This is a genomic window from Xanthomonas sp. D-36-1, from assembly GCF_017746155.1.
Lineage (GTDB): Bacteria > Pseudomonadota > Gammaproteobacteria > Xanthomonadales > Xanthomonadaceae > Xanthomonas > Xanthomonas cissicola.
The window spans coordinates 1-57,671 of sequence record NZ_JAGHWR010000006.1 but is presented as its reverse complement, the minus strand read 5'-3'; the positions used below and the strand labels follow the sequence as shown (position 1 = coordinate 57,671).

Below are 57,671 nucleotides of genomic sequence, written 5' to 3'. Positions count from 1 at the left end.
GCGGCAGGGCGGCGAGTTTGCGCAGGCGGCGCGGCAGGAACACCGGGTCCACGCTGACGCGCAGTGCGGCCAGCACCTGCGCTTCGTCGAGGGTGGGGGCGACCACCAGCGCGGCGATCCGCCCGACCGCCTGGCCGGGATCGGGCGCGAGCTGCACGATGGTCCCGTCGATGACACCGGGAATGGCGAGCAGGCGCCGGGTGAGATCGGCCAGCGATGCGCGTTTTCCGGCGATTTCCAGCAGGTCGGCCTGGCGGCCGCGCACCTGGAAGCGGCCGTCGTCGGCCACGTCCATCATGTCGGCCAGCAGCACCGGCGTGGCCAGATGCGGCGCATGCACCAGCGTGCCCGCAGCCTGGGTTTCCAGGCGCACGCCGGGCAAGGGCGTCCACGCCGCTTCCAGCGCCGTACGGCGCACGGCGAACACGCAGGTTTCGGTGGAGCCGAACATCTCGCGCACCTCGCCGCCGAAACGCGCTTCGGCGGCAGCGGCGATCTCCGGCGCCAGCGGCGCGGTGGCCGACACGATACCGGCCAGCGGCGGCAGCGCCACGCCGGATTCGACCAACGCACGCAGATGCACCGGCGTGGTCACCAAGACACGCGGCGCGGGAATATCGGCCAGCGCACGTGCCACATCGTCCGGGAAGAACGGGCGCCCTGCGTGCACTGCCAGCGTGGTCACCATCGGCAGCAGCACCGACAACTCCATGCCGTACATGTGCTGCGGCGGCACCGTGGCGACCACGTGCGGGACGGCATCGGTGTGCGTCCACAGGCTTTGCAGCGCGACCAGATCCTGGCGCGTGCTGGTCAAAAAACTGCCCCATGTCTTGGGGTTGGGTTGCGGGCTGCCCGTGCTGCCGGAGGTGAAACCGATCGCCACCAGCGCATCGTCGGCCAGCTGCGGAATCGGACCCTGGGCCTGCGGCAACTCGGCCGGCAGCTGCCAATACCGCGGCGGCGCCAGCTCCAGCGTCAGATCGCCCAGACAATAGGTATCGGCGTAACGCGCCTGCACTTCGCCCACGACCGCCGGCGCGCGCGAAGACGGCAGCAGCGAGACCTGCCCGCGCAGCGCACACGCATAGAACGCCACCATGAAACGGTAGCGGTCTTCGCACAGATTCACCGCATGGCTGCCCTCGGGCAGCTGCTGCGCCAGGCCGTGCACGTGTGCGATGAAGGTCGCCAGATCGACCGACTGCCCCGCGCGCCAGGCCAGCGGACGGGCGGGCGCACCAACAGCCATCGGATGGGAAACAGCGGGAGCAGGCAGGCTGGACATGGAAACCGACGGTCGCAAAAGCGCGCTAGCTTGGCCGCCACCTGCGCTGCTGGCAAGTCGGGGGTTTTCCTCTGCGGCACGCGGAGTTGATCGCCACCAGGGCGTGGCATGTGGGGACGGGCAAGTTGCGTGTACCGCGCGCCTTGTGCGGCACGGCAACCATCCTCTCTGCGCTCGGCGGGTCTTCACCCGTGTTTGCTTGCGCTGGGCGTTGCGATATGCCGGTGGCTGCAGGTGTGGATGGCAGTCGTGCGGCGCGGCGGCGCAGGTGGGTTTTCCACGCGAGATTTTCGCTACGCTCGTCTGCGCTTGTCAGTCGCGCGCGGCTTTACCGGTGCCGTGGAGTTGAAGTATTCATTTTGCTGTCGCGTCCTACCTTGCTGCGCTTGCTCTGCAACTGCATGCCTTGCGCAGCGCTCGATCATGGTCGCGCCCGCTCATCGCGCGCTAGCAGATGCGATCGGAGGCTGCATGCAGCCACGCACGCATGACCTGTGGCCCAAGCCTGCTGCGCAGGCGAACTGCTAGGCTTGCGCGCTCTCCTTTGCGTCCCGCCGTGTCCGATGCCTAGATTGTTGCCGTTGACCCTTCTGCTGGTGGCCACCGCTGCACATGCACAGTCCGCCGCCCCGCTCACCATCGAACAGGCGATGGCCGACCCGGACTGGATCGGGCCGGCGGTGGACCAGGCCTGGTGGCAATGGGACGGCAAACAGGTGCAATACCTGCTCAAGCGCGATGGCAGCCCGGTGCGCGACACCTATCGCCAGGGCACCGGCGGTGGCACTGCCGAACGTGTGGCAGACACCGCACGCGCCGGCCTGGATGCGGCAAACCCCAGTTACGATGCCACCCGCCAGCGCATGCTGTTCGCACGTAACGGCGACATCTTCCTGCGCGATCTGCGCACAGGTGCACTGACCCAGCTGACCCGCAGCAACGAGATCGAATCGCGTCCGCAGTTCGCCAGCGACGGCGGTGCGATCTGGCGCGCGGGCAACAACTGGTACCACTGGCGTGCCGATGGCGGCACCGCGCAGGTGGCGGTGGTCAAGGCCGAGCGCGACCCCAACGCCGCCCCCAAGGCCGATGTGCTGCGCGAGCAGCAACTGGCGACGCTGGCCACCTTGCGCCGCGACAAGGAGCAACGCGACGCGCTACGCACGCAGGAAGATGCCTGGCGCCGCGCCGATGCCACGCGTGCGGCAGCGCCGGTGTATCTGGGCGATGAGGTGGAGATCGTCGACAGCGCGTTGTCGCCGGACGGCCGCCATCTGCTGGTGGTCACACAGGCCAAGAGCGCCGACGAAGGTCAGGCCGGCAAGATGCCCAAATACGTGACCGAATCCGGTTACGAAGAATTCCAGGAAGTGCGTACACGTGTCGGCCGCAATGCACCGGCAGCGCATGCGCTGTGGCTGGTGGATGTCGGCGCGGGCACGGCCAAAACGCTGTCTTTCGACCCACTGCCAGGCATTTCCACCGACCCGCTGGCCGCATTGCGCAAGACGGCCAAGCGCGACGCCCTCAAGGGTAACCGCGCGGTGCGTGTGGAAAGCGATGGCGACGGCAGCGGCCCGGCCGTGCATTGGAGCGATGACGGCCGTAACGTGGCGGTGGAAATTCGCGCGGTGGACAACAAGGACCGCTGGATCGCCAGCGTGGACCTGGACAACGCCAGGCTGCAGCCACGTCACCGCCTCAGCGATAGCGCCTGGATCAATTGGGACTTCAACGATTTCGGATGGCTGCCCGACAATCGCACGCTGTGGCTGCTGTCGGAAGAATCCGGCTATTCGCAGCTGTACACCGTGGAAGGCGACGGCAAGCCGCGTCAGCGCACGCGCGGCAAGTGGGAAGTGTCGATGCCGGTGCCCAGCGCCGATGGCAGCGGCATGTTCTTCCTGTGCAATCAGAAATGGCCGGGCGATTACGAAGTCTGCAAGCTCGATCTGCGCAACGATCAACTCACCGAGATCACTGCGTTGAACGGCGTGGAAGGCTACAGCCTGTCGCCCAACGGGCAGCAGTTGCTGGTGCGCTACTCCGGCAGTTATCTGCCGACGCAACTGGCGGTGGTGCCGGCCGCAGGTGGCCAGGCCACCGTGCTCACCGACACGCGCACGCCGGCCTTCAAGGCGCAGCCGTGGATTGCGCCGCAGTACGTGCAGGTGCCTTCCAAACATGGTGCCGGCACGGTGTGGGGCAAGTATTACGGCCCCAAGACGCCGGAGCCGGGCAAGCAGTATCCGATCGTGATGTTCGTGCACGGCGCCGGGTATCTGCAGAATGTCTCCGAACGCTACACCCCGTATTTCCGCGAGCAGATGTTCCACAACCTGCTGGTGCAGCAGGGCTACATCGTGCTGGACCTGGACTATCGCGCCTCCGAAGGCTACGGCCGCGATTGGCGCACGGCGATCTATCGCAACATGGGCCACCCCGAGCTGGAAGATTATCTGGATGGCCTGGACTGGCTGGTCGCCACCAAGCAGGGCGATCGCGCACGCGTCGGCATCTATGGCGGCTCGTACGGCGGCTTCATGACCTACATGGCGCTGTTCCGCAGCCCTGGCACGTTCAAGGCCGGGGCGGCGCTGCGTCCGGTCGGCGACTGGATGCAGTACAACCACGAGTACACCTCCAACATCCTCAACACGCCCGAGCTCGATCCGGAGGCCTACAAGACGTCCTCGCCGATCAACTACGCCCAGGGCTTGCGCGACCATCTGCTCATCGCGCACGGCATGATCGACGACAACGTGTTCTTCAAGGATTCGGTGGACATGACGCAGAAGTTGATGGAGCTGCACAAGGACAACTGGCAGGTGGCGCCTTATCCACTGGAACGCCACGGCTTTACGCGTGCCGATTCATGGCTGGACGAGTACAAGCGCATCCTCAAACTGTTCAACGAGCAGGTGAAACCCTAAAGCCGGCGAAACTGCGCGTGTCTGTCCCTGGATGAAAGCGGACGACACGCGCAGGGCTCGTGCTTTGCGCGTGTTGCACACAGACGTCGGGGTCAGGCCAGCTCGCAGTCACGATCCGCCCCGACCAACGGCGCACAACGTTCCTGATGCAGCCATCCGCAGCGACGACGCTGCGAGCGGGATCGACAACGCAGCACGTGCGCAGGCACACCACACCGGCGCGTCGGTTGGTTCGCACTCACCTGTTGCTACGCAAGTGGCTCTAAGCTTGGCGCAGGACCGGTAACGCGCCATCGCTGCGCGCGCGTTGCTGCACCGGTCCGCCGCATGACCGGTGCGCCGCCGGCATGATGGCGCTTCCACTCACCACGGGCGCGGGGAAGGAAGAAGCGATGGGCCTGTGGGACCGTTTGTTTGGACGCAAGAGCACTGCGGCAAACACGCCGCGCACAGCACCGACGGCAGCGCCTGCCGCTGCCGCAGACGCCTCGGAAGCGGGGGCCGAGATCGACCCCGCACTGCAGCCGTCGCTAAGCGCGTTTCAGCGCGGCGACCATGTCGGCGCCTACAACGCTGCGCAGACCCAGCTCCACCTTGGCGCCGATGCGCAGCGCCTGTGCGCGCTGTCGTTGAGCGCGCTGGACCGCTATCGCGAAGCCTATCCGTACTGGCTGGCGCTGTACGAGCTGGAGCCCAGCGCACACAACGCACTGCAGTTGGCAACCACCTCGGTGATGTGCAACGAGATCGCGCAGGGCGAGCAGTGGTTGCTGACCTTCGACGATCTCAACGCGCAGGAGCGGTCCACCTCGCCCGCGACCGCGCGTACCAGCCTCCTCACCGCGCTCACCCGCGCCGGCCATGGGGCGCACGCGCTGCCGCATCTGGAATGGTTGCGCGAGGCATACGCCGGCATGTCCATCACCGACAGCCACTTCCTGTACGTGCGCGGGCTGCCGTTTCTCGAAGCCTTTCTTGAGCGCAGCACGCCGCTGTTGCGCCAATGCCTGCCAGCCGATGCAGTGCCCGAGTGGTACGCGCAACTGCAACCGGCGCTGGATCCCCCCGGGCAGGCGATGGTGGCTGCCCACATCGCATCGCTGCAATGAGCACCGTCCAGCCAGCATCGGCGCGGCAGCGCGGTGGCTTCGTCACTCCGTTGGCGTGGGTTTCCCTGTTGCTGGGGGTGGTCAGCGTGCTGGCCAATCTGGTGCAGATCGCAATGATCGCACTGACGCCAGGTGCGGCATCGCTAGGGCTGCCCGCAGGCATCACCCTGCCCCACTCCTGGCAATGGCTGATCGATCACGCGCTGTCCTTATCCCTCGCCGGCGCGGTGCTCTCGGCTGCGTTCTGCTGGTTGAGTTGGGCGCTGCTGCAGCGGCGCGAGTGGGCGCGGCTTGGCTTCGTGGCGGTGTTGCTGGGGACCGGAGTGCTCAATTTCGGCGGACTGGCGTTGATCGGGCCATTGTTCGACGGCGTGCAGACGCTGCTGCCCGCCGATGTGCTGCAAAGCCCGGAATGGCCGCAGATGCAGGCACGTTTGCAGGCCACCCAGCAGATGGCATTGGTCCTCACCGGCCTGGGTGCGCTGGCGATCGGCTGCGTGCATGCGGTCCTGGCATGGCGGTTGTGCACGCCCGCTGTCCGCGCGGAGTTTTTGCAACCGTAGTGACTTGGGAGCAGGCAGGGATGCTGCAGCCTGCAGCAGATCAGCTGCCTTGCGACGAGATACGCCTCGCTCGCCAGTTGCCCATCAAAAACTGAGCGCTTGCGTGGGCGGTGGCCTGGCTATCTTCAAGCCCGGGTCGACTGTACGGAGCCCGCATCGCTCGCGGCACACGCAGTGCACCCATCCTTGCGGCGAGGACACTTGAGGGAGCCGCGCTCTCGCCAGACAGTTTGCTGGTGGTCTTGTTGAGAAACGAAAACACCACCTCGCACGGTGGGCGGATTGTTGGTTGCCGCGCTGGAATGTTGCGCACCGACCAACTCGACTGTCACTGCCCAGCAGTGATCACTGCGCCCTCATCCCCGCATCGCACTGCGACAAACGGGCGCGCTTGCGCGGGATGCACCGCGCGGAGTGCACGGCTTAGAATTGGGACATGAACGAATTCGACCGTGTACGCGATTATCTGACCGACCTGCAGGACCGGATCTGCGCCGCTGTGGAAGCTGCCGACGGCAAGGCACGATTCGCCGAGGATCTTTGGAAGCGCGAAGAAGGCGGCGGTGGCCGGACCCGCATCCTGCGCGATGGCGCGGTGTTCGAGCAGGCCGGCATCGGTTTTTCGGACGTGTCCGGTACGCGCCTGCCGCCGTCGGCCAGTGCGCACCGGCCCGAGCTTGCCGGTGCGACCTGGCGTGCATGCGGCGTCTCGTTGGTGTTTCATCCGCACAATCCGTCTATCCCGACCACGCACATGAACGTGCGCTACTTCCGCGCCGAGCGCGATGGCGAGGTGGTAGCCGCCTGGTTTGGTGGTGGCTTCGACCTGACCCCGTTCTATCCCTTCGATGAAGACGTGCAGCACTGGCATCGCGTTGCGCAGGCGCTGTGCGTGCCGTTTGGCCAAGAGCGCTATGCCGCGCACAAGCGTTGGTGCGACGAATATTTTTTCCTGCGCCACCGCAACGAAACGCGTGGCGTGGGCGGGCTGTTCTTCGACGATCTGGGTCAGGACTTCGAGCGCGACTTTGCCTACCAGCGTGCCGTGGGCGATGGCTTTCTGGACGCCTACCTGCCGATCGTCGAGCGCCGCAAGGACACACCCTACGGCGAGCGCGAACGCGAGTTTCAGCTGTACCGTCGTGGGCGCTACGTGGAATTCAATCTGGTCTACGACCGCGGCACCCTGTTCGGTCTGCAAAGCGGTGGGCGTGCCGAGAGCATCCTGATGAGTCTGCCGCCGCGGGTGCGCTGGGAGTACGGCTTTACGCCGGAGCCAGGCAGCGCCGAAGCGCGCCTGGCCGATTACCTGATCCCGCGGGACTGGCTGGGTTGAACGAAACGCCGCTGTAAGGCGCGGCGTCCAGGCGGACGTCCAGGCAGACGGCGGCACTGTCGGACACGTTACAGCGCATCGCGAGCAGGTGCGTTGCCTGCTGACGGTTCGATCGACTGCGTGTCATCGGTGCGCCATGCCGCCCGGCGACAGCGGCCGCACAGGCGCGGATTGCGCGACGCGACGGCGGCCGGTCCCTCAGCAGAATGAAACTCGCCAACCATTGGCGGTATCGGCAGCGTGCATGGCAAGCGCGCACATGCAGCAATCGCAAACCGATAAATGAATACCCGCGCGGCCCGTCTATAAACTGAATGGGCAGCATGGCCTCGTCCCGAGGTCGCAGCATGCCCTCTGCATCGCCGCACCTGACGATTGAGCGGGCATTTACGCTGCAATGCGGCATGCATTGGAGCTCGACGCCAAGCGAATGCGTTGCCTGCACGGGGCTCTGACTGGTGTAGCTACAAGCCACGCACCTGCACGAACCGAGGCACCTGCCGCATCGCAGTTAACGCTGCAGCGCTTGCGCATAGTGGGAAAACACAAATAAAAAAGCCCCGCAGACCAGGGGGAGGTCGGCGGGGCCAGGGAACGGAAACTTGGGGAGGAGTTTCCGCTCCGAGATCTGCTCCAGGGGATGGGAGAGATCTGCCGACAGGCGTTGCGCCCGTCGAGGGATATAACAACATTTTCCACATTGATGGATCGTGAAGATGACTGTTAAAAAAATGTAGAATTTAGGGGGTATTCATTCCATTAACTCAGCTGAATTCACATTATGTTTGGAACGGATTATTGCTGATCTGCGTATTCAGCATATCCGCCATTCACCGCATCAATGCGCCTGGTCCCAATTATCGCCAACGCCCGAATCGACCACGAGCGGCACGCGTAATTCAGCAGCGCCCGTCATGCGCGTGGTGACCTCGCTCAGCAGCGTGTCGACGAAATCGACGTCGGCTTCGAACACCAGTTCGTCGTGCACCTGCAAAATCATCTTCGCGCGTTGCGCGTGGTCGGCGATCCAGCCATCCACGTTGACCATCGCGCGCTTGATGATGTCCGCAGCGGTGCCCTGCATCGGCGCGTTGATGGCGGCGCGCTCGGCACCGGCACGCTGGCCCTGACTGCCGGCATTGATGAAATCCAGGTACAACCTGCGGCCGAACACGGTTTCCACATAGCCCTTGTCGCGCGCCTGCTGGCGGGTGGTTTCCATGAAGTCGCGCACGCCCGGGTAACGGCTGAAGTACAGCGCAATGTAATCCTGCGCCTCGCCGCGGCCGATACCGAGCTGGCGGGCCAGGCCAAAGGCGCTCATGCCATACATCAGGCCGAAGTTGATCGCCTTGGCAGCGCGGCGTTCGTCAGCGCTGACGGTGTCGATGGTGCGGCCGAATACTTCGGCGGCCGTGGCGCGATGCACGTCGGCGCCGGACTCGAACGCACCCACCAGCCCGGGGTCGCCGGACAGGTGCGCCATGATGCGCAGCTCGATCTGCGAATAGTCGCAGGCGATCAGCTTGCGTCCGGGCGGTGCGACGAAGGCGCGGCGAATGCGGCGGCCGTCTTCGGTGCGGATCGGGATGTTCTGCAGGTTCGGATCCGAGGAGGACAGCCGCCCGGTGGCGGCACCGGCCTGGTGGTAGCTGGTGTGCACGCGCCCGGACTGCGGGTGGATCATCTCCGGCAGCTTGTCGGTGTAGGTGCTGCGCAGCTTGGTCAGGCCACGGTATTCCAGGATGACCCGCGGCAGCTCGTGCTGGTCGGCGATGGCTTCCAGCGCCTCTTCGTTGGTCGAGGGCTGGCCCTTGGGCGTCTTGACCACGGCAGGGAGCTTGAGCTCGTCGAACAGCAGGGCCTGCAGCTGCTTGGGCGAATCCAGGTTGAAGGTGCGCCCGGCCAGCTCGGTGGCTTTCTGCTGGGCGGCGAGCATGCGCTTGGACAGGTCCGCGCTCTGGCGGCGCAGTTCGGCCGCATCCACGCACACTCCGTTGGCTTCGATGCGGGCCAGCACGTCCACCAGCGGCATTTCGATGTCGCGGTAGACGCGCTCCAGGCCCGGTTCGCTGGTCAGGCGGGGGCCGAGCACGCGATGCAGGCGCAAGGTGATGTCGGCGTCTTCGGCGGCGTAGCGGGTGGCGTCTTCCAGGCTGATCTGGGCGAACGGGATCTGCTTGGCGCCCTTGCCGCAGACGTCTTCGTACTTGACGGTGTCGTAGCCGAGATAGCGCTTGGCCAGGCTGTCCATGTCGTGGCGGGCGCTGCCGGAATTGAGCACGAAGCTCTCCAGCAAGGTGTCGTCGGCGTAGCCGGCCAGCTCCACGCCATGCCGGCGCATCACGTGCAGGTCGTACTTGCCGTGCTGGCCGAGCTTGCGCACCGCAGGGTCGGTCAGCAGCGGGGCCAGTTGCGCCAGCGCCTGGGTGCGGTCGAGCTGGACCGGGGCACCGGGGAAGTTGTGGCCGAACGGCAGGTACGCCGCCTGGCCGGGCTCGGCGGCCACGCTCAGGCCGATCAAATCGGCTTGCAGCGGGTCCAGGCTGTCGGTTTCGGTATCGAAGGCGAACTGGCCGGCGGCACGCAGCCGCGCGATCCAGCTGTCGAGCTGCTCCTGGGTCAGGATGGTGTCGTACTGGCCGGGCGCCGACAGCGACGGATCCAGATCCACCGCGGCGTTGACGGGGCCGGAGACGAAGCCGGTGCCGCGCGCGCGGCCCGGCTCGGTGCGCGCAGTGGCAGCAGCAGCGCCCAGCGCCACCGGCTCGGCCAGCAGGCCCGCCTGGGCGGCGGCCGCACCACCGAGTTCGCGCAGCGCCTGGGTGAAACCGTAGCGGGCGTACAGCACCGCCAGCGCCTCGGCGTTGGGCTCGCGCAGGTCCAGCGCGCGCGGGCCGCTGGCCAGGGTGACATCGGTCTTGATGGTGACCAGCGCGCGGTTGAGCGGCAGCCGTGGCAACGCGGCGCGCAGGTTGTCGCCGATCTTGCCCTTGATCTTGTCGGCATTGGCGATGACGCCATCGAGCGAGTCGTATTCGGCCAGCCATTTGGCGGCGGTCTTGGGGCCGCACTTTTCCACGCCGGGCACGTTGTCGACGGTGTCGCCCATCAGCGCCAGCAGGTCGACGATCTGCTCGGGCCGCACGCCGAACTTGGCGACCACCGCCGCGTCCGAATCCATGCGGCTGCCGCTCATGGTGTTGACCAGTTCGATGCCCGGGCGCACCAGCTGGGCGAAGTCCTTGTCGCCGGTGGAGATGGTGACGGCCAGGCCATCGGCGGCGCCCTGCAGGGCCAGCGTGCCGATCACATCGTCGGCTTCCACGCCGTCGATACGCAGGATGTCGATGCCCAGCGCATGCACGATGTCGCACATCGGCTGCACCTGCGCGCGCAGGTCGTCGGGCATCGACGGTCGGTTGGCCTTGTAGTCGGCATACAAGTCATCACGGAAGGTTTTACCGGGCGCATCCACCACGAAGGCGATGTAGGCCGGGCGCTCCTTCAAGGTGGCGCGCAGCATGTTGACCACGCCGAACAAGGCGCCGGTGGGCTCGCCCTGCGCATTGGTCAGCGGCGGAAGCGCGTGGAACGCGCGATACAGGTAACTGGACCCGTCGATCAGGACTAATCTGCTCATGACCCAATTCTACGCTGCACGCCCAGGGCACACCGCGCCAGCGCATACTTGCCGACGCTCAATACGGATCACGACAATGAACAAAGCACGTCTTTTGCTGCTGCCGTTCTTGCTGCTCGGCGGCTGTGCCACCAGCGGCGGCGACCGCGCCGGTGGCGATATCCCGGCTGGTGCCGATGTCACCAGCAAGACCATGGGCAACGGCGACAAGGTCGACGAATACCGCGTCAACGGTCAGCTGGAAATGGTGCGGGTGACGCCGGCGCGCGGGGCGCCCTACTTCCTGTACGACCGCGACCACGACGGGCATACCGACGCGGAAAGGGACAAGGTCAACAAGGTGTATTGGCAGCTGTATAGCTGGTGATTCGGGATTGAGGATTGGGGATTCGTAAAGCAGGGGCCGCGGGTCGGAGACGTTGCGTGGCTCTGTTTTTGATCTCTGCCTTGGTGGGTTAGGTGCGTTGCGGCGTTGCTTGTCGAGATGGCTGACAGAGGCCTGGGTACCGTTCTTCGCATGCCGGCGTCGTGCGCCGCCAGTTCTGCTGTTTTGCGGTGACGGCACGGCTGGGCGTGTGGCTCAGCGTTCTTCCTGTTGGCGCACCGCTCGGCTTTCTCCGCCCGGTCCGGTGCACCAGCTGGTCAGCTTGCTCGGCCTGCCGGGCGCTTGCGCAGCGTCAGCTGTCTTCCAGCGGGCCGGTGACGCGTTGCAGTTCGTCGATGCCGGCCGGGGCCAGCTCCTTCATCAGGGCCAGGAAATCGGCGCCGACCAGGCGTTGCGCGCGGCGCAGCAGCATCGGTACCGGGCTGGATGGTTCGTGCCGGGCGTAATAGGCGCAGATCTCTTCCAGCCGCCGCTTCACATCATCGGGGCCGGCGATCTCGTCGTTGCGGCGCGTGGCGTTGGTTGCCGTGGCGACGGCATGGCCTTCGCCGGCAGCCTGCTCGCCGTCTTCGGTGACCGCCAAGATGCCCTGCCACGCTTGCCAGTGCGGCAGCACGAAGCGCTCCAGATCGCGCAGGTCGGTCAGTAGCGGGCGCAAGTCGGGGGCGGCCGTGCCGACGCGCTCGCTCAGCAGCGCATCGATCGCCCGCGCCTGCCGCAGCGCTTCGGTAATGGCCTGGGCAGAGGTGGCCAGCGTTTCCGGCGTGCAGTCCTGGCAGCAGGCTTCGATCTCGGCCAGGCTGGGGCCGCTCTGGCCGTCGGGCAGCCTGATGCTGCCATTGGCCACGCGCAGATCGCGCAGACTGAAGCGGCCCAGCCGCGGCGACTGCACGAACGCGGTGGTGCGCAGCGCGCCGAGCAGGCCCATCGGGTCGCTGAGGCCAACCAGCGCATTGATGCGCGAGGTCGGGTCGTTGTCGTCGTCGGCATCCAGCTGCGGATGCACGCTGTCCCAATGGCGCTCAAGCAGGCCATGGATCAACGCCAGCGCATCGGCCCAGCCCGGCAGGCCGCGCAGGCGCAGCCAGGCGGCGCCGAGCCTGCCGGCCACGCGCAGGTCGCGGCTACGCCGGCACAGGTCCAGCGCCAGCGCCTGTACCTTGTCCCAGTCCGGTTCTTCGGCGGCGATGACGCTCTCGCCCAGCGCGCGCTCGGCGCGGACCGCCGATTCGCGCTCCAGGCGCAGGAACTCCGGGTCGTATTCCAGATCCGGTCCGGCCGGGGCGTCGTCGCCGAGCGGCGTCAGCAGGGTCTCCAGGGAACTGTCGTCTTGCATGGCACGGCCTCCATCGGGGGAGCCGCCGCGGTAAGCGGCGGCAGGCAGATCACTCGGGGCTGCAGACTGCGTCCGGATCGCCGGCATCGCAGGCCGGCTGCTGGTCGTCGGGCAGACGCAGGCCGGGGCGGACCAGGCCGAAGGCGCGGTACGGGGTACCGCTGGCCGACAGGTCCACGAAGGCCACGGTGCGGCTGGCCGAACTCTGCGCACGGCCCGCAAACGCCGAGGCCGGCACATTGAAGCCGGAGGCGCCGGCCAGATCGAGCAGGCTGCCGTCCACCGCCGTGGCGTTGAAATACGCCGGCGGCGCGCCGATCGCCGCCACGGTCTGGGTGCCGGTGCCGGTCACATAGATCGGGTTCTGCTGCGTACCGATCTGGCCGGTGGCGGCAAAGGTGCCGGTGCCGTTGCGCAACGGCGCGCGGCCGTCCTGGAACAGATTGCCGCGTACCGACAGGAACATCGCGCTGTTGCCGGCATCCACGCTGTAGCTGCTGCCATTGGCCAGCACCAGCAGCAGGTCTCCGCCGTTGGTGAAGCTGAAACCGTTGCTGGCGGTGACCTCGCCCAGGCGCACCACCCGGTTGTCGATGAAGCCGGCCGCATCGCCCAGCGCCACTGGCCCGCCTGCGCTACCGCTGAGCAGGGTGGCGGCGATCGCACTGCCGGCGCGCTGACGGATGCCGGCGACGGCCTGCAACCAGCTGGTGGCACCGCTGAGCTGGCCGCTCAGCTGCAATTCGCCGCCACTGCGCAGGCGCAGCGAGGGGCCGCCGTCGACGCGGCCGCTGACCAGCAATGTGCGGTTGCTGAGCACATCCAGGCCCTGCGCGCTGAAGTCGCCGAGCACATCGATGGCGTTGCCGCTGCCGGTGAGCGCGACCGCCCCGGCGGCGTTGCCGCTGAGCTGACCGGCGCGCAGGCTGCCGGCGTCCTGGGTGATCGCCCCGCCGCTGCTCAAGGCCACGCTGGCGGGCTCAACGTCGTGGCTGAGTACGACGCCGGTGCCGCCGCGCAGGGCGATGGCGCTGGCGCTGAGCGTGCCAGCGGTGGTGAGCTGGCCACCGGCCTGCAGACGCAGGGCATCGCTGGCTTGCGCGGTCGCAGCCAGGTCGTTGCGATCGACGATGGCGATGCTGCTGCCGCGCGCCTGCACGGTGCCCTGGAAGTCGTTATCGGCCGCATCCAGCACGATCGCGCCGGTGCCGGCATCGAGCAGGCTGCTGCCGACCACCGTCAATGCGCCTTGCTGGGCGATGCCGGCAGCGGTGGCCGCAGACACGGCGATCGCCTGGGCGACGACCGTGTTGGCGCTGGCCGTTGCTACACTCCCGCTGCGTGCCACCAGCGCACCGCCGATCCGCCCCTGGCCCAGGTCCAGGCCGGCGCCGCTGGCGACCTCCAGTGCATCGACATCCAGGTTGCCCAGGACCAGCGCATTGCGATCGCGCACGCTGGCCGTGCCGCCGCTCAGGCTCACCGCCGCCTGGAAATCGTTGTCGGCATCGGTCAATGCAATGGCGGCGCCACCGCTGTTGATGCGGGTACTGCCGGTAACGGTCAAGGCGCCGCTCTGGGTGACGGCGCCGCCGTTGCTGGCCGCATCCAGATCGCCATTGACCAGGCCAACGCCCAGATTCAACGCACCGCTGTTGCGGACCTGCAGGTCGCCGGTGTTGAGCGTGCCCAGGGTCAAGGCATTGGCATCGCGCACGCTGCTGGCACCGCCGGTCAGGGCGAGCACGCCCTGGAAGTCGTTGCCCGCCGCCTCCAGGGCAATGGCGCCGCCGCCGGCATCGACCGCGGTGTCGCCTGCGACCAGCAATGCGCCGCCGGTCTGGGTGATCGCGGCGTTGGTGCTGTTCAAGCGCAGCACGTTGCTTGCCGTGACCGTGTTGCTCAGCGCAATGCCGTTGGCGCCGGTCAATTGCACCGTGCCACCGCGCAACGCGCCGGCAGTGCGCAAGGTGCCGCCGTTGGCTGTCAGCGTCAGCGCGCCGGTGCCGGCGTCGATCTGGCTGGCCGGCAGGTTCAAGTCACCGTCCGCGACCAACGCGATCGCCGCGTTGGCACCGCTGCGCGCTGCCGCGATGCTGAGGTCGTTGCGATCCTGCACGGCGATGGCGTTGCCGGTGAGAGCAAGCGCGCCGACGAAGTCGTTATTGGCATCGGTCAAGGCGATGTCGCCGCTGCTGGCATTCAACGTGGATGCACCGCCGACCGACAACCCGCCGCTCTGGGTGATCGCTGCATTACCGCTGGTGCCGTTCAACGCACCACGCACCACGCCGCTACCGAGACTCAATGCGCCACTGCTGTTGGCGGTGAGTGCATTGGTGGACAGCGCGCCGAAACTGAGTGCGTTGCCGGCGATCTGCACATCGCCTGCCGTGAGATTGACCACGCCGTTGAAGGTGTTGCCGGCGGTGTTGAGCGTGACGTTGCCGCTGCCGGCGTTGACGGTGGTGGTGGTGCCAACGTTGAGTGCCGCCGCGGTCTGCGTCATCGCCGTGTTGTTGCTGCTCAACGACAGCGTCTCTGTGGTGGTGATGGTGTGGCCGATGGTGAGGCCGTCGCGTGCGGACAGGGTCACGTTGCGGCCACGTAAGTCGCCGCCGGTGCTCATGCTGCCACCGTTGGCGATCAGGGCAAGATCGGCGGTGCCGGTGTCCAGGGTCTGCGCGGACAGATTCAGTGCGCCGCCGGCGGTCAACGCGATGGTGCCGTTGGCGCCGGCATTCAAGGCATTGATGGTGAGGTTGCCGCTATCGGCCACCGTGATGCCGGTGCCGGTGAGGCTGATGCCAGCGCCAAAGCGGTTGCTGCCGCTGTTGAGCGCGATGCTGGCGCTACCGGCATCGACGGTGCTGGCACCCACCACGTCGAGTGCGCCGGCGTTCTGCACGATGGCGGCATCGGTGCTGTGCAGGGCGAGCGTGTTGGCGGTGACGGTGTGGCCGAGCGTCAGGCCGTCGCGTCCGAACAGCGTCACGTCGTTGCCACCCAGGTCTGCGGCCGTGCTCAGTGCGCCGCCGTTCGATGACAGGGTCAGGTTGCTGTTGCCGACCGCGATAGCCTGCGACGGCAGGCTCAAGGTACCGCCAGCCGTCACGACCACCGCGCCAGTGCCGGTGCTGGTCAATGCGGCGAGGCTGAGGTTGTCGCCGTCGGTCACGCCAATGCCGTTGCCGGTCAGGCGCACGCTGTCGAAGTTATTGCCGGCTTGCAGCAACGAAATCGCACCCGTGCCTGCATCGACCGTGGTGGCGCCGCTGACCAGCAGTGCGCCGCCGCTTTGCGTAATCGCGGCATTGCTGCTGGCGAGCGACAACGTGCGCGCGGTGATGTTCTGGCCCAAGGCCAAGCCGCTGTTGGCGCGCAGGCTCACCTCCTCGCCAAGCAACGCTGCCGACAGGCTCAGGTGGTTGGCGATCAGATTGATGTTGCCGCTGCCGTTGTTCAACGTCGTACCCGGCAGGATCAGGTTGCCGCCTGCGGTCAGCGCGATCGTGCCGCCGTTGTTGCTGGTCAACGCCGAGAGCGTGAGATCGTTGCTGTCGCGCACCGCGATGCCGGCGCCGGTCAGGCGCATGCTGCCCTGGAAATCGTTGCTGCCGTCGGTCAGCGCAATGGCGCCGCTGCCGGCATTGAGGGTGGCGGCAGCATCGACGATCAGTCCGCCGGCCTGGCCGATGGCGCCATTGCCGCTGGTGGCGGCAAGCGTGCCGGCAACGCGACCACTGCCCAGGTTCAATGCGCCGTTGCTGGTGGCGGTGAGGCTGCCGGTGTTCAGCGTGCCCAGCGTCAAAGCGCCGCTGTCGCGGATCGATACATCGTTGCCGGCCAGGCTCACTGCGCCCCCGAAATGATTACCCGCACTGCCCAGTGCGATCGCACCGGAGCCGGTGTCGAAGCTGGAGGTCGAACCGAGACGCAAGGCGCCTGCGGCCTGGTTGATCGCGCTGTTGCTGGTGGACACCGACAACGTGTTGCTGTCGATGCTGGTCGCCAGCGTGAGTGCGTTGGCGCTGAACAGCGAGACCGCATTGCCGAGGAGATCGCCGCCCAGTGTCAGCGTGCCGTTGTCTGCGCGCAGCGTCAGGTCATCGCTGCTGGTCAATCCGCTGCCAGGCAGCGTGAGCGAGTTGCGTGCGGTGAGCGCGATGGTGCCGGCGCCACCGTTGGTGAGCGAGACCACGCTGAGGTCGTTCGCATCGACCACCGCGATGTCGCGGCCGGTCAGTGCAATGCCGTTCTTGAAGTCGTTATTGCGTGCGAGCGAAACGGCGCCATTGCCGGCATCGACGGTGGCAAGACCGCCGACGTCGAGCACGCCTGCATTCTGGAAGATCGCGTTGGTGGTGGCAGCCAGGTCCAGACTGCCACTGGCGGTGACGTTGTGATTGAGGACGATGCCATTGCGTCCGCCTAGGCTCACGTTGCCACCGCTCAAGCTGCCATTCGTGCTCAGTGCACCGCCATTGGCGATCAGGCTGAGCGCGCCGGTGCCGGTGCTGAGGTTTTGCGTGGGCAGCGTGAGTGCGCCGCCGGCGGTCAGGGCGATGGCGCCATTGGTGCCGTTGCTGATCGAAGAGACGCGCAGATCGTCACGATCGACCACGCTGATACCGGTGCCGGTCAGGCTGACGCCGCTACGGAAATCGTTGCTGCCGTCGGTCAGCGCAATGGCGCCGCTGCCGGCATTGAGGGTCGCGGCAGCATCGACGATCAGTCCGCCGGCCTGGCCGATGGCGCCATTGCCGCTGGTGGCGGCAAGCGTGCCGGCAATGCGACCACTGCCCAGGTTCAAAGCACCGTTGCTGGTGGCGGTGAGGCTGCCGGTGTTCAGCGTGCCCAGCGACAGCGCGCCGCTGTCGCGGATCGATACATCGTTGCCGGCCAGGCTCACTGCGCCGCCGAAGTGATTACCCGCACTGCACAGTGCGATCGCACCGGTGCCGGTGTCGAAGCTGGAGGTCGAACCGAGACGCAAGGCGCCTGCGGCCTGGTTGATCGCGCTGTTGCTGGTGGACACCGACAACGTGTTGCTGTCGATGCCGGTCGCCAGCGTGAGTGCGTTGGCGCTGAACAGCGAGACCGCATTGCCGAGGAGATCGCAGCCCAGTGTCAGCGTGCCGTTGTCTGCGCGCAGCGTCAGGTTGTCGGTACTGCTCAATCCGCTGCCAGGCAGCGTGAGCGAGTTGCGTGCAGTGAGCGCGATGGCGCCGGCGCCACCGTTGCTGAGCGAGACCACGCTGAGGTCGTTCGCATCGACCACCGCGATATTGCGGCCGGTCAGTGCAATGCCGTTCTTGAAGTCGTTATCGCCTGTCAGCGAGATGGCGCCGTTGCCGGCATCGACGGTGGCCAGACCGCCGACGTCGAGCACGCCCGCATTCTGGGTGATAGTGGCGTTGGTGGCAGTCAAGCCCAGGGTGCCGCCGGCGGTGACGTTGTGATTGAGCACCACGCCATCGCGCGCGCTCAAGCTGACGTTGCCACCGCTCAAGGCGCCGAGCGTACTCAATGCACCGCCATTGGCGGTCAGGCTGAGCGCGCCGGTGCCGGTGCTGAGGTTTTGCGTGGGCAGCGTGAGTGGGCCGCCGGCGGTCAGGGCGATGGCGCCATCGGTGCCGTTGCTGATCGAGGCGATGCGCAGATCGTCACGATCGACCACGCTGATGCCGGTGCCGGTCAGGCTGACGCCGCTACGGAAATCGTTGTTGCCGTCGGTCAGCGCGATAGCGCCGCTGCCGGCGTTGAGGGTGGCAGTGCCATCGACGATCAGTCCGGCGCCCTGACTGATGGCGCCGTTGCCACTGGTCGCAGCAAGCGTGCCGCGGACGCTGCCGCTGCCCAGGTTCAACGCCCCGTTGCTGGTGGCGATGAGGTTGCCGGTATTCAGCGCACCCAGCGTCAGCGCGCCAGTGTCGGCGATGCGGGTGTCGCCTCCGGTCAGCGTCACCACACCCTGGAAATCGTTGGTCGCTTCGTCCAGTTCGATGACGCCGGTTCCGGCACTGATAGTGCTGGTGCCGGTGGCGGTCACGCTGCGGCCGGTCTGGGTGATCGCGCTATCGGTCGTGGTCAGTGCCAGCGTGCCGCTTGCGGTGACGTCATGCGCCAGGGTAATGCCGGCGGTACCGGTGAGGTCCACGTTCGTGCCGGCCAACGCGGCGCGCGTGGTGAGGCTGCCGCCGCTGGACAGGGTGAGGTTGGCGCTGCCGGTGTTGATCGCCGCTGCCGGCAGCGTCAATGCACCGGTGGCACGCAGCGACAGTGCGCTGTTGTTGCCAAGGCTCAAGGTGCCGATCGACAGAGTACCGGCAGCGTTCAACGAGATACCGCGCCCGGTCGCGCTGACCAGATCGCCAAAGGTATTGCCGCTGTTGTTCAGCGTGATCGCGCCGGTGCCGGCAGTGAGGTTGCTGGTGCCGAGGATGGTCAAGCCGTCGGTTCCCGACTGCGTGATTGCGCCGTTGTTGCTGGTGGCGAGCAACGTACCGCCCACCCGGCCGCTGCCCAGGTTCAACGCGCCGTTGCTGGTGGCGGTGAGATCGTTGCTGGTCACCGCACCCAACGTCAGCGCGCCGCTGTCGCTGATGCGTGTGTTGCCGCCGGTCAGCGCCACCGCACCCTGGAAGTCGTTGCTCGCACCGTCCAGCGTCATGGTGCCGGTTCCGGCATTGATGGTGCTGGTGCCGGTGGCGGCCACGCTGCCGGCGGTTTGGGTGATCGCATTATTGGTGGCGGTCAATTTCAGCGCGCCGCTTGCAGTGACGTCGTGCGCCAGCGCGATGCCGCCGCTACCGGTGAGGTCCACGTTCGTCCCGGCCAACGCAGCGCGCGTGGTGAGGCCACCGCCGCTGGCCAGGGTGAGGTTGGCGCTGCCGGTGTTGATCGCCGTTGTCGGCAAGGTCAATACGCCACTGGCGCTCAACGACAGCGCGCTGTTGCTATCGAGGTTCAACGTACCGATCGAGAGATTGCCTGCCGCGTTCACGGCAATGCCGTTTCCGCTGGCGCTCAACAGGCCACCGAAGGTATTGCCGCCGTTGGTCAACGAAAGCGCACTGCCGGACTGCAGGAACTGGCTGGTGCCCGTCACCGCCAGCGAACCGGATTGAGACAACGCGACCGTGTTGGTCAGGCTGAGGTTGCCGCCTACGTCCAGGTTGCCGAGGCCGCCGATCTTGTTGGCCCCGCTGAAGGTGGCACTGCCACCGATAAAGCCACCCAGGCTGCCGGCGGTGTAGATGCCGGTCTGCTGTACGCCGCGACCGGTGCTCAGGGTGATGGCCCCGGTGCCGGCATCGATGCTGCCGCCGCCGGCGACATCCAAGCTGCCTGCGCCGGAGGCGATCAGCGACACGCTGCCGTCGGGACCATTGGACAGCGACGACGCACGAATGGTGCCGCTGTTGTTGATGAGTCGATCGAAGATGCCTTGCGCCGCGCGCGCCTGCAGCTGGATCGCGCCGCCCGGCGCGCTCAGGGTGCCGGAATTGTCCACCGCTTCGGTGGCCAGGCTCAGCTGCAGCGGCTTGTCGATCAGCACGCCGAAGCCGCCGCTTTCGAACGTCAGCGTGGCTGCGTCGGCACCGGCGAGGGTGATGTTGCCGGCGGTGGCGGTGATGGTGCCGCTGTTGGCGACCCGGCCGCCGATCAACGTGGCCGACCCGGCCGCCGCATTGATGGTGCCGCTGTTGGAGACCAGCGCCACGGTATTGCCGCCGGCGTCGAAGACGTAGTTGCCGTTCATGAACTGGGACACGCTGGTGCCCAGCGTACTGACCACCAGGCCGCCGACATTGACGTTGGCGGTGCTTCCGAGCAGCACGCCGTTGCTGTTGAGCAGGAACACCTGCCCGTTGGCAGTGAGGTTGCCGAAGATCTGCGTGGGGTTGCCCCCCTGCACCAGGTTGAGCACCACCGAGGTGGTCGTTGGCTGGTTGAAGGTCATCGTCGCCGCCGAGCCGATGTCGAACGCCGACCAAGTCAGCGCCATGCGCGCGGAGGTCTGGTCGACGACCCGGGTCGTGCCGCTGGCAGCGTTGATGGTGCCGGTGCCGCCGACGATGCTGCCGCCGGTGGGCAACTGGTTGGCCGCTACCTGGGCCAGGCCGCTGGCCGGCATGGCCATCAGCGCAGCTGCCAGCGCGAGGGCCAGCGGGCGATGACGCAACGGGAGCGTGCGCGGCGAGGTCGCGGGATGGATGGTGGCGTGCATGCGCAGATCCCTCAGAAAGTGAAGCCGAAACGCGTGTAGATGCGGGCGTCGTCGCGTCCGTCGGAGGCATCGCGCGCACCGGTCGGAAGCGCGGCGCTGATGCGCCATTCGAAATTGGCGTACTGCGGCAAGCGGAAGGTCAGGCCCACGCCGGCGGCATCGAAACTGGCCGGTGCCAGGCGGCCATTGGCGGCGAACACGCGGGCGTGGTCGGCGAAGACATCCAGCTCCAGCAATTCGCGCCAGGGCCGGCCATTGAACGGCGATGCGGCGTCGGCAAAACCGGGGGCATCGATGTGGTATTCGAGCGCGGTGTAATAGCCGCGGTCACCCAATGCTTCGGAGACCGGATAGGCGCGCACGCTGTCGGGCCCACCGACAGCGAACTGCTCCATCGGGGTCAGCGTATCGTCGCTGTATTGGCCGTTGAACTTGAAGTACAGCCGCTGCGTGCGGGTGAGGTATTGCAGGCGCGTGTAGGCCAGCCGCGCGATGGTGAAATAGCTGTCGCGACCGGGGCTGATCTGGTCCACCGGCGCCGAGCGGTCGCGCAAGGATTGGCGCACGCTCACCTGCAGCAGATCCACACCGCGCCAGCGCAGATCGGTGCGCCGCAACGACAGGCCCAGTTCGGCGACATCGAACTGCTGGTCGGACAACTGCATGCCCAGCGCACTGAGCTTGGATTGCTCGCGCAGATAGCGCGCTGAGCCCTGCAACTGCAGCACTTCGCTGTTGATGAATTTCCAGTCGGCGCCGGTGTAGACGATGGAGGTCGGCCCCTTCAGGCCAAGCCGGGCGAACACGCCGTTGCGCACTTCCAGTTCGCTGCGGCTGGCGCCGATCACCGCGCTCAGGCCGGACACGCGACCGATCGGCAGGCCATACGACAGCGCGCCGATCTGGCTCTGCCGCGGCGCCAGCGAATAGGCGTAGTTGGCGGCGAACACATCGCCCAGGCCGAGCGGGCTATTCCAGGTAATGCCGGCCTGGGCGCGATAGCGGCCGGTCAGCTCGGTGCCGTAGTTGTTGCCGCCCAGGGTGATCACATAGGGGCGGGCGGCCTCGCTGGCAACCAGCACCACGTCGGTCTCGCCTTCCTTCTGGCCGGGCTGCAGTACCGACGACACCGACACCCCGGGCAGATCGCGCGCATACAGCAGCGCGGTGTCCACGTCCTGCTTGCGCAGCGGGCGGCCCTGCAGCTGGCGCAGCGGTGCAGACAACGCGTTGCCGCGGTAGCGTGCGGCGCCCTGCACGCTGATCTGGCCGATGCGCCCTTCCAGCACGCGGATCTCGATCAGTTGATCGGGCCCCGGCGTCTGCGCCGGCAGATAGGCCGTGCTGACGATGAAGCCGGCCTGGCGATAGGCGCGGGTGACGGCGTCGGCCACCGCCTGGAGCTGGTCGAAGCGCAACGCCACCACCAGCTGGCCCTGGGCCAGTTCGGCGAAGGCAGCGTCGGCCACGGCCTGCATGCGGGCCGGGTCGATGCCGGCCTCCGGGTAGTGACCCACATCGCGCACGCGAAAGCCGCGCACCTGCAGGGTGACCGCGTCGGTCCGGTCCTTCATGGCCGGCACCGCCGCTGCGGACTGCGCAGCAGCCGTGGCATCGGCCGGGGATTGCGCCCACGCAGGTGCGGCCAGCAGAAGGCACGCGGACACCGCCGCGGCCAGACACGTCATACGCATACGTCCATTTCCCCTGAGACCATCCGTTGTTGCGCATGGCCGACGTGTCCCACTGCATAGACAGGCGCCACAGTGGCCACTGCACAGCAGTTGGCGTGCCTGACCTCGCCCTTTGCTGAACGTCGATCAAACCCTGACGTACATTTATGCAATGTTAGCAAGATTATTGCGATGAACATCACAATTGCGAAGACCGCGACCACCTGACTGCGCAGTTTGCGTGTGACCCGATACCCCAACAGCGGGCTCGGCCGCGCATCAGACGAACTCGGCAGGGCGTTGCGCAGGGTCACCCCCTGGGTCTGCCGGGCGGCGTCCAGCACGCGCCGACGGCGTGCGCGGTATTGCTCACGGTCGAGTTGGCCCTGCTGATGGGCCAGCGCCAGCGCCTGCAGCTGCGCATTGGCCGGGTGCGCAGCGGCAGCGGTGGGCGACGGCGGGGCGGCGCTCATGGCAGTTCCCGCAGCAGGCGCAGGCCCACGTCCGGCTGCGCCGAGCCGTTGTCGGCACGGCTGGCCTGCACCGTGCAATCGGACCAGTAGCTGGAAAAACTTCCGCCGCGCGCCTGCACGCCTGTTCCGGTCGACACCCATTCCCAGACAATTGCCGGTGAGATTGATCAGGCCCCAGGGGTTGGCATCGCGTCCGCGCGCCGACACCGGTGCGCGCGCAGCATCGCCAGCGCTGGCGTTGGGCGGCACGCAATTGCTGTCTTCGGCCTGCCGCCAGTTGCTGGCCGCCTGCGCGGCATGCAGCCATTCGGCATCGCTGGGCAGGCGGTAACGCCAGCCGCCGCTGCCGATGGTGAGCCAGCGCAGATAGGCGCGCGCCTGGGTCAGGCTGATGTTGCGCACCGGCGCGCGCGCCAGTTCCGGGGTGGCGGCGGCCTGGGCGGTGCAGCGGCCGGTGGCCTGGCAGAACAGGTTGAAATCGGCCACCGCCACTTCGCCGCGCGACAACGCATACGGCTTGCCGCCGGCGATGGCCGGGATCACCACCAGCATCGGCGCGCGGGTCTGCCCGAGTGTGTCGAAGCACGCCGCACCACGCCCGGCCAGGCCGGCGCAGGGATCCGGGCCGGTGGGCACCGGCGGCAGGCTGTCGGCATCGTCCACGTTGGCGGGCAATGCCGCAGCGGCGGCGGGGTCGCGCGCAGTGGTTGGGGTAGCGGCGGCAGGCCTGGCAGCGGATTTGTCGCGCGCCGGTTTTGCGCCAGCGGCAGGCGCAGCTGTCCCGGTGGCGCTGCCTGGCGGCACGCTGTCGTCGGCCGGCGCATCGGCGGCGGGCGCGCGTTGCAGGCGCGCCGACAACGAGCCTTCCGGCAATTGGCCGGCCGCCTTCATCTGCGCCTCCAATTGCGCCAGCGCGGTGGCATCGGTGCGATAGAGCGTCTGCAGGCGCCCGGCGAGTTGCTGGCGTTCGCTGGGCGGCAGCGCGCCAGCAGTCATCACTGCGGCGGCCACCGCATAGCGGGTTTGCGCGCTGCGCAGTTCGGCGCGCTGGCCGAGCGTCTGCAACCCTTGCCTCAGCAGGTCGGCCGCCTGGGCGTATCGCCCCTGTGCGAACGCATCGCCGGCGGTGTTGCGATACACCTGCGAGAGCAGTTGCGGGCCTTCGCTGCGCAACAGCGGATGCTCCGGTTGCAGGGTGCGAATGCGCGCCAGTGCGTCGCGGGTCTTGCCCAGATCGTTGGCGGCGGCGGCGCGGCGCAGCGATTCGATCCGCGCGGCCAGTTCGGCCTCGGCGCTTTCGCGTGCCAGCGCTTGTTCGAACTGTTGCTCCAGCGTCTGCAGGCGCGTGCGCTGGGCCAGCAGGCTGGCCGATTGCGGGGCCAGGCGCAGGCCGAAATCCACCAGCGCCTGCGCGCCAGCCAGCTGTGCGGGGTCGCTTTGTGCGGCGACCGCCGTGCTGATGGCCTCGGCCAGCGCGCTGCCCAGGCTGCTGCGCTCGGCCGCCGGCAGTGCGGCTAGTCCGGCGTCGATGCGCGCGCGCCAGGCCGGATCGGTGCTGGGGTTTGCCAGATCGGCAGCCAGCGCCGTGCGTGCGCTGTCCGCATCGCGCGGCGCGGCGGCAACCGGTGTGCGTCTGGCTTGCTGCTCGGCCACGCCGACCTCGGCGCTGCGCAACTGCAGGCGCAACGAGTCCGGGAAGGCTGCGCGCGCCTGGTCCACCTCGGTCCGCGCGGTGCTGAGTTGCCCGGCGGCCACCGCCTCGGCGATGGCCGCGTCCAGCCGTACTTCGAGCGCGGAATGGCGCAGCAGGCTGCTGCCCGGGTCGATGCGGCGCACCTGGTCGAGCGTGGCCAGTGCGTTGTCGGCCTGCGTGCGGAACAACAGCCCGGCATCGAGCTGGCGGTTGAGCGTGGTGTCGAGCGCGTTGAGGCGCTGGTTCTTTTCGCGTTCGATGGCCTGGAGGCGCGCATCCAGCGAGGGCGAATACAGCCGCAGCCGGTCGCGCAAGGCGAACACCTGCAATGCGCCGCGGTAATCGTCGCGGCCGTTGGCCGGATTCCACAGCGCGTCCAGGCGGCGCAGCAGGAAATCTTCGATGAGGTCGCTGCGGTCCATCAGCACGCGCCGGCGGTCGTCTGCGCTCAGGCTGGACAGCGCCTGCATGGCCTGGGTCTGGTCGCGGTATTGCTGCGGGTCCTGCGCACCGAAACGTGCGATGACCTCATCCAGATGGCGTTGATGCAGATAACGCGATGCGCCCCACCCGCCCACGCCCACCAATGCGAGTGCGGTGGCGCCATAGCCGATCAACGGCAGCGCGCGCTCGCGCAGCGGCACCTGGCGCAGGCCATCGAGCAACTGGTCCACGCGCGTGAGCCGCTGCGCAGCCGGGAACGCTACGGCCGTGCACAAGGTGGCGTACTGGCGACGGGTCAGGCCCGGCACCGGCGGCGGGCGGCGGCCTTCGCGCAGCGCCACTTCGGCGCTGAGTTTGTCGAACGGGTGCTTGCCGGTCAGCAATTCGAAACACACGCAGCCCAGCGCGTACAGATCGTCGGCCGGTGTGGGCGCCTGGCCGCGAATCATTTCCAGGCTGGCATAGGCCGGCGTCAATGCGCCCAGCGTTGCTGCATCGAACACGGTTTGTTCGCCCGCCACCTCGGCCGCATGTTTGCCGGCGCGCGCAATGCCGAAGTCGAACACCTTGGCCACGCCATCGCGGGTGACCATGACGTTGCCGGGCTTGAAATCCGAATGCACGATGCCGGCCGCGTGCGCGCGCATCAGCGCGCGGCCCATGCCGTCGATCAGCGGCCAGGCCTGCTTGAGCGGCATGCCGTTGTAGGCCTGCTCGCGGATCAGCGTTTTCAGATCGCAACCGTCGATGTATTCCATGGTCATGAAGACCAGGGTGCGATCCTTGTCGAAGTCGTACACGCGCACGATGTTGTCGTGCGCCAGTTTCTGCGAGCGGCGCGCTTCGCGCTGCAATGCGACCAGTGCGTCGGGATGGCGGCGGAATTCGTCGCTGAGCACTTTGACCGCCAGCCACGGGTCGCGGTCGCGCGCTTCCACCTTGCGTTCGTCGCGGGCCAGATACACCACGCCCATGCCGCCGCGGCCGAGTTCGCGTTCGAGCTGGAAGCGGCCCTTGAGCAGGCTGCCGACACCGGCATGATCGCAGCCGGCTGCTTCGGCCAGGTGCTGCCAGCTGGACAGGCTGGCGGTACCGGCCGTGCCGGTGCCGGTGCCGGTCTGCGTGCCAAGGTAGGTGGGTGCGCCCAGCCCCAGGCTGGTGAGGCTGGGTGCATCACCGGACACGGGCTGCGCCGGTTGCACGCGGGTGATGTCGTTTTCGGCCATGCGCGCCGGGCCCGGTCGTGGCATCACCACCGTGGCATCGTCGTCGACCACGGTTGGCGTGGGCGTTGGCTCCTGCGCTGCCGATGGCGCAAGCGCAGGCGCGCGATCGCGCAACGCATCCAGCCGGCTCACCAGGGTGGTCACGGTGGCATCGTCGAGCAGGTGCTGGCGTTGCAGCGTCCACAGCGTTTCCACCCCGGCGCGGTATTCGGCCTCCGGCACTGCAGCGCGCCTGCCGAGCGCGGCCAGGACCGCGTTGAGGTCGAGTGCGCCGCGGCGCATGGCGGTGACCAGTTCGGTCACGGTGGCGGTGTCTTCGTGCATGCACTTACTCCTGCAGGCGGACGACGACGGCGGTGACGTTGTCGCGTGCCGCCCTCCCCATCGCCAACTCGAACAGACGCGCCAGCAGCGCGCGTGGATCGCCGAAGCGATGGCATTCGGCATCCAGTTCCGGGTCCGGGATTTCCTTGTTGATGCCGTCGCTGCACAACAGGAATTGCGTGCCCGGCAGGCTCGGCGTCAGCACCCAATCGACGAACAGCGGCTCCTGCGCACCCACCGCGCGCGTGAGTACGCCGGCCGCCGCGGCGCTGGCGTGTGCGCTGCCGAACTGGGTGACGTCGTCGCGCACGCCGTGCACGTGGTCGCGGGTGAGCTGGCGCAGCGGGCCGCCATGTTGCGCATAGATGCGGCTGTCGCCGACCCAGCCGCACAGCATGAAATCCGGGTCGTGCACCAGCACCACCACGGTGGTGGCGATCATGTCCACGCGGCGCTCGCGCGCAACCTGCAGCAGCTCGCGATTGATCTGCGCCAGGGTGTCGTCGATGGCATCCAGGAAATCGCACAGGTCGGCCGGGCGCACCAATGCCCTTAGCCGTTGCACCAGCAACTGGCTGGCGTAGTCGCCGGCACTGTGGCCACCCAGGCCATCGGCCACCACCCACAGCCCGGCATCTTCGCGCAGCAGCAAGGCGTCTTCGTTGAGCCGGCGCACCTTGCCGGTTTCGGTGTGCCCGGCCGATTGGTAGGGCGCGTTCACCGGGTCACCTCGGTGATGTCCTGCTCGGCCAGCAACCAATCCAGATACGTCTCTGCGGTGGGCAGCCCATGCATTGCCTGTGCGACCGCACCGAGTCGCCACCACCACGATTCGCCGTGCACCGGTGCGTACGTGCTGGAAGGCGCGGCCGGCACGCCGAGCGCAAGCAGCGCCGCATCGAATCCGGCTGCATCGGTGCGCGCGCGCAAGCTGCGGCCCAGGCACGCAGCCACCGCGCCGAACCATGCCGCCGGCGGCAGGCACATGTGCGGCAAGGGCATCGCCACGGTCAGCGGAAAACAGCGCCCCACGCGGTCTTCGCCCGGGCCGAGCATGCCGGCCCAGGCCTGTGCACCACACACGCCCGGTCCCAACGCAAACGCGCGCAGACCGCTGTTGCGATACGCGCCAGGCCAGTGCTGCCCGAGCTGCTGGCGCACCGTGTCCAGGCAGCTGGCGAAGTGCAGGTCCCACGGCTGCACGAAGCTGGCCGGCAGGCGCCGCTGCACGAAGTCGCCGACGCCAGGCAACTTGCCGTGGAAGCCGAGTGGTTCGTTCGCCGGCATGCTCATCCGCCGCACACGAAGTGCTGGACGTCGCTGTCCAGAAACGGATGGCGCAGGTTGCCGGCACGCAGCGGCACCTGCACGTCGTGGCCGCCAAGCGCGAAGCTGGCGACAAAGCGCAGATCCGAGGGGTTTTCCAGGTGCCCGGCCTGCAGCGCACGAAACAATGCCCAGTCGCCCTGGTAGTCGAGCGTTCCCAGCGCCACGCCATCGGCGCCGAACGCGGCGATGGAGACATGCCCCGGCACCGGGCCGGGCCAGATCATCGGCATGCTTTGCGCCGCGCCGGGCTGGTAGTCGTAACGCTGGCCTTCGATATCCAGCGTCAGCCGGGCCACGCCCTCGCCCAGCGTGGGCGCCAGCACGGTAAAGCCGATCTGCGGCGTGGGCCCGCCGCGAAAATATTTCTGCCGGATCCGTTGCGCCAGTTGCAGTTGCACCGGCAGGCCGGGCGCGCCGATGACCGCGTCCGGGCCGTCCTTCCAGCGCCATTGCGGGGACTGGGTGTCCAGCAGCGGTTTGACGGTGCCGGTGTAGAGCGTCTCCAGACGCCCACCACTGCCGAACAACTCGCCGAAATTCTGCAGCGGAATCTCCACCTGCGCCTCCGGATCGAACGGGTAGCGGCCACGCACGAAATCCGTGCACACCTCGCCCACCGATTGCCTGACCTGCGCATCCAGTGCGGCGCGTGCACCCTGGGTCATCAAGGTGGCGCTGCTGCCGGCCAGGCTCTGCAGCCAGTCGGTCACCGGCGGTGGCAGTTGCGCCATTTCCTGCCGGGCCAATGCCAGTTGCGCGTTGGCCGCCGCGGCATCGCCGCCGCCCTGGGAGATCACCAGCAATTGCTTGCCGAGCTGATCGAGCACACTCAGCAGGTGATCCAGCGGCGTACTGCCCGGCGCGCCGGCGGCCAAGGCGTTGAGCGCGAGAAAATGCTCGCTGATCGCCGCACCCGGTGCCGGCGTGGCAGTGGCGGCACCATCGGCGGGCGTGGCCAGCGCGGCGCTCATCGCCGCCCCGCCAGGAAGTTTGGCCGCGGCGGCATTCGCCTTGGCGCCCGCCGAGCTGGCGGCAGCCGCCAGCGCGCGTTGCGCGGGGTCTGCCGGCGGTGCACGGTCCATTGCCTGGGTGTGCTCGCCCACCACGCCCAGCAGCAGCCGCAGTGGCGAACTGGGCCCGGCCAGCTTGGCGGCAGTGGCGCTGGCACCGGCCAGATCGGCCGAGGGACGCAGTTGCAGATCGGCCAGCAACGCATCCCAGAAACGGATGTAATCGGCCGTGTAGCGCTGCCCCACTTCGCGCACCAGCGTGGCTTTGGCGGACGCGTCCAGCGCGGTACCGCCGAATACCCAATCGTCGTGGCCGAAGCGTTCCACCGCCTGGCCGATGCCCTCGCGTTGCAAGGCCGCGAACACCGGCTGGGTGTACAGCGCCGGCACCGGGGTGGACAACGCCGTGCCACTGCGACGCACGAAGGTGTCGGCCAGCAGGCCCAGCGCTTTGTCCAGCCGCAACGGCGTGCCGTCCGGCGGGGTCAGCAACAGGTTGCCGTAGATCAGTGTCGACAGATCGGCGGCACGCAGGCTGGCGCGCGCCTGGGCGATGCGTTGGTTGTCCAGCGACAGTGCACGCACGTGCGTGGGCGACTCCGGCACCGCCTGCAGATGCGCACCCAGCGCCTGCTGCAAGGCAGGCTCGCGGGGGAATAATTTTTCGGCTTCGATCGCCGCCAGCGCGCTGAGTTGCGCCGGGTCCAGATGCTGCGGCTGGCCCAGCATCAGATAGCCCTTGAGCGTGTAGTACAGCGCCTGCGGCGCCTGCGCGTTATCGACCAGACCGGTGCGCAGGCGCACCGCCAAGGCCGGCAACAAGGTGGCGTTGAGCTGACGCAGATAGCCGGCCTGCACTTGCTCGCCCAACGCCTGGCCCTGGAACAACCCCATGCGCAACGCCCACGGCGCGCCAGCGTGATACTGCTGCGCCACCTTCACCACCGCCTGCGTCGCATCCGCTTGCTGCAGGGTGCGCGCAACGTACTCTGGCAGGCGGGTGGCGGCATTGGGATCGGGCACGGCCGGCCGCGCGTCCAGTGCAGCACGCACCTGCTGCAGGTACGCACGGTTGCCCAGGTAGCTGAGCCCCAACCCGGCCAGCACGGCGCCGGTCAGCAACGCCACGCCCGCGTACGCGGCGGCCTGCAGCCACGCCCTGCGGCGCTGCTGGGCGGGCGGAGTATTGGCCAGGCCGGATTCGCGCAGCACCACCTCGCGCAGCAGCCGCTCGACGAAGAAGGTGCGGCGTTGCGCGCCCGGTGCCTGCACGCGTGCTTCTTCCAGGCCGAAGGTGCGCGCCACCGCGCCCATCATGCGGTCGATCGGGGTGCCGTCCTGCGTGCCGGAGGTGAAGTACACCCCGCGCAGCAGCGGTGCCGGGCCGTACGCATTGCCGGCAAAGGTGCCTTCGACACATTGCCGTGCACGCTCGCCAAGAGCGGCAACCTGCTGCGGAAACGACAGGATCGCCGCACGCCGCAGGCGGTCGCGTTCCAGGTTCAGGCGCTCGAACAGGCGCGCACTCAGCTGCTGCTGCAGCACGCCGAATTCGTCGGCGAACCTGCGCGCCGCGTGCCCGTCCAGGGTCTGCGCCAGCGTAAATGTCATGCCCCACACCTGGTTGCGCTGCGCCGGCGTGAGATCGTCGAAGAACTCGCCGAAGCCGCCGATCAGATCGCACTTGGTGAAGATCAGATACACCGGCACGCTTGCCTGCAATTGCTCGGCCAGTTCGTCCAGGCGGCGGCGGATCGCCTGCATATGCGTGTCGCGCTCGGCATCGTCGAGCAGCAACAGGTCCGACATGCTCATCGTCACCAGCACGCCGTTGAGCGGGCGACGCGGGCGATGGCGTCGCAGCAGGCGCAGGAAATCGCGCCACGCACCCGCGTCCACCGCCTGATCCGAATCCTGGGTGGTGTAGCGCCCGGCCGTATCCAGGAACACCGCTTCGTCGGTGAACCACCATTCGCAATCGCGGGTGCCGCCGACGCCGCGCAACGCCGCATCGCCCATGCGCGCGGCCAGTGGAAACTGCAGCCCCGAATACTGCAGCAAGGTGCTCTTGCCCGAACCGGGCGGGCCGATCAGCGCATACCACGGCAACGTGTACAGATCGGCGCCACCGCGCCGCTTGCGCAACAACTGGATCGCCTGCTGAAAGCGCGCCTGCAACTGCGCGCGTTCCTGCCCGCTGCGCAGCTCGCGGTCGTCGTCGCGGCCGGGCGCCGCCAGTGCGCTGGACAAGGTCGCCGCACGCACCTGCCTGCGCCAGCGGCGCAGCGTCAGCACGCCCACCCACACCACCAGCAGCAACACGATCGCCAGCAACCGCGCCGCCACGTTGCTCAGCGGGCTCCAGCCGGCCAGCGCCACATACGGCCCACCCACCCACAGCAGCACCGACAGCAGGCATAGCGCCAGCAGGCCGACCACCACCGTTGCGCTCAGCTTGGACAACAGCGTCTTCATCGTCATTCCCCAGGCTGGAACAGGATCTCCACGCGGCGGTTGCGCGCGCGGTTGGCCGGCAATTGCACCGGCTGTGCGATCGGTTGCGAATCGCCAGCGCCAATGGCTTCCACCCGCCCCGGCGTGCTCAGCTGCGCCTGCAACACCTGCGCAAGCGCCTGCGCACGCGCTGCCGACAAGGCGTAGTTGTCCTGGAAGCGCAGCGAACGCACCGGTACGTCATCGGTGTGCCCGACCACGATCACCCGCCCCGGCAATTGTTCGATGGCCGCAGCAATCTGCGCGATCACGCCGCGTTGCTGCGGCTCCACCTCCACGCCGCCGGAGGCGAACATCGCCGCGCTGCTCAGGCGCACCCGCGTCTGCCCGTCGGCCTGTTCGTCCACGCGCAACAGGCCGGCGCGTTCCTGCGCGGAGAGCAACTGCTTGAGTCGCACCGGCGGTGGCGGCACAGGCGCGGCGTCCGGCGGTGTGGCCGGCGCAAGTCCCCATTGCGCGGCTTGCGCACTGATCGGTGCGGACAGGCTGTTCAAGCGCGCCTGCAACCAGACGAACGCCACCACCAGCACGCTCAAGCCCAGCAACGCCGCCGCCCACACCGGCAGGTAACGGCCCAGCCGGCGGCGGTCTTCCACCCCGCGCCAGCGCGGCGCCAGGCTCTCCGGTGCGGGGCCGCGTGCAGCGCGGATGCGGCGATACACATCGTCCTGGATGGCCGCCAGCGTCGCGATGCCGCCGGCCTCGATCTGGTAACGGCCCACGAAGCCCAGCGCCAGGCACAGATACATCAGCTCGATCAAGTCCAGATGCCGCGGCACATCCGCGCACAGGCGCTCCAGGATCTGGAAGAACTTGGCACCGCCGTACGATTCGCTGTGGAAGGTCACCAGCAAGGTCTTCTGCGACCAGCCGCTGCGCTCGCCCCACGGTGCGTTGAGCACCGCTTCGTCCAGCAGCGCGCACAACACGTAGCGCGCGGCGGTGACCGCCTCCACCGGGGCGCCGCCATCGCGCGCACGGTGTTCGAAGCGGCGCACCTGCGCCATCACCTGCTCGCGCAAACGCGCCACATCGGGCGATTGCGCGCTGTGGCGCAGTTGCACCGCCAACAGCAGCAACGGCGTGGCCGCCTGCACCAACGGGTTGACGCTGCGGCCCAGCAGTTCGCTGATGTCGGTGTCCTCGCTGGGCACGCCGGTGCCCTCTGCGGCCGGCAGCGGTGCGGCGTAGGCAGGCGCCAGATCGGCAACAGGTCGGCGCATGCTCAGCTCCGGATCGCCCACAGTTGCAGGTCCAGCCCGGCGAATTCGCTGCCGAAGTGGAATGCGATACCGCCGGAGGTCTTCAGCGTTCGCCACAACGCTGCGCTCTTGTCGAACTCGAAATACAGATAGCCGGCGTGATACGGAATCTGTCGCGGCGCCACCGGCATGGGCGTGGCCACGATGCCGGGCAACTGCAGATTGACCAGGTCGCGAATCTGCTCCACCGGCCCGATCTTGGCGTGCGCGGGCAATTGCCGGCGCAACTCTTCGCTGGGCATATCGGCCTTGGCCGCGAGCACGAACGCCGCGCTGTCGAGCAGGCCCGGGTCCGGCACCATCGCCACCCACACGCCGAACTTGCGCGCCTGGATCGGGAGCGGCGTGGCGGTCTGTTCGAGCACTGCGCTCAAACTGCTGCGCAAGGCGGCGATCACCGGCTCGAAGCTGTCCTGCTGCGATTCGTGCCGATACGCAGGCCATGCAGGCGGGCGTTTGCCGGCAGCGGTGAACGTGCTCAACTCACCGGCCAGCGCCACCAATGCACGGAATAGTTCTTCCGGATGCGCCAATTGCGCTGCAGCCCAATGCGCCATCTGCGGCTGCCAACGGTTGACCAGCTGCAACAGCAGAAAGTCCGCAATATCGGCAGCACCGCCGCGGTCGGTGAGCGTCACGCGCGACGCCAGCGCTTCGCCGCGCTGATGCAGCAGCCCAACCAACTCGGTCAAGAACATGGTCAAGCGCGGCGCGGCCTGGCACACCATCGCGCTGGGAATGAAATGCGGGTCCAGCACCACCTGACGGTCGGCGCGCGTCTCGATGATGCGCGCCACCGCGATGCGGTCCAGCCCCTCCAGCGGTTGCGAGTGCGGCAGCAGCCGCGTGCTCAGCCCGCCGACTTCCATCAACACCGCTTCGCTGGTGCTACCGGAGGCATCGTTGCTTTCGGTCTCGCGCACGCGGTAGCGAAACAGCTGATCGGCCGGCGATTCCGGGCGCCCGAGTTCGGGCTGCGCCGGCACCCGCAGCGGCACGGTGAGATAGACGATCTGGTCGCGGCAGTTGGGCTCGACCTCCAGCGCAACCGGCAGCGGGTCGTCGCCCGGCATCGCGAACGGCGTGCCATCGGCGAACACGCCACGCGCGCGCCGCAGGCCCAGCTTACCCACCGCCAGCAGGTCGGCCTCCCATTCCAGCTCGCTCACGCCCCAGGCATGCGGCCGCAACCGCGCGGCGCGCAGGTCGACGTAGCGCTCCAGGTAGCGCTCCTGTTGCTGTAGATGCTGCGGGCGGAGAAACAAGCCCTCGCTCCACACGACCTTGTTGTTCTGCATGATGCACTCGCTGAGAAAAGGTCGGCCACCGATGCAGCGCACAGGCATCGCACCGCGTCGCATGCGGCCTGCCAGGCGCGCCTGCAGGCACGTCTGCGCGCTGCGTTGTTGGGTGCATTGAGGTGCGTTGCATGCTGCACGCCCGGCGGTCGTTGCCGACGCAAGCCCCGCACTGCCGATGCGTGTCGGTGGAGCGATTCTGCGGCGCACCCGAGGTGCTCACCCGTCAAAATGTCTCAGCCCCCCGGCCTCGACCGCAGGCAGCGATATCATCCATCCGAAGCGGTATCAGGCTGCCGCCCAACTCACATCGGCGGAACCCTCGCCGAACCATGGAGAACGGGAAGATGTGCGGGACGACTGCCGCTCCAGCCAGCGACGCCATTGGCGTGCTCTGAAACCCGATTCGCTCAACAACATCGCCCGACGTCAGGCATCGGATCGTTTTTCTCCAAATCTGCAAGCCCGCCAGCGATGACGACACACGTTGGCGGAGGGCAACAGATCGGGCCGCGATCAATCGCGCTCGACCAAAAAGCGATCGGCGATTTGATGCAGGCCGTCGTCGACTGGTGGGCCAATCAGTGCCGCCGTGCCGATTTCAGGCGCGCCAGTTGCGCTTCGTAGGCACGCGCGAACTCATCGCCGAACAGGCGACGGAAGCAGTCGTCCGGATCGCTGCGCAGCTGCTCGAAGTTGTCGCGGTAGCGTTCCCAATAACGCCCTTTGCCACCGAAACCCAGGCGCTTACCGCCGGCGTCGGCTTCCTGCTCCAGGCGGTCCGGGCTGAAGTGGAACAGCATGGCGTCGAAGGCCGCGCGCATGCCGGCCAGCATCGCCATCTGATGGCAGCGGATATCGTCGAAGGCATCTTCGAACGCTGGCACCCCGGACAGAAACGACGCGCTTGGCGGTGCGAGCAACTTCTGCAGCGCATCGTCGGCGGTGGCGGCGAACTTGAGCGGGTTGTTCTCCGAGCGTTGGATCACCGTGACCGGCAAGCGAAAGGTGTTCTTGATCTCTGCGCGTGCACGCAGCACATCCATGACGCCATCGACCACGATGGCGAAGATGCGATCCAGCTCCGGCGGCACTGTTGTTGCCGCCGATGATGCGGTTGCAACCGACACGGCCGCCGCCGGCGGCGCGAATGGCGAGGCCACCGGCGCGGCCATGGGCGATGGCGCGGATGGCGCAAAATCGCCCAGCGTCATGTCCCAGTTTTCCGGCAGGGTGGCGCGCGCATCGGGACTGGCCGGTGGACGGAAATGGTCGTGGCTGGGGTTGCTCTGATTCCACGCGCTGGGGCTGGCATCGGGTGCCGGTGCAGGCAACGGGTCGAGCAGGCGCAACGGATCCAGCTCGCGAGGTGCGCCGCTCAGCAACACATCGTCCAACAACGGGTCCACTGCAGGCCGCGCAGAAGGCGGCGTGCCGAACTCCAGCAGATCCAGGTCCGCGGTGGCGGAGGTGGCACGCCGCGTCGACGGCAGCGGCGCAACCTGGGTGCGGTCGTCCATCGCATCTGGCAGCGGGTCGAATGCCGGCGCCGGCGTCGGGGACGCAGCCAGCGATTGCACCTGCACCTGGATCTCGAAGCTGTCCAGCTGCAGGCGGTCGCCATCGCTGAGCGCGGACGGGTCCGCACGCGTCAACGCAGTGCCGTTGAGCGACATGCCGTTGGTGCTGCGGTCTTCGATGAAATACATCCCGTTGAGGAAGCGCACCACCGCATGCGTGCGCGAGACACCGGGCGCGGCCAGCACCCAATCGCTCTCGTCGGAGCGGCCGATGCTGCCGCCGGTGCCGGCAAAGCGCTTCTGCGCGCTGGCGCCGAATTGCGCGGCATGCGCCCCGCTGACGGTGAGGATCAACTGCGAACTGGACACGCCATGGGCTCCTGAAGACGGTCATCGAGGGTTGCGGCCGGCAAGCGTGTATGCCGGCAGCAAAGGCTGGGTGCACCGGTGGCTGCCGCATGCATGCGGCAAGCAGACAGCGGATGCACAGACCTGTGTCCGCCGATACGGATCGGCGCGCGCGCCCAGAGCAATCGGCCTGCGCAAGATGGTCTGCTGGCGCCGTCTCCGAGCGCGGATAGCACACCCACACGCGCAGCCAAACGCCAGCGGCAATTGGCGCAGTCGACGTCGCCCGTTCGGCGAGGCGACTTCATGGCGCCCCCACACTGGTCAGCAACTCCATGGCATGCGCTGCATAGCCGCTGCGCCGCGCTTCCAGCTGCGCCGGCTCGCGCGCGGCCAGCAAGGTGATGGCGGCGGCCACCGCGCGCGCCGTGAGATGGTCGGCCGGCGGCACGGGCGTGGTCTGATGCGGCGGCGCCAGACTGCCGCCGGACCAGGCCACTGCCGCCGCCAGCCACGCACCCAGGGAGACATAGCCGCCGGCATGCGCAAATGCCTGCGCGGCGCGACGATGCGCCTCGCTTGGCTCGCGCACCCACTTCTCGGCCAGTGCCGCGCCGGCACGGTCTTCCTCGTCCAGGGTTTCGCCGCGCACGCATTGGCACAGCCAGGCTACCGCGTAGCGCTTGGGCAGCAGGCGCGCGAGCAGCTTGATGGCATCTTCGCCATGACCGCTGGCCAGCAGCGCGCTGACCGCCGCCTGCGGCGCGATCGGCGTGCGCAGCTGCGCGCGGGCGGGCGCAGACAACTGCATCTGCGCACAGGCCTGCGCCAGCGAGAGCGTGGGCGCGCTCATCCGATCATGATCAGGCCGCCGGCGACCTGCACCAAGGCGTCGGCCTTGATGCTGACCAACGGGCCCTTGAGCGTGGCCGAGGCACCGGCGTCGGCACTGAGCATGCCGCCGGAGGTCAGTTTGAGCGTGGCATCGCCAGCCACCTCGGTGGCCGGCGATTTGGCCTGCAGCTGTGCATTGGCAAGGAGTTTGATGGCGGTGGAGGTGATCTTGGCTTCCGAACTGGCATCGACCAGGATCTTGATGCCGCTCAACACGATCTCGCCGTTCTGTTTCATCACCAGGCGCGCGCTGCCGGTCACCAATTCGATCTCTTCGCCGGCTTTCAGCAGCAGCTTCTTGCCGACATCCACGCTGTCGTTGTTGTCGATCTGCGCACGACGGTCGTGCTTGACCGTCAGCACCCGATCGTTGTCGATGGTGCTGGTGTGATCGTGCTGCACTTCTTCGCGCAGATCGCGTTGCGCACGCAGGTAGAGCTCTTCTGCGCCAGCCTTGTCTTCGAAACGCAGCTCGTTGAAATCGGCAGTGCCGCCCAGCAGGCTGCGGCTGCGCACGCCGCTTTGGGTCTTGTTGTCGGGCAAGGAAAACGGCGGCGCATGGTCGCCGTTGTAGACGCTGCCCACGATCAGCGGGCGGTCCGGGTCGCCTTCCAGAAAGCTCACCACCACTTCCTGCCCCACGCGCGGCAGGCTCATCGCGCCCCAGCCCTTGCCCGCCCACATCGAGGCCACACGCACCCAGCACGACGGCGCGGCATGCGGGCGTGCCGCAGCGGCCCAGTGAAAGGTCACCTGCACGCGGCCATGCGCGTCCAACGCAATGTCCTCGTCGGTGTCGCCGGTCACCACCGCCGTCTGCAGGCCGGCAATGATCGGCGTTGCGGTGCGTTGCAGGCTACGGAACGGCAGCCGGCTTTCCATCACCTGCACCCTGCTGGAAAACGGCGGCTCGCCGCCAGCATGTTCGGGCGCGGCCAGCGTGGTGTGCGCCGACAGCACCAGATATTCCTGCTTGAGTTCGGCACGCGGAAACCCGCGCAAGCGAAACAAGGCACCGACCATCAGGCCGCAGGCATTGGTGGTGGCTGCATGGCTGGCGCGCTGGACGTTGTGCGCCTCGGTGCGCACCTGCATGTAGCGGTTACCGTCGGCCTGCACGGTATGCGCGCCGGGGTAGTCGAAGGCGATCAGACCATCGACGGTGTGCAACTGTTCGCCGCTGGCGTCGGCCTCGGCGGCCAGCGATGCACGCGGCTGCAGCGGGTCATAGTCGGTGCTGCCATGCTGGCTGGAATGTACGCCGCGCGCACTGCGCCAATGGCTCACCACCGAGCGCATCAGGCGCCGGTCGTCGGTGCCCGGCGGCACATAGGGCAAGCTGTCCACGCCATTCTTCGCTGCATGCGCACCCAGCGCATCGGCCAGCACCAAGGTATGCGCGCTGCGGGTATGGGTGAAGTAGTAGTAGATGCCTTCGCGTTCCAGCAGCCGGCTGATGAAGCTGAAATCGTCCTCGCGGTATTGCACGCAGTAGGTGCGCTTGGCGTACTGCGCGCTCAACTGCTGCTGCACATCGCCGTAGCCGATCTCGCCCAGCACGCTGGCGACGATCTCCGGCACGCTCATGTCCTGATAGATGCGGCAGTCGCGGCGCTGGGTCAGCAGCCAGGGTTTGGGCACCACCTGCAGCTCCAGCACGGCGTAATCGAGCGCATCGACCACGGCGTAGCCGTTGTGCGCGCAACTGGCCACCATGCCGTGATACCAGCGCTGTTCGCCCTCGCCATCGGCCAGTTGCACCGCCACTGGCGTGCCAAGCAGATCACGCAGGTTGGGCTGCAACTCGGTGCACAGCGCATCGATGCGGTAGTCGAATAGCTGCCCCAACGCTTCGCTGGCCTGCATGCGATGCAGCAACAGGCGCTCGCCAAGGTCGGAGTGCAGCGTGATGGTGCGCGGCATCGAAGCATCCACAGGTGATGGGGCAACGCACGTTGCGCTGACCGACGGCGCCGCGTTGCGCCCGCGCGTGCAACGGCAGGCGGCTAAAGGCACGGCAACCGTCACGCACATGCTCACATGCGTGCATGCGGCAAAGCCGACATTTCGTCTCAGGCCGGCCCAGGCGTGCGCGCGGTCACGACCCAGCCGTGCACCGGCTGGCCGCGTTCGCTGCGCAGCACGTCCAATTCCAAAGCGATCGGCTGCAGACCAGCGCCTTGCAATGCGGCGCGCACATGCGCATGGCTGTGCCGATAGCGCCCGCTGGCATCGAGTTCGACCCGGTCGCTACGCTCCTCCAGCGCTTCGACCGTGAAGCCCAGCACGCCCCCTGGCGTGAGCGCGCCAGCAGCGGCAGCGAGCACCGGCTGCAGCACACCGAAGTACACCAACGTGTCGGCCGAACCGATCACATCCCACCGCGCGTTCTGCAATTGCAGGTATGCGGTAAGTTCGGCCACCTCGAGGCGATCGTAGCCACCGCGTTGGCGTGCCTTGGCGACCATGCCCGGCGACAGGTCCACACCCACCAGTTCACGTGCATACGGGCGCCACAGCGGCGCACACAGCCCGGTGCCGCAGCCGGCATCGAGCATGCGCAGGCCTGCATGCGGTGGCGCAAGGCAGGCCGCCAATGCCTCGGTCAGCCGTTGCGGCGCGCGGTACTCCAGGTGATGGAGCAACTGTTCGTCGAAACTGTCGGCAAAGCCATCGAACAGTTCACGCACATAGGTATCGCCGGCACGCGGCGGCGGTTCGGCGCCGCCGCAGGCCGCCAGCATATGCGTCGCCACCGCGTTGCCCGGCTCACGCGTGAGCCAGTCGCGGTACACCGTCTGCGCCTGCGCCTGCTCGCCCAACAGGTAGAGCCCGGTGCCCAGCGCCTCGCGGGCGTGCAGGTTGTCCGGTGCCAACGTGCAGGCCTGCTGCAGGCACTGCACCGATTGCTGCAAATGTTCGGCGACCTGCGCGTTGTTGCGCAGGAACAGGCCGAGCAGGTAATGCGCATGCGCGGACTGTGGATAGGTGTGCAACAAGGCCGCATAGGTGACGAAGGCTTCTTCGCCGCGCCGCTGCGCTTCCAGTACCGCTGCCAGATTCGCCAGTGCATCGGTATGTGCAGGCGCCAGCGCCAGTGCGCGGCGATAGCAGTGTTCGGCATCGCGCAGGCGGCCGCATTCGCGATGCACGTTGCCCAGGTTATTGCAGGCATCCGGTTGCGCGGGCGCCAGCGTCAACGCCCGGGTGATGGAGGCCACTGCTGCGTCGCTGTTGCCGCGCTGATGCAGCAGGATGCCCTGGTAATGCAGCGCGTCGGCATGTCCGGGCTGATCGTCCAGCAGCTGCGTATACAGCTGCGCGGCATGTTCGAGCTGGCCACGACGGTGCGCGGCGATCGCCTGCTGCAGTGCCTCGGGGTGTGACTGGGTCGCAGTTTGCATGAGCTTCTCCAAAGACACGGCAACCGGTGGTGCGGGTACGAACCTGAGCGCGGAGCGGCACGGCATTACGCCTGCAACGATCAGCCGACACCACGACCGTGGTGCTGACGCGCCGGGGCAGCCACTGCCTGGAATCGCTGCGGACACTGGCAGGCTTGAGTAACTGCGCATGGGCGCGATCGGCGGACAACTGGCGGCAGCCTGCCACCGCCCCGCCCCACCGCACCACTCACCCGATCAGCACGGTGAAGCAGCCCAGGGTGATCACCCCGCAATGCGCGGTACTGTCGCCCAGCCGCGCAGCAGGCTGGCCTGCGATCAACACGGTCGGTGCGCCCGCCACGATGCTGTCCGGCGAGCCGACGCATACCGCCATGTCGCCCAGCCGCGCCGCCGGCAGGCCGCCAATCAATACCGTCGGCGCGCCGGGGCTGACGATCGGCCCGCCCACATGCGGCACCACCCCGGTCACCATGGGGCAGACATGCAAATCGGTCAGGCGCGCGGCAGGTTGCATCGGCACGCTTGGGTAGTGGCCATGCACGGCACTATCCCGCCAGGCCGCGCCGGTCACCCGACAATTCGTCTCAGCGCTGCGCCACCGAGGTCGTGGTCTCTGCCTCACGGCTGTCCGCCGGCGGCGTCGCCGAGGCCAGGGTCTGGCGCGCGGCACGCAGTGGCGCGTCTGCATCGCCGAAAATGCCGGTAAGAATCTGCAATGCCTGCTGTGCATGGTCGCGCGCCGCCACGGTCTGGCCCAGCCTGCGCTCGGCTTCGGACATGCCGCGCAGGATCTCGGCCGTTTGCGGATGCGCGCGCCCCAGCACACGCTCCGATGCGGTGAGCGCGGCGCGCTGTTCGGCCAGCGATGCTTCCACCTGGCCGTCGTCCAGCAGCCAGAACGCATGGTTGCTGCGATAGGCGATGGTGGCCGGTGCATCGTTGCCGAAGGCCGCCCGCGCGCGCTCCAGCGCCCTGCGGTAGTACGGCCCGGCTTCGGCCACCTTGCCCTGCTGCCGCAATGCGCCGGCCAGGTTGCCTTCGATCATCAAGGTGTCGGCGGCGCTCTCGCCATACAACCTGCGTGTGACCCGCAGCAGCGGGACGAGTTCGGCTTCGGCACCGGCAAAGTCGCGCTGCATCAGCAGGAACACTGCCAGGCTGTTGCGCATCGACACCACCAGTGGATGCTCGGGCCCGCGCATGGCCATGCGCTCGCGCAACAGGCTGCGCTGCAAGGCGATCGCCGGCACCAGCTGGCCGTTATCGGCCAGCATGGCGGCGTAGCTGTTGCCGGCGTCGATACGCTGGTCCGCGCTGCTGGAGGCATTGGCCAGCGCAGCGACATAGGCATGCCGGCTCTGTGCCAACGCATCGCGCATGCGGCCCTGTTCGCGCAGGGCCCATGCCAACCACGCACGCAGCTCGTTGCCCATGGCCTGTTGTTGCGCATCGCCATGTGCTGCCTGTGCAATGCCCTGGCGCAAGACGCGCTCGGCGTCGCCGGGTTTGCCGTCACCGGTGAGCGCCTGTCCCAGCATGGAAGCGGCCTTCAACGCCGGCAGGCTGCCCGCGCCGGCGGTCTGCTGCGCCAGGGTCTGTGCGATGCGCAGATGCTCTACGGCCTGCGGGAAATTAGCCAGCGCAATGAGCGTGCGGCCCAGCGTCAGTTCCACCTGGGTGCGCGCATCGGGCTGGTCGGCCAGCTCGCGCGCCGCACGCTGCGAGGCCTGCTGCATCACGCGCAGCATCAGGGTCTTGTCCAGGTCGCGCGCCACCCCGGGGTCCACGCTGGACAACACCGAACTCATGAAATCGCCGGTGACCTGCGCGCGTTGCGCATCGCGCGCGGCCTGCTGCAGCGACCACAGCGTGGCCCCCAGGCCGGCGACCACGGCGATCGCAGCCAGGCCGGCGGCGACGACGCCGCTGCGATGACGCTGAGTGAACTTGCGCAGCCGCAGCCAGCGGCTCGCCTGCAGGGCGCGCGGCGGGTAACCGTCCAGCCAGCGATGCAGATCGTCCAGGAGCGCAGATACCGATGCGTAGCGCGCACCCGGTTGCGGTTCCAGGGCGCGCAGCACGATCGCATCCAGCCCGTCGCGCAGTTGCTCGTGTAATTTTTGGTAGGTGGTCGCGCGCGCCGCGCAGATGCGCGCACTCGCATCGGCCGGCACTGCTGCCACCCGCTGCGACGGCGGCTGCGGCACCCCGTCGCGTCCGGCCACTGGCGCCAGCCCGCAACTCAATTCGTAAAACATCGCTCCCAGCGCATAGATATCGCTGCGTGCGTCCACATCCTGCGCGCCGCGTGCCTGCTCCGGGCTCATGTAGCCCGGCGTGCCGCGATCATGCGCGTAGGTCATGGCCGGGTTGGTCGCATCGACGGCGATGCCGAAGTCGATCACCCCTGGCATCGGCCGCCCGTCGATCTCGCTGACCAGCACGTTGCTGGGTTTGAGGTCGCGGTGGATCACGCCCTTCTGATGCGCGTGCTGGACTGCCTCGCTGACACGCAGCATCAGCAATACGCGCGCATGCAGCGACAGGCGGTGTTCGTCGCACCACCAGGTGATCGGCTCGCCGCGCAGGTATTCCATCACCAGGTACGGCTGGCCGTGGGCATCGGTGCCCACGTCGTGTATCTGCGCGATCGCCGGGTGCACCATCTGCGCCAGCAGCCGGCACTCGAATTCGAACAGTGCACGGCCCTGCGCATCCAGCGCATCGGCAGCCACCAGCTTGATCGCCACCTCGCGCTCGTACGCGCCATCGGCACGGTGGCCCAGATACACCTGGCCCATGCCGCCAGCGCCGATCAGGCGGTCGATCGCCCACGCACCGAAGCGTGTGCCGGCCGGCAGTTCCGGTAATGGCGCACGCAATGCGGCGGCGGCCTGTTTCAATGGCGCCCGCACGCGCAAGGTGGCCTGCGATTCCACCGCCAGCATCGCCAGCAGTTCGTCACGCAAGCTGGCGTCGTCGCCGGCCTGCGCGCGCGCGAATGCCTCGCGCTCAGCCGCAGGCAGCTGGCAGGCCCGGTGAAACAAGGCTTCCAGGCGTTGCCACGCGGTGGCCGCCAGGCTCACAGCTGCGCCGCCAGCCACACCCTGGCAAAACGCAGATCGCGCTCCAGCGTCGGCACCGACACCTCCAGCTGTTCGGCGGCCTCGGCCACGCTGAAACCCACCAGCTCGGTCAACGCGAATGCCTTGGCTTTGCGCTCGTCCACCTGGGCCAGCTTGTCGAAGGCATCGGCCACCAGCATCAATGCCTCCGGCCGTGCGGCGCCGTCGGACAGGCTGATGGTCAGCGTCACCGCCTGCCCCAACCGCTTGGCGCTGGCCTGCTGGCGCGCCAGATCCACCAACAGGTGGCGCATCTGCAGCGCAGCCACCGAATAGAAATGCGCCCGCGAACGAAAACCCTGCTGGCCCTGTTCCAGCCGCATCCACGCCTCGTGCACCAGCTCGGTCGCCTGCAGGCCGGCGCGCCCGTCGCGACGCAGTTCGCGCATGGCGGTGGCGCGCAGCACGTCATAGACCTGGCGCGCCAATGCGTCGCCCGCGCCGGGTTCGTCGCGCTGCCAGGCCTGTAACAATTCGGTGATCGGCAGCTCGGACATCCAAGCCCATCTCGCCTGCGTGGACACGCAGTATCCCGCATTGGCGCCAACGCGGAACGCGCAGCCGGTAACCGATTGGATTCCCGATCGCCGCGCCCCCGACAGCGCGGAGGCGCCCAGGCAGGCGACGAGGTGTCGCTGGCAGCCGGGTCCGCCTCAGGCACGCCCAGCCTGCCCCACGGCAAAGCGCGACCTCCGGACGCCGCGGTATCGGGTAGCGGCGGCGGCGTGAGCAAGCACAGGCCTGTGCCCGCCTGCGTGCCTGCCGCCAAGTCATGGGCAGCAACCGCGTCACCGCGACGTCATACGACGCCGCTAGCCTGCGCCCCTGCAATCGGCCGGAGGTTGGGGTGTCGGCACATCCAAAGCGCGCCTGGGCACGTCTGTTCACCGAGCATGGCCCGGTGCTGCGCGGCTTCTTCGTGCGCCGCGGAGCAAACGAGGACGCCGAAGACCTGGTCCAGGAAACCTATCTGCGCCTGCTGCGTGCACATCAGCAGCCGGGCCAGACCATCGCCAACCCGGAAGCGTATCTCTATACCGTGGCGGTCAATCTGGCGCGCGAGCAGGCAGCGCGGCGCAAGCAGGCGCCGCTGCGTATCGAGGACATGGAACAGTTCGCGCAACGGCTGGTGGCCGGTGACGATGTCGAAGACAGCGCCCAGCGGCGACAGCGCCAGCAACGCCTGCAGACCGTCCTGGCCGGGCTGCCCGAGCGCGTGCGTGCGGTGCTGGTGATGCAGTACCGCGACGGCCTGAGCTACAGACAGATCGCCGAACGCCTGGGTGTGTCCTCGCATATGGTCAAGAAATACGTGGTGCGCGGCCTGTCGGCCTGTCGATCGGCGCTGGCCGACGAGGGAGCGCAGTGGTGGTGAGCGTCGCGTCGCAGGCGGCGCGCCGCCTGACCGAGGAAGCGGCACACTGGCATGCGCTGCAGCGCATGCAGCCGCTGGATGCCGACCAGCAGGCGCGTTTCATGGAGTGGCTGACCGCCTCGCCGGCGCATGTGCGCGAATACCTGGCGGTGACGCGGGTGGCCGGTGCGCTCGGCGAGGCGTTGGATGCGATGGCGCTGGATGTCGAGGCGCTGCTGCAGGCCGAGCGCCAACGCGATACCGGGCCGGCGCGCAACGTGGTGGCGCTACCATTGCCGCCGCGGCGTCCCGTCGCCGCAGGGGGAACCGCGCGATCGCGGTCGGCGGCACGCCGGTCGCACTGGCATGTCGGTCTGGCCGCCATGCTCGGTCTGCTGACGGTGCTCGGCGGCTGGGCCTGGCCGCGCACCACGACCTATGCGACGGCACATGGCGAACAACGCCGCGTGCAACTGGCCGACCGCAGCGTGGTGTTCCTCAATGCAGACACGCGCATCCAGGCCACCATAACGCCGTGGTCGCGCCACCTGCAGTTGCTGCAGGGCCAGGCGAGCTTCGATGTCGCCCCGGATCGGCGTCCGTTGCAGGTCCGGGCGCTGGACCTGCGCGTGGAAGACATCGGCACCGCGTTCGACATTGCGCTGCATGGGCAGCAGGCACGCATCGACGTGTCTGCCGGTCGCGTGCATGTCTGGCGCGCCGACCGCCCGGCGCAGCCGATGCTGGCCAACCTGGGTGCAGGACAAAGCGCGCGCATCGATGGCGCCGGCCAGGTCCAATTGAGCAATGAAGATGTCGCCACCATGCATGCGTGGCAGCAGCAACGCATCGTCTTCCGCGACGAGCCGTTGCGCAACGTGGCCGAAGACTTCAATCGCCTCAACCGCATCCAGCTGCATATCGACGATCCGCGCGCCGGCGCGATGCGCCTGACCGGCAATCTGCGGAGCGACGATCTCGCCGGCCTGCACGCGTTTCTCGCACGGCAGCCCGGCCTGCGGCTCGAACAGCAAGCCAGTGCGCTGCACATCGTCAGCCGTGCACCACCGGCGACCGCCAACCGGTAAGGCCCGCCGCCAAGGCGACCGACACGCTGGCGCTCACGTGCGTGCAGAAGTCAGCACTGCAGGCACCGCCGCATTGCCCGGCGTGTGCCTGCCGTGGGTCGGCACGCCGCGGCGTCGCACTTTCATGCCTGTTCCCATCGCAGATTCGCGCTGACGTATCTGCGCACCGAACCGCTGGCACCCGGAGTGACGCAATGCGATCTAGGCGTGCGCATCGCGCTGCATGGCGCCGCGCAACGCAACGATCGACGCAATCGGCGATCGAACCGCCAAGCTGCTTTTCGCCGGGCAACACGGGCCTGCATGCCCTCCACGGCACGCGCACGCCTGCGCCCCTGCACGTGTCACAGAAAATTCATGGAAACACGGTGCCCGACTCGGCTTGTCGCGCCTCGTAGATGGGGTAGTCGCCGCATCGCCCCATGCGCGTGTGCGGCGCCCCTCTCCCTCTGCCTGGAAGTGACGATGCGCCGCTGCCTGTTCCTGTCCGTTGCCCTTGCCCTGCATGCCGGTGCTGCCGGCGCCCAGACGCCACCCGTCGCGGTCACTGCCATTCCCGCACAACCGCTGGCACGCGCGCTCAATACGCTGTCGCGCCAGACCGGTCTGCAATTCGTCTACGCGGCCAGCGTCGGCGCCGAGCGTCAGAGCCGTGGCACCACCGACGGCGCAGCACCCGAGCAGGCATTGCAACAACTGCTCGATGGCACCGGCCTGCGCTACCGCTATCTCACGCCCACCACGGTGACCATCGAACCGGACACCGCCACCAGCCAGGCGCCGGCTGCAACGGTGCCGGCTGCGCCAAGCAGCACGCCGATCGCCGCCGGTGCACCGGTGCGCGAACTGGACAGCATCCAGGTGCTGGGCAGCTATGCCGGCAGCCTCAGCGCCGCGCTGCGCGAGAAGCGCTATGCCGACAGCGTGGTGGACGTGATCGCCGCCGAAGACATCGGCAAGCTGCCGGCGCAGAACGTGGCCGAAGCCCTGCAGCGCGTGCCGGGCGTGTCGATCGTGCGCGACCGCGGCGAAGGCGTGTACGTGCGTGTACGCGGCCTGGGACCGAATTTCCAGGTGACCACGCTCAACGGCCAGACCATGGCAGTCAACGAAAACGTGCGCACCTCCGGCCAGACCGGCCGCCAGTTTCGCTACGACACCTTGCCGGCGGAACTGGTCTCCGGCCTGGACGTGATCAAGAGTCCCACCGCCGATCTGGACGAAGGCGCCATCGGCGGCATCGTCAACGTACGCACCTTCCGCCCGCTGGAACTGGGCAAGACCTTGCTCAACACCTCGCTGGAATCCAGCCAGGCGCAACGCACGCATGCCAACGACCCGCGCGTGTCCGGCCTGTTCAACTGGGTCAATGCCGAGGGCACCTTCGGCATGCTGGTGTCCGGCGCATATGCCCAGCGCAGTCTGCGCCAGGACCGCGTCAACGAAGTGAGCTGGGATTACTACCCCAGCGGCGTGCCGGGTGCGCCAGGTGCGTATTACCTGCCCACCGGCCTGCGCCCGACGCTGGAACTGGAGCAGCGCGAACGCACCGGCGTGGCCGCCTCGTTGCAATGGCGCCCCAGTGCCGCCTGGGAAACCAATCTGGACCTGCTGTATGCCAAGCAGACGGTGCACTACGACGAATACAGCCTGGGCGTTGGCTTCGACGGTGTGTCCAAGATGAGCAACCTGCAAGTGGACCACGGCGGCGTGACCGGCTTCGACTATCGCAATGGCCAGGTGCAGGTCTCGCGCGAGACCTCCGGTATCACCGACGACAATCGCAGCGCGCGCCTGTCCAGTACCTGGAATGGCGATCTGTGGACGCTTGGCGCAGTGGCGTTCCACTCGCAGGCACACAGCGACGACTCCGACCCGATCCGCCGCACGCGCCTGCGCAGCGCCAGCAACCTGTCGATGCGCGTGGAGATGCCGCAGGCCGACGACGACAACGTGCCGAACTGGAGTTTCACCAATGGTTTCGATCCGACCAACCCGGCCAGCGTCAGCGGACGCCGGCTGGAATGGCGGCAGATCGATGCGCGCGACAAGGAAGACGCGCTGCAGCTGGACGCCAAGCGCACGCTCGGCGATGGCTGGCTGCGCGACATCAAGTTCGGCGCCAAGTACCGCGAGCGCTCGCGCACCTATGATCGTGTCGACCTGCTGCTCAACCGCATCGCCGGTGTGCGCTTTCCGGGCAGCTATTTCACCGCGCTGCCGGTGAGCGACATGCTGGTCGACGGCAAGGGCACGCTGCCACGGCAGTGGCTGGCGCCGATCGAAGCGCCGTTCTGGAACGACTGGCCCACAGCCGCCGACCTGAGCGGCACGCCCAACAGCGCCGACCTGCAGAATTCCTGCGAGGTGCGCGAGACGATCGGCTCGGCGTATGCGATGACCGACGTCGGCGGCACCCTGGCCGGGCGCGATGTACGCGGCAATCTCGGCGTGCGCTTGGTGCGTACCGAGCAGACCACCGACGGCCATGCCGACCTCGACGGCGCCGCCCAGCCGGTGCATTTCGCGCGCAGCTACACCAACGCGTTGCCCTCGCTCAACGCCGCCTGGGACGTGCGCGATGACATGGTGCTGCGGACCTCCGCGGCCAAGGTGATCACCCGCCCGGATCTCACCGACCTGTCGTCCAAGCTGACCTTCAATTCCAGTGGCGAAGTGCTGACCGCCAGCGGTGGCAATCCGGCGCTGCGTCCGTTCGAAGCCTGGCAGTACGACCTGACCTTCGAGTGGTACATCGACGGCACCTCCGCGCTGACTGGCGGTGTGTTCTACAAGGACATCTCCAGTTTCATCCAGACCCAGCTGTCGTATCTGGATTACCAGGGCCAGACCTACCTGCTTTCGTCCAAGACCAACGGCAGCCAGGCCAGCGTCAAGGGCGTGGAGCTGGCCTACCAACAGGTGTTCACCGGCCTGCCGGCGCCGCTGGACGGTTTGGGCATGCAGCTCAACTACACCTTTACCGACAGCCAGGCGACCTACCGCGACGGCACGCGCCGCTTCACCGACAGCCTGGAAGGCGTGGCCAGGAACACCTACAACGCCGTGCTGTTCTACGAGAAGGGCCCGCTGATGGCGCGCGCCAGCTACAGCTGGAGCGACAACATCGTCAACGCGGTGGGCACCGCCAACGTGGCCACGCTCAACAGCGATGCCTTCGGCAGCCTGGATGCCAATGTCGCCTGGAAGGTCAACGACACCCTGTCGGTGTTCGTCAACGCCATCAATCTCACCGGCCAGGTGCAGCGGCAGTACGTCGGCGACCACCTGTTCGGCGGCTACACCAACTACGGCCGGACCTGGTCGCTGGGTCTGCGCGCGCGCTTCTGAGCGCGTTTGCATGCGCAGCCGGCGGTCGTCGCGCTCGCGCACGGCCGCCACCGCACTGCGCCGATTGTTTCGCCTCTCCGCTTCACTCGTCATGGATCTGCCGATGCTTCTGCGTTTTTGCCGCCGCGCTACCGCCCTGCTCGGGCTCGCGCTCGTGCCGCTCACCCCTGCCCACGCCACCGATGCGACGCCGGACACCCTGGAAAAAGTGGTGATCCTCAAACGCCACGGCGTGCGTGCGGCGATGTCCAGCCCCGAACGGCTGGGTCGCTATTCGTTGCACGCATGGCCGCATTTCGGCGTGCCGGCCGGTCACCTCACCGCCAACGGCGCGCAGCTGGAACGCCTGTTCGGCGACTACTACCGCGCGCGCTACACCGCGCTCGGTCTGTTGAACGGCGATGGCTGCAACCAGGCCTATTACTGGGCCAACCGCACCCAGCGCACCATTGCCTCGGCGCAGGCGCTGGCCAGCACACTGACGCCCGGCTGCGCCGACCCCGTGCATCACGTGCCGACCGGCAGTTCCGATGTGTTGTTCGATGGCACCGCTGCACTGCGTCAGCCCCAGGCGCGTGCGCGCATGCAGGCGGCCATTGCCGGCCGCATCGGTGGCGATGCGCGGGCCTGGAACGCGACCCAGAGCGATGCGCTCGACACGCTCGAACACCTGCTGCTGCAATGTGCGCAACGGCCGTGCCCCGCGCAGGCCGCGCCCGGCAAGCTACGCCTGACCACGGTGCCGGCCGGGCTGGACGATGCCGGGCCGTCGATTCCCGGTCTCGACGGCCCCGCCGCGGCTGCCTCGGGCATCACCGAAAGCCTGCTGATGGGCTGGGCCGATGGACAGGACTTCGCAGCACTCGGTTGGCAAGGCCTGGATGAAGCCACGCTGCTGCGTGTGTTCGCCCCGCACCAGGCCGAATTCGCGCTGCGTTTGCGCGCACCGACCGTCGCCCGCCTGGCCAGCACGCCGCTGGCCACACGCCTGCTGGCCACGCTGCAGCAAGGCAGCGATGCACACGCCGCGGCCGACGCCATCGGCGGCGATGCGCGCCTGGTGGTGGTGTCCGGCCATGACGGCACCCTAACCTTGCTGGCCGGCATGTTCGATCTGCACTGGCAGTTGCCCGGCTATCAATCCGACCAGACCGTCCCCGGTGGCGCGCTGGTGTTCGAACGCTGGCGGCGCGCCGACGGCCAGCGCGTCATTCGCCTGCGCTACACCGCGCAGAGCCTGACGCAGCTGCGCAAACGCGTGCCATTGACGCTGCAGGCACCGCCGCCGAGCGCAGCCATCTTCATTCCCGGCTGCAGCACCGCCACGCCGGCATACGACTGCCCGCTGCCGCAGTTCGCCCGCATCGTCCAGGCCGCACTCGACCCGCTCGCCTTGGACCACTGACCCCTCCACGCGACGCGCCGGGCCCGACGCGCCGCGTCCATCCGCTGTTCCCCAACCGCACGAGGTCATCATGCTTCAGCATCTGCGTTCTCTGCTCAGCGTCGGAATCGGTGTGACCCTGGCCTGCGCCGGTGTCGCCCACGCACAATCCAGCGTCGGCGTGCTCGACGTGCTCACCTATAACGTCGCCGGCCTGCCGGAGGGCATCTCCAGCAGCAACCCCGCCACCAATACGCCGCTGCTGGCACCGAAACTGGCGCCGTATGGGCTGGTTCACGTGCAGGAAGACTTCAACTACCACGCTGCGCTCTACGCCGGCGACAACCACCCGTACCGCACACCCACCAGCGGCGGTGCCGCCATCGGCGACGGTCTCAACACGCTGAGCAACTATCCCTTCAACGACTTCACCCGGGTCAAGTGGGACAAGTGCAACGGCACGGACTGCCTCACGCCGAAGGGCTTCAGCTACATGCAGGTGCGGCTGGACAACGGGGTGCTGCTGGACGTCTACAACGCCCACCCCAATGCCGGTACCGAAACCGCCGACCTGGCCGCCCGCCGCGCCAACATCAGCCAGTTGTCGCAATTCATCGGCACCTGGTCGGCCGGCAACGCGGTGCTGGTGATGATGGACTCCAACACCCGCTACACCCGCAGCGAAGACAACATCCGCGAGCTCATCGCCAGCAACAACCTGATCGATGCGTGGGTGGAACTGATCAAGGGCACCGCCCCGGCAGCCGGCGCCGCACCGCTGCTGTGCGGCACGCCGCCGACCAACACCTGCGAGGTGGTGGACAAGATCCTGTACCGCGCCGCGCCGCAGCTGACCCTGGCCGCCAACCGTTACCAGCTCGACCCAGGCAACTTCTACGACAGCGCCGGCAAGCCGCTGTCGGATCACTATCCGCTGTACACGCAATTCGGTTGGGCGGTGGGCACCGATGTGCGCACCAGCGACAGCTTTGGCGGACCGCATGGCGTGCCGTTCAACGACGTGGCCGGCGGCGCCCACCAGCGCCAACTGCGCAGCGTCACCCTGCGCGGCGCCGAACGCCTGGATGCGGTGGCCGCCAGCCTGGACAACGGCGCCACCCTGGCCCACGGCGGCAGCGGCGGAACCGCCACCAGCTTGGCCCTGCGCAGCGGCGAGACGCTCACCTCGGCCACCGTCACGCTTGGCCAGTACAACGGCCGCACCCGGTTGTTCTCGCTCAGCCTGACCACCAACCAGGGCCGCAGCATCGCCGCCGGTACTCCGACCAGCGAGCGCTATACCCTCACCGCCCCCACCGGCTGGCATATCGCCGGCTTCACCGGCCGCGCCGGCGATGCCATCGACAAGCTGGGTGTGATCTATCGAAAGGATTGAGCGCGGCGGATTTATCCATTGCAACGGAGCGGCGTCGGTTCGGCGCCGCTCTGTTTTGTGTGCGGCAATCACGACGAGGCGATGGCCGGCATTCTCGCAGCTCGCGATGACGCACGTCTGCAACGCCGCGCAATTGCGTGTCACCCAAGGACACAGGCTCCACGCGTGCAGGCGCTTTCAATGGCGTGCGCTTCCGGCGTTGCATCCAAGATCGCAGTACCGCAGGCGCTGGTGCTTTTTAGGGACAGCTGCGCGCTGACGGTTGGCGGCATTGGCGCGGCACGCAGACGGGTTTCAGCGGGTTGCGACCAATGTCGATCGTGGTTCTGCCTGCAGCGGCCTGCAGGCCATCAAGCTAGGCAAGGCGCTGGAGCGCGATCGGCCACAGCAATTGCGGCGATGGACGATCCGGGACGGTATGTCTGACGTATCGGGAAAATTCCAACGATGAACTCGATTGTCCATCCGCTGCCGGCTGAAGTAGCGATGATGTTATGAGTACCAAGGGGTGCGACTGCAAGCGTGAATTTTCTTCAGCATCCCCTCGATCACGCACGAGCGAGCGACCATCCGTGCGATGCCGCGCGCAGGGACTTCCCTGCGCGCAGCAAAACACGTCATCGCCCTCGGCCCTTGGCCGCCTCGCAGAGCCTGCGATTGAACCAGGTGGACTTGGCGATGGGCAGGTACGCATCCCAGTCGCTGGGCGGCAACATCGTGCTGTCCTTGTCCATCTCCGCCTGGAACGAGGCCTCGTCGCGGCTGCGACCGGCCATGGTCTGATCCAGTGCCGCCAGGCACTCTTGCGGGCGGTTCAGGCGCAGCAGGGTGAGCGCGCGGTCGTTGGCGAAACGGTCGCGATCGAGCCAGTTGAGGAACTCGCCGCACTCGCCCGCGAACAACTGCATGCCGGCAAGTGCTTCGGTATAGCGCTTGCCGCGATAATCCCGCAGGTACGCCTCACGTCGTCGGCTGCTGGCTGCGGAGGTGCAGCCGGCCGGCAGCTGCAGATAGTCGCCTTCGAAGCTGGCGCGCATGCCGCAGTAATCGCGGCAGCTGTCTGGCGTCAGTGCGGCGATGCTGAAGCCACCTGCCACCGGCTTGAACGAGAGCTTGCACGGCGTGTCGCTGGCATCGCTCACTTCCGCCTTGTCGCCTTGCAGCGTGCCCTCCAAGGAACAGGTGTGGCCGTTGGCGCCCACCGCGAGCATCTCGAAGTGGCGCGCCCCACCCTTGTCGCTGACCTGCAGGCTGCCCCAACCTTGCTTGGTGCCGTAGCGTCGGACCGGCCGCCACCGCGCCAAATGCCGCCAGCCACATCAGTATTCCGCTCCATCCATATCGCCGTGCCATTGCTTCGTCCTGTGTTCGACCAAGCGGCAAGTGTGCGGCATCGCGGCGACGCCAGGCGAGCGTCGCGCTGACGCTGGCTCGGCGGTGCGTCCCACCGCCTGTGTCCCCAGCCGATTATCTCGCGTGGCAATCCGCGCACGCCCGTATGTTGCTATCGCCGCCTACGGGCGCACGCTCAGTGCATGGCTGCGGCGCTGCGCTCATGCTGCGATGTGCGTTCGCGTGCATCGGCTGTAGACCATCAACCCAGCAATGCGAGCACCGATATCTGCTGCGCCGATCCATCCAGATGGTGATGTCGATAACACGCTGGCTGCAGCTGCTCGACAAACATCGCCACACCCCATCAGCGCAGGCCCGACACCCGCCGCGCCGCAATGACGTGGCGGGTGCCTGGATGCGAATCAGGCCTCCAGCAGCGGCGACGGCGCGGCGCTCCCGTCGTCCTGTGCAATCAGGAAGGCCGCCCCGGCGCTGGTCGAGGCAACGTAGGCCAGCACGTCCATCGTCGTCTGATAGGCCCAGATCGCGAAGCTGGTGATCAGCTCTGCCGCCACCGTCGCACCGGCGCTCGCCGCACCGCCCAGCACCTTGGTCAGGATGGTGACCAGCGCCATCGACAGGGCCCACCACCCGGCCATGCTCAGCACCAGCCGCAGCAACGGCATGAACACGCCGGCCTCGTACACGGCCACCAACACCGTCAGCAGCGCGCCGGCCGACGCGGTCCGGTTGTTGCCGACCGTGGCGACCAACCCGTTGATCGCGCGCATGACGCTGGGATAGCCCTCGAGCAACCGGTAGACGCCAGGGCCGAGCCTGTCGGCATTGCCGATCAACGGCCCCAGACCGATCGCCAGGAAGCACCCGCCGGTCAGATCCCAGATCACCTTGACCAGCGCCAGATTCAGATCCTCGGTGGACAGGTCACCACCCACAAACGCCTTGAGATGGTTGTCCAGTCCGGCCTGGGTGGGGTTGAACAGGAAACTGAAGCAGGTGGAAAAATCCGGGCTGTAGTTCCCGCTGCCCACGATCGCGTTATTGGCGTCCACCGCCACGAACGGCGCACCGCCGGCGATACCCAGGTTCAAGGCGCCATTGGACTGCAGCGACGGCACCAGATTGGCCGCGTTCTGCGCACTGCCGCCGGCATGCAAGGTACCGTCGGCGGCCAATTGCACGTAGCTGCCGTCGCTGCAGCGCAGCTGCACGATCGGCGAGCCGGCCGCACCTGGAATCGACAAGGTGAAGGTCTCCGCTGCAGCGCTGGACGCGGCGCTGGCGAGGATCTGCTGGTTCGCGCCCACCTGCCAGAAACCGCCAGCCGCGGCGCTGAGCTTGATCTCGTCGCCGGTGGCGAACAGCCCCGCCATCGACACGAAGTTCTGGTCGATCGCAAACGCCGGTTCCGGGCGGGTCAGCGCGAACGGCTGCCCTTCGCGCACCACGGTGCTGGAGATCGCCGCCGACCCCCAGCTGTAAACGGCGACGAAGGATTTGGCGACATTCGGCCAGCTATCGCCGAAGGTGGCGTTGTTGGCCGTGATGTTCAATGCCTGACCGCTGACCAGCCCGGCGACCTTGGCAGTCACATCGCTGCGCCCGTAACTGGCCGCGATGATGTTCAGCGCAGCCGGATCCACCGGCGGCGTGTATGCAGGCGTGGACGCGGTGTAGTCGATGGTGAGCGTGCCGCCCTCCTGGATGATGGAAGATTGCGGCGCGTAGTCGGCGTATTGGAATACCACGCACAGCGTCTTTGCGTTACCGGGCCAGCCATCGCCGAACACCGCATTGGATGCCGGCAGGCTCACGTGGCGCTGCCTGACATTGGCCTGCAGGATACCGGTCACATCCTGCAGGCCCCAGAAGGCACTGAGCACCTGCAGGTGCGGACGATACCTCAAGGCATAGGGGCTGCCTTCCACCACGATGTCGATGAACGGAACCTGCCCCGTGTAGCTGGCCACCACCACCAGGGTCTTGACGTTGTTCGGCCAGGTATCGGTAAAGGTCGCGTTGTTGGCAGTGATATCGAGCGTCTGGTCGCTCTGCTGCACCAGACCCTGCACCTTGGCGGTCACATCCACCGGACCGTAGCTCGCGCCCCAGATCGTGAGCACGGGCCCGGTGGCGGCGATATCGCCTGCCTGCGCGTCCGCCTGCGCGAACTCGGTCGCCCCGACGCTCAGCGTGGCCCCCTCCTTCGCCGCCACGGTGCGCGTTGCACCATCGTCGTAGCGGTAGACCACTGTCAGCACCTTGGCATGATTTGGCCAGGTGTCGGTAAAGGTCGCATTGTTGGCCACCACCGATAGCGTCTGCGGGGCGGCATTGCGGTTGACCAATGCCGCCACCTGCGCGGTGACGTCCTTCAATCCATACGTTGCGGCCACGATGTTGAGAACACCGCTGCTCGAAATGTTCATGCCTTTTCCCGTGAGGTGATGGTCGGTACCAACCGTACCGGGCCTGCGCAAGCGAACCCGACAGAACGTCTCAGTCGTCCGGCCTGCGACGCACTGCATCACTCAAGCCAGGACTCGAAAGAGTTCTGTCACGTTGCTCGATCCACTTCCTGATCCCGTTCAACCGGGACGACCGGTGTCGGGTTGGCTTCGCACGTGAACCTGCGCCCGTTCGTTCGGGTGACATCACCGGAAAGCACCCCGATCGTGCCCGGACGGAGTACTGAACGTTCGTGATCAGTTCTGCCCGGCCGAGCCATTCTGACGCCGTCCGTGATCGTGCCGATCGCCCTTTGGACCTCCGCGCACCTCCGGTTTGGTCCGGCTGTCATGATTGCCCTGGTGATCGCGGCCAGTCAGGGCTTTGCGTGCTGCCCCTTTTTCGCTTCCCTGTGCGGCAAGCGCGGATTTCTGGACAACCACGCGCTGCTGCGCCACTACCGTTGCGCCATCACATTTGCGATGACGCTGGTCGGATGGATTCACCGGCTTGGTTACCAATCCCAAGGCGGGCTTCTTGCAGACGCTGCATACTAGTTCAACCATAAATCACCTCGTCTTTCGTGAGAGATCCCGGAGGCAGCTGAAAATGGCGGAGTCGCACCGGCGGATGCACATCGGTCAGACGGGTGGCGGGTTGCAGTTGCCCTCCGCAACATCGCGCTCGTGGAGAAAGTGAACCCGACCCCGTTACCTCGTTACCTCGTTACCAAACCTGATCCCGTTGCCAATTTTTATTGTAATTTCAATTTACTAATTCATTGAATGGTAAGTAAAAGCACCATTATTTATTTCAAAAATCCACGCCTTTTGCTCTGCGTCAGTTACAGGGTGGGCGAAAGGTCCTACACTCATATAAGTATTGACACCCAGCCCCTGCCGCCAATCATCCACGCCTCCACCGAAATATAAAATTGGCAGATTTACCTGAAATCCAGCGGAAGCCATCATCGCATTGAACTGAACGACATCGTATTGCGCACCCGATGCAAACATAGAGAAGTGAGCGCCGCGCAGCCTCTTATTATCTACTATCTGCAACGCGCCCAGACATGAATCGACTTTCGAGAAAGCAATCACCCGCGAAGCGGCGTACTCCCATTCACGGATGATGGGAATTCGACGGGGGTCGGTTTCCTTGACGCTTCGAAGGCCACCTCTTGCACAGCGGTCGCTTGGATTATCTCCTGGATCAGCCGAATTGCGTATCGCACGCGCCACCTCATACTCGTGTTCAGAAGCTGCCATTCATCACCTCAGCAAGATTGTAAAACTACTTGAATAAATCAAATTAACTTGTGGCAACTTTCAAGCACGATCCATGCGTCTCATAAGTTCCGTAGTGCCGTATGCAAATTTATCTGAGCCTGAGGCACGATATCTAGCTTAGATCCGGAGCCTCCCAGTTCACCACTGTATCTGTGTGGTAGTGGGAGTACAGAGCTTGCACGGTATCAAGCGTCGTCTTGCAATCGAAACAGCACGGCTTCGAGACTCCCATATGTACGCCCTTTGCCGAGTAGCTACTGGCTTTAATCTCCTCCAAAACCTGCATCTCGGCATGCATACCACCCTGGCCACGCTCGACGATGGCGTATGTAAAATCGAACCCCAGCTCCTGTGCCAGCGCTTCCATATGCCAGTCGTCGAGTCGACGGCTGTTGGCCGCCACTAGCCATTCGTCGTTAATGACCGCCAGTGCAACACAATCCATTTGGATCAGTCCTTGGGAAGCCTTTGTCTGCGAAGTTCTTCCAGAGTAGCTAATTGCTAGTAGAAAACTGGCAGCCTTGTCCAGGTCGTTTATCTCCGAGCGCCGGAGCGCATGGTAGCCCTTATCCTTGCGGTTAACTCGCTTACGCAATGCCTTTGGCATCATTAAACTCCTCTAGGGAAACTCTGAACAAT

At 67.2% G+C, this 57,671-nt stretch carries 32 protein-coding genes and 2 pseudogenes (1 of these 34 running past the window's edge); 11 read left to right on the top strand and 23 right to left on the bottom strand.

Annotated features, from left to right (window positions below; all coding sequences use genetic code 11):
- On the bottom strand, window positions 1-1,288 hold the 5' portion of the coding sequence (locus J7367_RS02020) for an AMP-binding protein (protein WP_007967068.1). The gene continues 56 nt to the left of window position 1, outside the view; the window shows 1,288 of its 1,344 coding nt (coding positions 1-1,288); it begins with the start codon at window positions 1,286-1,288; the stop codon falls past the left edge of the window.
- 572 nt (window positions 1,289-1,860) lie between these two features.
- On the opposite strand from J7367_RS02020, the gene J7367_RS02015 reads away from it, so the two are divergent.
- The 4 genes from J7367_RS02015 (at window position 1,861) to hemF (ending at window position 7,229) form a co-directional block, all read left to right on the top strand.
- Complete coding sequence (locus J7367_RS02015; RefSeq protein WP_057661034.1) at window positions 1,861-4,221, top strand: S9 family peptidase; 2,361 nt, start codon at window positions 1,861-1,863, stop codon at window positions 4,219-4,221.
- Between the two features lie 392 nt (window positions 4,222-4,613).
- The gene (locus J7367_RS02010) at window positions 4,614-5,330 is read left to right on the top strand and encodes a hypothetical protein (protein WP_057661032.1); all 717 of its coding nucleotides are present in this window, start codon (window positions 4,614-4,616) and stop codon (window positions 5,328-5,330) included.
- Window positions 5,327-5,893: a hypothetical protein gene (locus J7367_RS02005; RefSeq protein ID WP_057661030.1), complete on the top strand. Its 567-nt coding sequence runs from the start codon at window positions 5,327-5,329 to the stop codon at window positions 5,891-5,893. The genes J7367_RS02010 and J7367_RS02005 overlap by 4 nt, the downstream gene beginning before the upstream one ends.
- Before the next feature lie 436 nt (window positions 5,894-6,329).
- Window positions 6,330-7,229 carry an oxygen-dependent coproporphyrinogen oxidase gene (hemF, locus tag J7367_RS02000; RefSeq protein WP_022560294.1) on the top strand — a complete coding sequence of 300 codons (900 nt, stop codon included), beginning with the start codon at window positions 6,330-6,332 and terminating at the stop codon, window positions 7,227-7,229.
- A gap of 838 nt (window positions 7,230-8,067) precedes the next feature.
- On the opposite strand, the gene polA is transcribed toward hemF, so the two are convergent.
- Window positions 8,068-10,872 (bottom strand): DNA polymerase I, encoded by a 2,805-nt coding sequence (gene polA, locus J7367_RS01995; RefSeq protein WP_057661028.1) that lies wholly within the window; start codon window positions 10,870-10,872, stop codon window positions 8,068-8,070.
- 76 nt (window positions 10,873-10,948) lie between these two features.
- Between polA and J7367_RS01990 the strand changes: the two genes are divergently transcribed.
- Complete coding sequence (locus tag J7367_RS01990; RefSeq protein ID WP_003487371.1) at window positions 10,949-11,239, top strand: DUF2782 domain-containing protein; 291 nt, start codon at window positions 10,949-10,951, stop codon at window positions 11,237-11,239.
- Between the two features lie 310 nt (window positions 11,240-11,549).
- Here the strand turns inward: J7367_RS01990 and tssA are convergent, their stop codons facing one another.
- From tssA to ecfK, 17 genes and pseudogenes are all read right to left on the bottom strand, one after another.
- Entirely contained in the window at window positions 11,550-12,593 is a 1,044-nt protein-coding gene (gene tssA, locus J7367_RS01985) for a type VI secretion system protein TssA (RefSeq protein WP_057661048.1), read from the bottom strand.
- Between the two features lie 49 nt (window positions 12,594-12,642).
- Window positions 12,643-20,826 (bottom strand): filamentous hemagglutinin N-terminal domain-containing protein, encoded by an 8,184-nt coding sequence (locus tag J7367_RS01980; protein WP_057661026.1) that lies wholly within the window; start codon window positions 20,824-20,826, stop codon window positions 12,643-12,645.
- An 11-nt stretch (window positions 20,827-20,837) separates the two neighbouring features.
- Window positions 20,838-22,514 carry a ShlB/FhaC/HecB family hemolysin secretion/activation protein gene (locus J7367_RS01975; RefSeq protein ID WP_057661024.1) on the bottom strand — a complete coding sequence of 559 codons (1,677 nt, stop codon included), beginning with the start codon at window positions 22,512-22,514 and terminating at the stop codon, window positions 20,838-20,840.
- Window positions 22,511-22,972, bottom strand: a complete 462-nt coding sequence (locus J7367_RS01970; protein ID WP_057661022.1) for a hypothetical protein — start codon at window positions 22,970-22,972, stop codon at window positions 22,511-22,513. The genes J7367_RS01975 and J7367_RS01970 overlap by 4 nt, the downstream gene beginning before the upstream one ends.
- Window positions 22,969-26,659, bottom strand: a pseudogene (locus J7367_RS01965) (protein kinase). Before J7367_RS01965 ends, J7367_RS01970 begins: the two are co-directional and overlap by 4 nt.
- 4 nt (window positions 26,660-26,663) lie before the next feature.
- On the bottom strand, window positions 26,664-27,380 hold the full coding sequence (locus J7367_RS01960; protein ID WP_042676014.1) for a PP2C family serine/threonine-protein phosphatase: 717 nt from the start codon (window positions 27,378-27,380) through the stop codon (window positions 26,664-26,666).
- Window positions 27,377-27,952, bottom strand: a complete 576-nt coding sequence (tagF, locus tag J7367_RS01955) for a type VI secretion system-associated protein TagF (protein ID WP_057661021.1) — start codon at window positions 27,950-27,952, stop codon at window positions 27,377-27,379. Before tagF ends, J7367_RS01960 begins: the two co-directional genes overlap by 4 nt.
- Window positions 27,949-31,479 (bottom strand): type VI secretion system membrane subunit TssM, encoded by a 3,531-nt coding sequence (tssM, locus tag J7367_RS01950; RefSeq protein ID WP_057661019.1) that lies wholly within the window; start codon window positions 31,477-31,479, stop codon window positions 27,949-27,951. Before tssM ends, tagF begins: the two co-directional genes overlap by 4 nt.
- Window positions 31,476-32,756, bottom strand: a complete 1,281-nt coding sequence (gene icmH, locus J7367_RS01945; protein ID WP_057661017.1) for a type IVB secretion system protein IcmH/DotU — start codon at window positions 32,754-32,756, stop codon at window positions 31,476-31,478. Before icmH ends, tssM begins: the two co-directional genes overlap by 4 nt.
- A complete protein-coding gene (gene tssK / locus J7367_RS01940; protein ID WP_057661015.1) occupies window positions 32,738-34,072 on the bottom strand; it encodes a type VI secretion system baseplate subunit TssK in 1,335 nt (444 codons plus the stop codon). Before tssK ends, icmH begins: the two co-directional genes overlap by 19 nt.
- 581 nt (window positions 34,073-34,653) lie before the next feature.
- Window positions 34,654-35,961, bottom strand: a complete 1,308-nt coding sequence (gene tagH, locus J7367_RS01935; RefSeq protein ID WP_057661013.1) for a type VI secretion system-associated FHA domain protein TagH — start codon at window positions 35,959-35,961, stop codon at window positions 34,654-34,656.
- 283 nt (window positions 35,962-36,244) lie between these two features.
- Window positions 36,245-36,793: a hypothetical protein gene (locus J7367_RS01930; RefSeq protein ID WP_057661011.1), complete on the bottom strand. Its 549-nt coding sequence runs from the start codon at window positions 36,791-36,793 to the stop codon at window positions 36,245-36,247.
- The gene (locus J7367_RS01925; RefSeq protein WP_057661008.1) at window positions 36,790-38,757 is read right to left on the bottom strand and encodes a type VI secretion system tip protein VgrG; all 1,968 of its coding nucleotides are present in this window, start codon (window positions 38,755-38,757) and stop codon (window positions 36,790-36,792) included. Before J7367_RS01925 ends, J7367_RS01930 begins: the two co-directional genes overlap by 4 nt.
- A 149-nt stretch (window positions 38,758-38,906) precedes the next feature.
- A complete protein-coding gene (locus J7367_RS01920) occupies window positions 38,907-40,238 on the bottom strand; it encodes a tetratricopeptide repeat protein (RefSeq protein WP_057661006.1) in 1,332 nt (443 codons plus the stop codon).
- Between the two features lie 229 nt (window positions 40,239-40,467).
- Complete coding sequence (locus tag J7367_RS01915) at window positions 40,468-40,782, bottom strand: PAAR domain-containing protein (RefSeq protein ID WP_139792760.1); 315 nt, start codon at window positions 40,780-40,782, stop codon at window positions 40,468-40,470.
- Between the two features lie 43 nt (window positions 40,783-40,825).
- Window positions 40,826-43,345 (bottom strand): serine/threonine-protein kinase, encoded by a 2,520-nt coding sequence (locus J7367_RS01910; RefSeq protein WP_057661004.1) that lies wholly within the window; start codon window positions 43,343-43,345, stop codon window positions 40,826-40,828.
- Window positions 43,324-43,863, bottom strand: a complete 540-nt coding sequence (ecfK, locus tag J7367_RS01905) for an ECF-type sigma factor EcfK (RefSeq protein WP_007967112.1) — start codon at window positions 43,861-43,863, stop codon at window positions 43,324-43,326. Before ecfK ends, J7367_RS01910 begins: the two co-directional genes overlap by 22 nt.
- A 350-nt stretch (window positions 43,864-44,213) precedes the next feature.
- Here ecfK and J7367_RS01900 point away from each other — a divergent pair, with 350 nt between their 5' ends.
- The 5 genes from J7367_RS01900 (at window position 44,214) to J7367_RS01880 (ending at window position 51,939) form a co-directional block, all read left to right on the top strand.
- A complete protein-coding gene (locus tag J7367_RS01900; RefSeq protein WP_022560311.1) occupies window positions 44,214-44,741 on the top strand; it encodes an RNA polymerase sigma factor in 528 nt (175 codons plus the stop codon).
- On the top strand, window positions 44,738-45,808 hold the full coding sequence (locus J7367_RS01895) for a FecR domain-containing protein (RefSeq protein WP_057661044.1): 1,071 nt from the start codon (window positions 44,738-44,740) through the stop codon (window positions 45,806-45,808). The genes J7367_RS01900 and J7367_RS01895 overlap by 4 nt, the downstream gene beginning before the upstream one ends.
- 465 nt (window positions 45,809-46,273) lie before the next feature.
- The gene (locus J7367_RS01890; protein ID WP_057661002.1) at window positions 46,274-49,159 is read left to right on the top strand and encodes a TonB-dependent receptor; all 2,886 of its coding nucleotides are present in this window, start codon (window positions 46,274-46,276) and stop codon (window positions 49,157-49,159) included.
- 103 nt (window positions 49,160-49,262) lie between these two features.
- Entirely contained in the window at window positions 49,263-50,564 is a 1,302-nt protein-coding gene (locus J7367_RS01885) for a histidine-type phosphatase (protein ID WP_057661042.1), read from the top strand.
- 70 nt (window positions 50,565-50,634) lie between these two features.
- Window positions 50,635-51,939: a jacalin-like lectin gene (locus J7367_RS01880; protein WP_007967121.1), complete on the top strand. Its 1,305-nt coding sequence runs from the start codon at window positions 50,635-50,637 to the stop codon at window positions 51,937-51,939.
- A gap of 617 nt (window positions 51,940-52,556) precedes the next feature.
- On the opposite strand, the pseudogene J7367_RS01875 reads toward J7367_RS01880, so the two are convergent.
- Window positions 52,557-53,292: pseudogene (locus J7367_RS01875) on the bottom strand (hypothetical protein).
- Window positions 53,293-53,696: 404 nt separating this feature from the next.
- Window positions 53,697-55,724, bottom strand: a complete 2,028-nt coding sequence (locus J7367_RS01870) for a hypothetical protein (protein WP_057661001.1) — start codon at window positions 55,722-55,724, stop codon at window positions 53,697-53,699.
- Window positions 55,725-56,036: 312 nt separating this feature from the next.
- Between J7367_RS01870 and J7367_RS01865 the strand changes: the two genes are divergently transcribed.
- Entirely contained in the window at window positions 56,037-56,300 is a 264-nt protein-coding gene (locus J7367_RS01865) for a hypothetical protein (protein ID WP_042805832.1), read from the top strand.
- 216 nt (window positions 56,301-56,516) lie between these two features.
- On the opposite strand, the gene J7367_RS01860 is transcribed toward J7367_RS01865, so the two are convergent.
- Window positions 56,517-57,011 (bottom strand): hypothetical protein, encoded by a 495-nt coding sequence (locus J7367_RS01860; protein WP_139792758.1) that lies wholly within the window; start codon window positions 57,009-57,011, stop codon window positions 56,517-56,519.
- 133 nt (window positions 57,012-57,144) lie between these two features.
- Window positions 57,145-57,642, bottom strand: coding sequence for a hypothetical protein (locus J7367_RS01855; protein WP_017159434.1), 498 nt, complete (start codon window positions 57,640-57,642; stop codon window positions 57,145-57,147).
- Window positions 57,643-57,671 lie beyond the last annotated feature (29 nt).

Coding starts and splice junctions, on each gene's coding strand:
- J7367_RS01855 (WP_017159434.1), bottom strand. CDS start 57,642: ATGATGCCAAAGGCATTGCGTAAGCGAGTTAACCGCAAGGATAAGGGC.
- J7367_RS01930 (WP_057661011.1), bottom strand. CDS start 36,793: ATGAGCGCGCCCACGCTCTCGCTGGCGCAGGCCTGTGCGCAGATGCAG.
- J7367_RS01980 (WP_057661026.1), bottom strand. CDS start 20,826: ATGCACGCCACCATCCATCCCGCGACCTCGCCGCGCACGCTCCCGTTG.
- J7367_RS01990 (WP_003487371.1), top strand. CDS start 10,949: ATGAACAAAGCACGTCTTTTGCTGCTGCCGTTCTTGCTGCTCGGCGGC.
- J7367_RS01920 (WP_057661006.1), bottom strand. CDS start 40,238: ATGCAAACTGCGACCCAGTCACACCCCGAGGCACTGCAGCAGGCGATC.
- J7367_RS01885 (WP_057661042.1), top strand. CDS start 49,263: ATGCTTCTGCGTTTTTGCCGCCGCGCTACCGCCCTGCTCGGGCTCGCG.
- J7367_RS02010 (WP_057661032.1), top strand. CDS start 4,614: ATGGGCCTGTGGGACCGTTTGTTTGGACGCAAGAGCACTGCGGCAAAC.
- J7367_RS01975 (WP_057661024.1), bottom strand. CDS start 22,514: ATGACGTGTCTGGCCGCGGCGGTGTCCGCGTGCCTTCTGCTGGCCGCA.
- hemF (WP_022560294.1), top strand. CDS start 6,330: ATGAACGAATTCGACCGTGTACGCGATTATCTGACCGACCTGCAGGAC.
- J7367_RS01860 (WP_139792758.1), bottom strand. CDS start 57,011: ATGGCAGCTTCTGAACACGAGTATGAGGTGGCGCGTGCGATACGCAAT.
- tssK (WP_057661015.1), bottom strand. CDS start 34,072: ATGCAGAACAACAAGGTCGTGTGGAGCGAGGGCTTGTTTCTCCGCCCG.
- J7367_RS01870 (WP_057661001.1), bottom strand. CDS start 55,724: ATGAACATTTCGAGCAGCGGTGTTCTCAACATCGTGGCCGCAACGTAT.
- tssM (WP_057661019.1), bottom strand. CDS start 31,479: ATGACGATGAAGACGCTGTTGTCCAAGCTGAGCGCAACGGTGGTGGTC.
- J7367_RS01880 (WP_007967121.1), top strand. CDS start 50,635: ATGCTTCAGCATCTGCGTTCTCTGCTCAGCGTCGGAATCGGTGTGACC.
- ecfK (WP_007967112.1), bottom strand. CDS start 43,863: ATGTCCGAGCTGCCGATCACCGAATTGTTACAGGCCTGGCAGCGCGAC.
- tssA (WP_057661048.1), bottom strand. CDS start 12,593: ATGCAAGACGACAGTTCCCTGGAGACCCTGCTGACGCCGCTCGGCGAC.
- tagF (WP_057661021.1), bottom strand. CDS start 27,952: ATGAGCATGCCGGCGAACGAACCACTCGGCTTCCACGGCAAGTTGCCT.
- J7367_RS02005 (WP_057661030.1), top strand. CDS start 5,327: ATGAGCACCGTCCAGCCAGCATCGGCGCGGCAGCGCGGTGGCTTCGTC.
- J7367_RS01970 (WP_057661022.1), bottom strand. CDS start 22,972: ATGAGCGCCGCCCCGCCGTCGCCCACCGCTGCCGCTGCGCACCCGGCC.
- polA (WP_057661028.1), bottom strand. CDS start 10,872: ATGAGCAGATTAGTCCTGATCGACGGGTCCAGTTACCTGTATCGCGCG.
- J7367_RS01925 (WP_057661008.1), bottom strand. CDS start 38,757: ATGCCGCGCACCATCACGCTGCACTCCGACCTTGGCGAGCGCCTGTTG.
- J7367_RS01890 (WP_057661002.1), top strand. CDS start 46,274: ATGCGCCGCTGCCTGTTCCTGTCCGTTGCCCTTGCCCTGCATGCCGGT.